Source organism: Neglectibacter sp. X4, from assembly GCF_009917365.1.
Classification (GTDB): domain Bacteria; phylum Bacillota; class Clostridia; order Oscillospirales; family Acutalibacteraceae; genus Acutalibacter.
In genome coordinates this window covers 1-50,669 of sequence record NZ_QWLE01000019.1, presented here as the reverse complement: position 1 = coordinate 50,669, position 50,669 = coordinate 1, and the positions used below count along the sequence as shown (strand labels likewise).

Sequence of the window (50,669 nt, the reverse complement as noted above, 5' to 3'; positions counted from 1 at the left end):
AACGTGCCGATCTGTGAACGGCACAAGCAACTTGAATTCCCCTGCCGCCCAATACCGCCGCGTCCAGATAAGGGAAGAAATTTCGTCAATCACCCCTTGAAGGATCATGTTTCGGTCATATATGTAAAGCTCCACGCCTCACACCCCCAAATATAGATCATCGTGGTATATGGACACTTCCAGATTTTCAAGGTTTCCTTCCGCGGAATATCTGAAAAGGTTGTCACCAACGGAAAGTTGTAAATAGGAGCTGTCCACGTCCAGATAGCGGAACGCGTCCGTTACAATGCCGCCGTGCTTCAAGGTTACTTCTTTTTCCCCGTAGCCCGTGGAAACGGTCAGCGTGTCGCCTGCTTCCATCGTGTAATTTAGCTTGATGAATTCTTGCGTGTCCACGTTCAAAAGGGCGGGGTTTGTCACCATGCCCAGGGCGCGGAACTCCACGCGTATTCCGGCCTGCACGTCCCCGTCGTTATACACGTTCACGATCAAGGAAGGTTGCCTATACCCAATTTCCCACCCCGGCACGATCTCAACGGGGAATTCCAGCCCGCCGATCCACGTTGCTATATCGTCCCGCGTCTTGCTCTCCTTCCTCCAAAACGGATTAAGGCAAAGAAGCTGTATTGTGAAGTCCTGAAAAATGGCCTTGCGCGTGAACACGGGCGCGTTGTCAACCTTGCAATCAATCACCCGCACAAAATCGCCGTACTGATATGTCAGCGTGGCGGCGTACTGCGGGTTTAGAACGCGGTTCAGCCTGCGGCGGTATTCCCGCATTTGATCCTTGTTCCGCTCCCTGATACTGCCCACAATCTCAATTTCGCGGCTTTCTATGCGGTTGCCTAAATAGGTGTCGCCGTCCTGCCCCATGCTGTTTATGCTGTAAATTGCGTTGCGAACGTCAGAAAGGCCGCTAACGCTGTTCGTGTGGTAAACGGAAGCGTGGGAAAAGGCCACACTTTCCCCACGCTCATTCGTATACGTCAGTATTTCGATCTTCCTTGCCATTACGCCATTACCTCCCGCGCGATCATGCGGAATTGCTTTGCGGCCTCCCGCTGTTGCTGTGCATAGCTTGTTTCATTGGCATAGATGTTTTGCACCACCTGAACGCCGCCGCCCCGCTCGTTGCGGTTCACTCTGCCGGAAGGCCGTTTCACTTCCGGCACGCTGGAAGCCGTGGCCGTGCGGATCGTCTTTTCCACGTCCCGCATTTCACGGGCGAAGCCCTGCCCTAAACCTTCGGCCATGTATGCGCCGATCCCCGCAAATACCTTTGACGGGGAATTGATCTGCATTTCCGCTTCCACGGCGGCGACAATGCGCCTCATCATAGAACGCACGTTGCTTTCCAACCAGCCGGACATATTTTGAAAGCCCTGCCAAATACCGCGCACCATGTTTTCCCCCGCCGCCGTAAACTGCGACGTGAAGCCGTTTAAGGTTGTGACAATGGATTGAACGATCTGCGACATTTTGCCCGTGATTTCCGGTATACCCTGCACCATGCCGGACGCTATGGCCTTGTCCATGTTCACGCCTTCGGTTGTCAGCTTGCTATGTTGTGCGGTGAAGGCGGTAATGATAGATTGAATGATCTGCGCGGCCTTGCCCGTGATCTGCGGAATGCCCTGCACCATGCCGGACGCTATGGCCTTGTCCATGTTCACGCCCTCGGTTGTCAGTTTGCCATGCTGTGCGGTGAAGGCGGTAATGATGGATTGAACGATCTGTGCGGCCTTGCCTGTGATCTGCGGAATGCCGTTCACCATGCCGGACGCTATGGCCTTGTCCATTTCTACGCCTTCCGTTGTCAGCCTTCCGTGCTGTGCGGTGAAGGCCGTAATAACGGATTGTATTACTTCGGCCATCTTGCCCGTTATACTGCCCAGCCCGTTTATTATGCCTTCGGAAATGCGGGCGGCCATATCTACGCCTATTTGCCCGAATTGTCCAGCCTGCGCCGTCATTCCGGCTACTACCTGTTGCACAATGGCCGTTACCGCGCCCTCCAGCGCGGCCACGTTGGATATAATGCCGTCGTTCACCGAACGCACCGCTTCGGCGGCGGTCATTTCCCCCGCGCCACCCATTGCGGCGGTCATTTCAGAAGAAACGCCGCCCATGCTGTCACCAAAGCCCACGCCTACGCCTTCGCCCATATACGAACCGATTTCCGCAAATACGGTGGAAGGGGAGTGAATGCCAAAAAACCCCTTTATGTTCGATACAAGGTTAGAAGCCCAGCCGGACACCTGTTGCCACAACCAGCCCGCCGCCCCGCTGATACCTTCCCACAACCCGCGAAGCAGATTGCCGCCCGCGTTGATAAGCTCCCCGCGTAGGTTAGAAAATGCCTGCACAATGCCCGTTACAATCTGCGGCACGGCCTTCACGATTTCAACAATGATTGTCGGAAGATTTTTTATCAGCGAAACGAACAGTTGCACGCCTGCTTGTACGATCTGCGGTATACTTCCAACCAAAGCCGTTACAAGCGAAGTGATTATTTGCGGTATAGCCGCGACAACGGTTGTAATGATTTCCGGCAATGCCTGAATCAGCGACACAAACAATTCAATGCCCGCTTGAATGATCTGCGGTATACTGTTTGTTAAGGCGGTCAGCAGTCCGGCCAAAATCTGCGGGATTGCCCCGACAATCGTTGCAATAATTTCCGGCAATGCCTGAATCAGCGACACAAATAATTCAATGCCTGCTTGAATAATCTGCGGTATACTGCCAGTTAAGGCAGTTATAAGCCCCTCTATAATCTGCGGGATCGCCGCAACGATTGTTTCAATAATCTGCGGCAAGGCTTGTACAAGAGAAGTGAAAAGGGAAATACCCGCTTGAATGATCTGCGGGATTGCCGAAAGAAGCCCGTCAATCAACACCGTTATCAGGGAAGGAAGCGCGGCCACCAAAACGGGAACCGCGTTTATAATCCCTTGCGCAAGCCCTGTTATAAGCTGTAATGCCGCGTCGATCAACATAGGGATATTTTCAACCAGCGTTTGCACCATTGCAACCACAACTTCAACGATCTTCGGTAACAACTGCGGCAACGCTTCCCCGATCCCGTTTGCCAGCGCAAGAACAATCTGCACCGCCCCTTCCAGAAGAAGGGGAAGAACGCTTATAAGCCCGTCGATCAAAGAAAGGATAATTTGCGTTGCGGCTTCTGCAATCGCGGGCAAGGCCCCAATCAGCCCTTGCACAATCGCGTTTATCATTTCTACCGCCGCTGTGCTGATTGTCGGAAGGCTTGTTACAAGCCCGTCAACCAGCCCTAACACAATTTCGGTTGCAAACTCTGTAATCTGTGGAAGGATCGTCGAAAAGTCTTCCACCAATCCGGCAATGGCTGTCCCGAATGTGTCAGCCATTTTAGAAATATCGCCGTTTGCGGAAGCCGCACCCGCCGAAAGCTCATTGACAAAATCCGAAAGGGCGGGTAACGCCTCTTGCCCTATGGGAAGAACAAAATTTGTTTTCAGGACGCGCCCCAAGCCGGACATTGCCGATCCAAAATCATCATATTTCACCGCGTTTATCGCGGAAAGCGCGTCCGTTGTGGTGCTAATTTCGCCGTTCAGGTTTGTTAAAGCCTTCATGCCCTCAACGCCTAAATCTTCCCACATTGTCCCGAACAAGGCAACGCCCGCCGTGTTCTGTGCTAAAGGATCGTCCATAGCAAAAAGGGCGGCTGTCACGTCTTCAAACGCTTTTGCCGCCTGATCCCCGCCAGCGGCAAAGGCCGCCGCGGTTTCTTCTGCATTTACTCCAATGTCTGCGAACGCCTGCATTGTGCCGTCCGAACCGTCTTTAACCCTGATCCCGAATTCCTTTACAGCGTCGCCCAGCTTGTCAACGGAAAACGTGCCAGCACTTGCGCCGTTTGCGAAGCTGTTAAACATATCTTCCGCGTCAAGCCCCAGCGATTTGAAATGTACGGAATATTCGTTGATACTGTCCAGCAAGTCCCCGTTTTTATCAAGGCCGTTTTGCGCGCCCTGCGCAATCAGGTTAAACGCGTCTTCACCAGACATTCCAAATTGATCCATAAGCATATTGACGGCGCGCATTTGCTCTTGTATGTCATATCCGAAGGTATCACGCAACATAAGGGCGTTTTGCGTCATTGCTTCAATGTTCGCCGGATCAAGGTCTTTTGCGGTCTGCGCCACCGTGGACATTGCGGCGGCTATGTCCTCCATGTTTTCCCCAAAGTTGTTGTTGTAGATGTTCAACATTGCTTCGTCAAAACCCTTTGCCGCCGCTTCCGCAATTCCTGTTGACGATTCAAAATCGTTCATTGCGCTTTTGACTTCATCAGCGAAGCCCACGGCATACCCGATCCCCGCAACCATAGCCGTTCCGATTGCGGCAACGCTTATGCCGATCGCTTTTAGCCCTGCTCCCATAGCGGAAAAAGCGCCGCTAAAATCCGCGCTGTTCTTTGTGCCTTCTTCAAGCTCCCGGTTCAGCGCGTCAAGCTGATTTTCGGTTTCGTACATACCCGTGCGGGCTTCGGTCAAAGCCCTTTGAAGCGTCTGCGCCTCTTCGGACATTGCCCCTTGCTGTTGAACCACTGTTTTATAGGCGGCTTCTGCCTGTTCAACCTTCTTCTTTTGCTCTGCAAGAGCTTTGTTCAAAATCTCTTGTTTCGCGGTGATCCCGTCAATTTTGTTTTCGCTGTTGGCGTATTGCGCCGTTACCATTTTTAGTTCGGCGGCCAAATTTCCTAAAGTACCGTCAATCTCTTTTGCGGCAATCTGGTATTGCGTAAAGGCTTTTCCCGCTTCACTTACTTGCGCGGTTTCTTTTGCAAGCTCTGAATTCAATTCGTTTATTTGCTTTTGTGTCGAGTTGAATTCCTGCCGCGCCCCTTCAAGCTGTTGTTTCAAAGAAACAGTTTCCTCGGAAAACTCCCCCGTTTCATGTGCGGCGCGGTTATACGCATTTGTTAGTTGCTCAATTTTCTTCCCCTGTTGCTCCTGAATTTGCGAAAGAATTTTACCGTTTTTTGTCAATGCCTCTGTTTTGTTAGAAGTAATCCCCATTTCAGAAGCCGCGGTTTTCAATTCCGCTCCAAGCACGGACAAATGACGGTCAATTTCGTTCACGGAATCAGAATAACTATTTCCTGTTTTTTTAGCCGCTTCAAGCTGTACCGATGTTTTACTTAACTCGTTTTGGGTTCTAACCATTTCGGCCTTTGCATTATTTAGGTTTGTTTGCATTTTTAAGAGCGCAGGATCATTTTTCTCCAATGCGCCCTGCATTTTCCCTAACGCGGCTTCTGCGGCGGCCACGGCCTTCTTTTGTTCTTCAAGCTGCTTATTCAAAACGCCTTGTTTCGCGGTCAAACCCTCAATACTTTTTTCGTTTCCCTCGAATTCAGCAGAAACGAGTTTCATTTCCGAACCAATTTCCCGAAGGGAAGCATTTATCCCTTTGCAGGCATCCCTATACTCCTTTTCGCCATCAACGACAATTTTTGTTCTAATTGCATCTTCCTTGCCTGCCATCGCCGCTCCCTCCTTCTTACAGTAAAATGGGCATAGAAAAACCCCCGCACAACTGTTTCCAGTTAATGCGGGGGCTTCTGCCCTTCGGTTGTTATTTAATTCGTGAACATTTTTTGCATTCTGTATAGCCTTGCATTAGGGCGTATTCCAAAGTTACATATTTAGGATTTTTCATGCCGGAACATTTTTCATCGCGGTGGTAACGCTTGCCGCCCTCTTCAATGTATACTTTATATGTTCCTGCAAAAGAAGTTTGTGCGGCTGTACTGTGCGGTAGACTGTGTGGAGTTTCGTGCTTTTCGGCTTGTGACGTAAAGTCTTTTTGGGGGCCAGAATATGAAATTCCGTTTTTTATCCCCGTCTTTTTTCTAAACCCGAAAACTCCCAGCACCACGGCAAGCGCAAGGCCGCAAACGCCGGAAGCAATGTCGCCTTCTGCGAAAAGGCTTATTGCCGCAATCAGGCAACACGCCGAACATACCAGCAACGTAATTTTGATTAGCTTTGATCTGTCCATAGTTTGAATAGCTCCTTTCGTGTTTTGTCTTTGGCAACAAGGCCGGAATGCGCCTGAATTCCAGCCTTTAACACAATTATAGCCGAAGCGCGTGTTAAAGTAAAGAACTATACTGATTTTTAACACAAAAGATTTTGCGCCTGCTATTCATAGCCCCATGAACACATCGTCAATATCTGCTTCTTTCTGTTCCTGCTTGAACCGATCCGGATTGAATTCCTTGTGAATGCGAAACAGCGTCAGGATTTTATACGGTGTCATTTTCCAAACGTCGGCTTCCGGCCAGCGTAGAAGCGTAACCCCGATATAAAGCAGGCGGGCAAGGTCAATTAAGCCTTGCCCGCCGCCGCGTTTTTTTCCTCTTCGCCGTCTTCGTCTTCTTCGTCTTCCACGGCGGGCGGCTCTGCCGTGCCGCTGTTGCCCATAGCGAAGGCGCGGAAAATCGCCGTGCGCACTTCGTCGAAGTTGCCCGTGTGGATCATGTGGCCTACCTGTTTTTCGGTCAACGGCTCTTCATCGTCCCCCGCGCCCTCATTCAGAAGCAGGGTAAGAAGCCACCGAAGATTTTTAATGCTTTCCTTGCCGGAAAGCACTTCGGCCAGCGTGTCAAAGCCGCCGAAGCGGTCTTGCATTTCGTCAAGGACATTCAGGGAAAAAAGCAAATGCCGTTCTTTGTCAAGGACGATCGGCAAACGCCCGTCTTTAATCGCGCTCATAACAAAATAGGGGAAGCCCCCACGAAGGGGCTTCCCCGTTCCTCCTTTTCAGATTTTAGGCCGCGTCTTCTTTCGGCTCCCGAACCGCGCTGAACCAGCTTGCCGCCGCCGCTTCCGTGGGAACGGCCACGTGTTCAGCCTTCCACCGCCCATCCGGGCGTTTGATAAACTGCCCCGTGATCTCCGGCGTGACAAATTCGATCCCGTCCGCTTTGGTCTGGTACTTCTCGGACGGAATAGCGAATTTCACCTTGTAAAGCCAAATGAACTTATACATTCCATTTGCCTTCTTCGCGCGGAAGCCGATAGCCATATACGGGGGATCGTCTTCCTCCCCGGCGTATACCACGCCGTCCGCGTCCTGCGTCTGCCCCAGCAGGGCGGCAAGATCGGCGGGCATAAGGTCGTTCACGTTCAACTTCAATTCGCCGGAAACAAACTCCTTTACCACTTCGTCCGCGCCATCGTCGGCGTAAAGGATCGCTTCGGCTACCTCTACGGACATTTCCGCGCTAATAGCCTTCGCCATGCGCACGGGCGTTCCGTATGTTTCCTTGCCGCTTTCGTCAACCGTGATCGGCGCACGGTAAAGATCGCGCAAACCAATAGTTGCCATAGTTTTTATACCTCCGTTTTTTCGTAGTATCTGCATTCAATGGGAACGTGGTAAAAACCTGTGTCCGTTTCGTAGGTTTCCGGATCAATCACGATCCCATAGAAGCCCGCGGCCTTCAATGCCCGCTTTGTCCGGCGCAACAAGGCTATATAATCCCGCTTTGAATAAAGGTCAACGCGGTAAATATATTCCGTCCCCTGCATTTCGTCTTCTGCCGCGTCCCTGTCCTGCGATAAAACAAGCTGATACGTGAAGAACGTGCCAGCCTTCCCGCGGTATAGCAGGCGCGCCACATTCGGGCAAAGGGCGGCAAGCGTGGATTTTACCAGCGCGTCCACGGTGTCAATCATTCGGCCCCGCCTCCTTGCTGTTTGTCCCATTCCTGCCGCATTGCCTCTTGTACCTCTCCCGCGGCCTTCTCATTCGCGCTTGTGAACCACGGACGCGCGGGCATATTGGATCGCCCGTATTGGTGGACAAATCCCACCGTGGCGTTACGCTCCCCGCGGCGGTTTGTCCCCTGCGGGTATACCTCCACGTATTGCGTGCTGTCCTTCTTCTTGACGGACGTTGCTTTGATAGAGCTTGCAAGATCGCCTGTTACTCTGCCGCTGTGAAAGGTGCTGCGGATTTCCGCTTGCTGTGCGTCTACCAGCACCGCCGCGCCAGCTTTCAGCATAGCGGGAACTGCCGCCGTTGCCGCGGCCTCCCGCTTCAAGATTTTATCCTCGAAGCCTTCAATGCCGTTTACTTCAAACCGCGCCACCGTCCCCGCCTCCTTCCTGTTCGCCGCCGTCCGGCTCTTCGCCCTGGTCTTCCTGCACTTCCGGAAGATCGGAAAGCGTCAATTCCGTTATGTCCGTGTTCTTCGGATCGCGGTATGTCCGCAATATCCGGTATCGCACGCCGTCCACTTCGGCCAGCTTTTGCCCGCCGTACTCTTCCGTGTATACGTCAACCTTCAATTCCGCGGCGTAACCCGCAACCGCGGCTTTGTAGAACTCCGAAAAGCCCACGGATTTCTTGTTGCCGAAAAGCACCGTGCGCGTTTCCTTCGGTTCATTCGGGAAGCCGTTTGCGTTCACCCGCTCTTCGGGGGCTTCCAGGTTGATCAAGGTAATTTCATCAATCCACCGCATGATAACCCCCCGCTAAACTCAAAGAACACTTCAAGTAATCATAGGCGGCGCGGTATTTCTCGCTATCGTCGCTATACCCGAAGTTTGCCTTTGCGTATAGGATAATCGCCCGCGTGATAAGAGGATCACCCGCCGAAGGCGGTTCACCTTCGGCGGGCGGCTGATCCTCTGGAACGTTCACACCGACAAGGCGCAAATCGGCCTTGCAAGCGTCAATCAGCCCTTGCACTTCATCGTCGAAGGCGGTTGTTTTCACACGCAAGGCGGCCTTCACCTTGTCCAGCATTGCCCGTTCACCCCTTCCGCGTCATTACTGCCCACCACCGCCGCCAGAAGCCGCGCCGGACGCAATGGTAACAAGGGAATTCTTGTCAACAACCTTGCCGTCAACAAGCATAATCGCCTTTGTTACCTGATCGTCGGTTTCGTTATCCTCATACTTCTTCACGGTCATAGTGTAGTTGGTGTTCAACACGTAGTCCTTGAAGTTGAAGAGGAACGCGAACACGGTTCCCGCGTCCATGCCGGAAGTGAAGGACGGCACATAATCGCAACACACCACGGGGCGGCCCAACAGCATTCTTTCCGGCCTGCCCGCGATCCCGTAGTTGGTCTTGCCGATCGGCTGTCCCACTTCGTCCACCATGCCCGCGTACTGCATGAAGGTTTTTTTGCTCATGCACCACACCGCGCCGTTTTCGTATGCCTGCGGCAACGCGCCTTCGGCGGCCACAAGGTCAGCATACGCGGGCGCGCTGGAAGTCAACGCCTGCCCTTCGGGGGCGGTTTCGGAAAGAATGCCCTTCGGCTTCCCGCTCCCATCGCCGGAAACAATGGCCTGTTCCGTGGCCTTCGTCATAGCCTCCACAACGTTATTGGTAAGCGTCGCTTCAAACGCGGACAAGGCCATAACGTCCACTTCCAGCGACACGGCCACGGCGCACCGCAACTTGTGGTAAGCAAAGGTAATGCTTCCCGTGGCCTTCTTCTGCTTGTCGCTCCCCGCGCCCTCTGCAACCCACGTCGCAACAGGCTTCGCGCTGGAAGTCGGGATAGAAACGCCGCCCTTGTAGGCCGTGCGCGTCACCAGCGGAAGGATCATGCCCACGGCTTCCATTTTCTCAATGATCTTGTTCAAGATCGTTGTGGGGATTACCGCGCCGTTGTCCGCGGTTGTAGAAACGGCGTTTGCGCGGAACTCTGCCGGAATGGGCGTGCCGCGCAAAGCGTAGTCCATGAACGCGCGGCGGTATTCCATACTGTCCAGCGGGTCAGCTTCCCCGCGCTGTTCACCGCCAGCAGGGGCGGCGGGGGAAGGGAAGGAACGAACCACCGCGCCGCCGCTTGTGCCTTCCGCAATGGAAGCCAGAAGGGAAGAACGCTGTTCGGCGGCGGCCAGCAGGCCCGCCCTCTCGGTTTTTAGATCGTCAACCTCCTTCGTGAACGCGGCCAACTGCTCCGCGGTCAGCTCCGCGCCCCTCTCTTCGATCTCCTTCTTGATCGCCGCAAGGCGGGCTTCGATTTCCTGCAATCTCATGTTGTCATACCTCCAATAAAATTTTTAGTTTCAATAGCTGTGCCTGCCGCGCTAACGCCTCCCGCCTCTCTGCTTCGATCACTCCGTCGAAGTAGGAACGCGCGGCAATATCGGTATCGACGTTTGCGGGATAAGATACCGCGGAAACGTCGTAAACCTTCTTGATCCGCAAGATTGTTCGCGTGTGCGTGTCTTTGTTGTATGCGTCTTCCGCAACCCTGAACGCCCACGACATTTTATAAATCAACCCCGCGTCGATCGTGCTGTAAAGTTTCCGGGCCTCTTCGGTAAGGCCCAAATTTGCGGCAATAAAAAGGCCGCTTTCCTGCGGTTCAACCAGCAGGGAAGGCGGCTTGCTTTTTGCCATCTTGTTTCGTGCGTACACCATGCCCGCGTGATCGTACTGCATAATCACGTCGGACAAATCCGCGCCCGCAAGGGCGTTCCGGTCTACCACTTCAAAATATTGCACCCCGTCGTATTCATACAGCAAATACGGCGTGTCAAAGGTTGTGGCAAAGCCTTCAACGTAAAAATCCGTGTCAAACCTCTTCGCCGTCCCCGTCGCCGCCGTCGCCAGCGGTAACGCCATCTGTCGGTATTCCCGATCCTTCACTATCGGCACTTGTGGCTCCCTCCTTTCCAAGCTGTGAAATTTCTGTGTACTCTTTGCGGATATAGTATTTTTCGCCGCCCTCTACGTGCGCCATGTTCCAAATGTCCATAACGCCGTTTCGGTTCAGCAACCCGCGGTCAAAAAGCTGTGTGGAAATATTCAGCTTCGTTTGATTGCTTGCGTATTGAAGCCTGTTCGCCGTGAACGTGATTGCGTTGCCATGGGCAATCTCCCGCGGCGTAAAGGTCATATTCGACATGACAAGGGAAAGTTGCAGGGCGAACGGCTCAATTTTGCCTTCATAGTACGCGTTCCATTGGTCTTCGGTATACCTGTTTTGCAGGATTTCAAGACAAGTCCCGAAGTAGTTAAACACGTTTTCGTTGATCTGTTGCATTTGAAGGGCGTTCACCGTGAAGGGCTTGCTATCAACCTGTTTCACGTCTGCAAATTTCTGATCGTAGATAATCATGCCGCTTTGATTGTCCGCGGAAAGGTTGTCTTCGGTGAAGCGTTTGCGCTCCTTCGCTATGTCTTCCGGCGCAAGCATATTCGCAATTTTCGCCAGAAAGCGAATAGAAGCCGAATTCTTCACGCCGTTTATGATCCCCTGATTTTGTGTGTGGATCAACTGCATTGTGGGGCGCAAGGCCGCGTTCGTTTCTCCAAAAAAATCATCGGAATATTGAAATTGCGTCAGCACGCCCACGCGGTCAAACTCGATCGCCGCCCGCTGTCCGTTTGAAAACGTATAGCGCAAGTACGGCACGCCGCCCACGTCTAACACTTCGCAATTCTGCGGCAATAGGGGATAATACCCCACAAGGCCGCCGAATTCGTCTTCTATTGGCACAATGAAGGCGGTGTTGTTCACCGCAAGGATCGTCGCCACGCGGTAAATAAACTTCGTTGTGTCCTGAAACGGGTTAGGCTTAAACTGCAACGTGCGTTCAAGGTGCTTCTTCGCGCTCCCCGATATTTCCGGCTTCAATTTACTGCAAAAGGACGCGAACGAATGAATAGCCGCCCGCGTGATCTCCATTTCGTAGACGCTTTCCGGCGCGTTCGTGAAAACGGGCGTGTACCCGTTCAGCATTTTGAAATAGCCTGTTGGCACAAGATCGCTTTTCGGCCTCCGGAAAATAGTTTCAAACACTCCCATTTGACAAATCACCCCGCATTTTTTAGCATTATGCCGATTTCGTTATAGTATTTCTGCCGGACGGTCATTGCGTCGATCACCGACACAAAGCCGTCAATGCGCGCCCGCTGTTCGATTTTAACCGGACGGAATTTCCGCGTTTCCATGTTGTGCTTTAAGGCCACATTCAGGAAATGCGCCTTTAGCAAGCTGTTATCCGCGATCTTGAAATTGCCATCAAGCAAAATCCCTTCAAATTCGCGGATCACGCCCGCAAGGTTTTCACCCTGAAAAACATCGTCCATGTGGAAGCCATAGGCGCGCATATCGTCAACAAGGTATTGCGCGCTGTATCGGTCATAGCCCACTTTAAGCACGTATATTTCGTATTTTTCTTTCAGCATGACGAACCAATTATACACGTCCTTATAGTCAACGTAATTTTCGCCGGAAAGCGTTATAATACCCTTCTGCACAAAAAGGGCATACGGCACGCCGTCGATTGCCGTTGCCCGCTCGACGCGGTTTGCGGGCATGAAGAACTGTGTAAACGCATACAGCTTCCCGCCCCGCTCCACGATCACCGTTGCCGCCGTCAAGTCCGTTGTTTGCGAAAGGTCAATGCCACCCACGGCATAGGTTTTCCGGAAGTCTGCAAGCGTGATTTCTGCCGCCGAACCTTCTACAACGTGCGCGTCAAGCCATGCAATAGAAGAATTCTGCTTGATGTTGCAATACTTCGTCAGGAATTCGGCCTTTTTGCTTGCGGACATTTCCGCAACCGCTATTTCCTCGCGGAAGAAGTCTTCCGACACGGAAACGCCCATATTCGGGTTTGCCTTTTTCAGCTCTTCAATATCGTTCCAGCGTTCCACATCGTCGATCATGTATAGGAACGGCAAAAGGCGGCGTTCCTTGCTGTTGCCCTTCAAGAAGGCCGTGGATCGCTTCATCAATTCATCAAAAATCCCGTCGTTTTCATATCCCGCCGTGCTGATTGACAGGATCAACGGTTGCCGCCGCGCGCCAAGCGCGGATTTCATAACTTCGTATTGCTTCAACCCGCCGTCGCCGCGCCAGCTTGCCACTTCGTCATTGACAACCAAATGCGGGTTAAAGCCGTCTGATTTCTTCGCGTTGAAGGCCAGCGGCTTTATAACCGTGTTTGCCTCTTCAATGTAAATATCGGAACGCCGCTTTTTGGATAGCTCCGAAAGCTCCGGTTCCTTTTTTATCATCTGAAAGAAGTTATCATAGACAATGTTTGCTTGTTCCAGCTTCGGCGCAAGGCAATATATTTTCGCTCCATATTCGCCGTCTAAATAGGCCATGTACGCGATCACCGCCGAAGCAAAAAGCGTCTTGCCGTTCTTCCGGCCTATGACAATGAAGACTTCGCGGAACACGCGCAAGCCGTCCGCGTCCACGATCCCGAAGATCACGGAAACACAAGCCTTTTGCCACACTTCCAGCTTCAAAAGATCGTCCCGGCCTTCGCAATGGTGACAAAAATTCTCTATGAAGCGAATTGCCTTGTTTGCCTTCTTCGCGTTGAAGAAATATTCCCCTCGTTCAAGCCCTGCAATGACAATTTCATAAATCAGCCGAACCCACTTGCCAACCGTATATTTTCCCGTCTGAATGCCCGAAAAATATTCGTAAATGTAGTTTGCAAACGGCATTTATTCGTCCCGTAACGCCTGCAAACGGCTTTCCTTTTTCTTTTCAGGCGGCACAAGATCGGTTAGCTGTTTTATGATCGAAGCATGATTTTTCGTCATTGCAATATGGGTTTTTACTGCGTCGCTCTGCTTCGTCCCCTTCTGATTTTCGCCGTTCTGGTATTCGACGGTGTAGCCTTCGGCGTTGATAATTTCTTGTAGCTCTTCCAGCGAAACGGCCATAAACGCGGCGTTTTTTATCAGGCTTTCCACGGTCTGCAACTTGTTTTTATCCAAGTCACGGAAAACCCTTTTAAGCCGCGCGATCTCCCGCTTGATCCGCTGATCCTTCGTCAAGTCCTTCTTTGCCGCCATAAAAAACGCCCCCTTTCTTCCGTCCTCCACTACACCCCCCACCGCGTACACCCGTTATGCGCGCGCCTGCGGAGTTTTTTTATTCTCCCGCCCTCGGTGTTCCACCCTCCCTAATTCTGCGGCGAATGGGGGGGATATACAAGATTGCCGTTCGCGTCGAAGGTGTACCGCTTCGGCCTGCCGCTTCTGTGGTGTTCCTTGTTGTGGCAATCTTGACAAAGGGCCTCCAAGTTATCCCACGAAAGCGCAACCCGCGGATCGTCGATATTCTGCCGCGTTAAATATTTCTTGTGGTGTGCGATCTTCGCCACGATCGGATTGTCGGGCGTTGAACATCGTTCGCAAAGATAGCCCTTTGATTGCAAGAACCCTTCGCGGCACGCGCGCCATGCGTCCGAATTGTAGAACCTTTCTGCCCACGGCTTCACGCCTGCCGCCTCCTTTCAGGCAAAAGAAAAAGCCCCCACGGGCGAACCCGTGAAGGCTTTTGAAGTGTGCTGTTTCATTCGCAATAAATCAGCGTAATAATTATAGCACATATAGACGGGCAATGCAAGGGCATGAAACGGGCGCGAAACGGGCATTTTTCGGCCCTGTTTTACTCCCTGCCGCTTGCCCGCTCCTTCCTGAACGTGCCAGCGGCCACCGCCGCGGGCTTGCCGAACATACACACGGCCATGTCGTTTACTATCTTGTTGCGCCAGCGGCGCGCGCTCTTCGCGTCCCGCACAAGGCCCATGCCCCCCAGCTCTTCCGCTATATCGTCCCACGTGTACGGCGGCGCGTCTGCGGGGCGCGGCTCCCCCTGTGCGTCCTCCCCGAAGTAGTACAGCCGGACAACGTGAAATTCCTTCCGATCTGCAAACAGCGATATAACGCGGTCTATCTCTTCAAGCCGCGCCCGCGTCCTGTGGTATGCCTTCACCTTGTCCCGCTCCAACTCTTCCAAAATATCATCTTCCGTCCGGTGTGTGTTGCCCCCGCTCGAAGGTGAAAAGCTCCCTATGCTTTTGCTTTTCCCCTGAAGCTCCACGCGCGTATAGCCTTCATAATCGGCAACCAGCGTTTGCAACTTCTTGTAGTTGAAAAGCAGACTTTCCATTGCGCGGAAGTAATTGACGTTGCCGCCCATGCCGTCAATATAGGCCATAGAAGCCGTTGCCCGCGCAACTTCGTTTATCAGCTCCCGCACTTCGTCCGTGATTATGCCCGCTTGTTTCCTTCCCATGTCCTGCACCCTCTTTCCGTTATTATTCCGTTTCGGCGGCCTCTTCGCCGCCTTCGTCCGAAAGCACGCGGACGATCGCCGCCACCTGTTCAAAGTCCAGATAAACGGGCTTGTTTTCTGTGATCCCGCTAATGTTGTAGCCCGTCACCTGATCCAGCCCGTTTCTTGTCAGCGTGAATTTATCGCACTTCGTCGTAAACTCAACGCCGCTTTTCAGGATCACCCGCATAGATATTTTTGCCATTGTCAAAACTCCTTCCCGCCGCTTTCGCCGTCTTCGTCTTCTGCCGCCGTCGCCCAATCTATGCCGCAAAATAATTCCTGTAGGGTCTTCACCATAGGGCGAACCGCGCGCAAGACAGATTTATAAATTCTCTGGAACACCGCAATTGCGCGCTTGCCTTCCAGATAATGGCGATAATGCGCAAAAACGGCTTCATACGAACCCAAGACGCAAACCAGCTTCGCCAACCGTTCCGCTTCATTTCGCTGTACCCCGTAAGACATAGCCAGCTTTACAAACCGCTTTCTTTTCAAGCCTGCTTCCCTCCCATGCTCAAATAGTCCGTGATAACCTTTGCGGCGGCCTCCCAGCCCTTGCACAAGGCCGTAAAATAGCCCTGCTTTTTCAGCTCCGACAGCCACCGCTTTTGATCGCCGCTTGTTTTACTGCCCTTCTGCCGCTTTAGTTCTATGTAAAGCCCATGAAAGCCGCCGCGGGCGACGGGTAAGCACAAATCCGGCACGCCCGCCTTCACCCCTTCGGCGCGGAAGCGTCCGGCCTCTGCCTTCTTCCGGCTCCCGCCGTTCGGCACGTGGTAAAGCAAGGCCAATTCCGGAAAACGCCCGCTTTGAAAGACGGCCCAGCGGAAAAGGCATTGCTGTTCCGCGCTCTCTGTTGGAACAGGAAGGGAAGGGGCGTTATTTGCGCGCATGGTCTTCACCGCCCTTCCATTTCACCCACGGTTCAACGCCGCCGCGCCCTTCGCGTATCGCCGCCCGCGCCGCCGCTTCCGTGGAAAAGAGGTCTTCCGGCTTCAAGCCGTCGTAATCCTCCGAATACTCTTCCGTGATATGCCAGCGGCACACGATCCCGCCGCCGTCCGGCTCCACGGCCACGATCTCCACGGGAACGGCGCATAGCGTTTCCCAAATGTCCGTTATAATCCAGCATTGCCCGCCGATCTGCGGATTTTCAATCATGCTTTTTCAACCTCCCCGAAGAACCGTTCAAATGCTTCAATGTTGTTCGTTGCCTCAAAAATCCGCTTTACGCTCTCTTCCGTTTCAAGGTGTCCGGCCTGTTCTCCATAGTCTTCTTTGCTAACAGAAAACCAATTCCCGCGTTCCGTTCTGTAAAGCGTCATATCCTTCCGGAAGTAAATCCCTTGAATAAGCGAAGACGGAAAGGAACGCCGAAAGCGTGCTACCTCTTCGGCCTTCTCCGTGTCGTAAACCTTCCCACCCATGAAAAAGCGTGCCATGCTAATTCCTCCGTTTCTTTTTTTGCTTTTTGTCCTTCTTTGGCGGCTCTGGACGGCGGCACATTCTCGCGTAGATGTAGGCCCCGGCCACGTATGCCGAATACTTCACTTCGCAATCGTTGAAAGCATAATCCGGAAACAGCTTCCCGAAGATCGCCGCGGGCGCGGCCTCAAAGTCTGCCGCCATCTGTTCAACCTTCCGTTTGCTGATCTTTGTATCGGCTTCCGTTATTTTCGGATCAACAAGGTTTTTGCTTGCCGCCCAGCGTTTGCCGCCGTTCGGCTCCTTCGTCATATAGCGGGCAAGGGCTTCAAGGCCGTAATCGTCCGGTTGCAGACGGCGGGTATTTGCCCAGCCCCGGCCCTGCCACAAGGCTTCGGCAACGTCCCGATCCATGCCGGACATTATGACGTGATGGTGAACCCGCTTGCGCCTGCCGTCCCCGCCGCCGTACTCGATCACATACACATACTTCAATTCCGGAAGGCCGTTCTTCCTGCGCCATTGCCGCACCCTCCGAAGATAGTTGCGAATATCGCGGCGCGCCTGTTCTTCGTCCGGCACGAACCCGGCCTTGTATGTAAGCGTTATGCAAAGGTCTTCGCCCGTGAAATTCGCATTGATTTTCCGGATCAACTTCTTTTTCGCGTTCCGGTCATTCAAATTTTGCTGTGCTTCCTTCGTGGCCGCCTTCTTCGCCTTCCGAACTTCGTTTTGCGTGTTCCAAATGGGGAAAATCTCAACTTCAAGAATGTCCCCGGCCTTGATCGTGCGGGCGCGGTATCGGAAAACATTGCTATGCTTCAACCGCTCAAATGCGCTTTCTGTGATTTCCTCCGAACGGTCAAAAAGGAATTCATATTTTGAACTGCTGTAAGGCATTCCCGTTCCCTCCCTGCTTGCCGTTAGGTCTTTTACCCCCTCCCGTCCCCCTAAAGGGGGAAGCAGGCTCTAAGGAATTAAAATGCGCCTGCGGGCGGGCTTCCTGATCTGCCAAACCAGCCCCGCGCATTGTTTGATTTTATCCCCCGCCGCCGATCCTGCTTTTATCACTCCGGCAACACGCCATCAAGGGCAAGCGGCTTCGCCGTGCTTCGCACCCTTGACAACGCGCCGCCTTCGTGATTATCCAAAAGCAGGCGACGGGGAATTAAAATCAAATCAAACGCTATCAGCTTGAACGCAAGCGCGTTCCCTCTGTTACCGTCCATTTCTTAATACCCATTACAAGCCCGTAAATACGCCGTGTTTCAGGCGCATAGTTGACATTTTGCCGCCGCGGTGGTATACTATCTTTAGTTTGAATAGCTCTTCTTCGCGGCGACGCGAAGGGGGAAAGGCGGCTTGCAGGCAACGCAAGCCGCCTTCTTCTTTTATCCGTTGTTATAGCCTGCGGCCTCTTCGTATTCTTTGCATGGTGCTTCTTCCCGCGGCTTGAACCGCATACCGTTCAAACAGCCAATGCAGGGAAAGGGGCGTATGCCGTCCGGCTTCGCGCCGTCCCTGCGCTGTTGGCAGTCTTCCAGCTTCGCGCACGCGTCGCACCAGCACGCGCGGCAATCCCGAATTTCCGTCTTCAACTCCGGTTCTTCGTCCTCTTCACTGTGTACCAGCTCCACGCCGCCTGCGGGGGCGGCCATGTCTGCGAAGCCGCCAGCCAGCCCGCGGGCGAACGCGTCACCCATAACGGCCAAAGCGCGCGCCAGATCGTACCCCAAAGCATAAGCGCACTGCGCAAGCAATTCTTCGTCGAAGGTGCTATTTCCGGTTTCGCCCATCTTTTCCACCGCCTTTCAATCCGTTACGAATGCCCACGGCCACGCCGTACACGATCACCACCGCCACCGAAAGGCACACAACCCCCACAAGGGAATAGAAGGCGGCAACCATAAAATCAAACGCTGTCATTTATGAACCCGTCCTTTCCTTTATATAATGTAGGGCGGGCGGCGGCGCGTGGCCGCCACCCTGTCCCATAGCCTTCTGTTACTTTCCCTTTCCGGAAACAAGCTCCAATGCCTGCGCCTCTGTGAAGCCTGCCCGTTTCAGGGCGGCGAAGCGGGCATAAAGCGCGCTTGCTTCACCTTCGCCGTCCGGCTGATCCGTGGCGGCCTGCGGCTCTTCTGCGGGGGCGGCCTCTTCCGGCTCTTCGCCGCCGATCTCGCCAGCGTCGGAAAACGCCTCTTGAACTCCCTGCGCGATTGCCTTTGCAATCATTTCCCCGAATGACGGCGTGCGCTCCTTCACTTCGTCTTCGTTGAAAGATACCAAAATATCAGATTTCAGGACGCAAAGCGGGCGCACGCCCCTGTTGCCGAAGTACGCGATGTTGCGGCCCAGCGCGCCCGAAGAATAGACATTGCGCACTAAATGTTCGTAACCATTGCGGGCGGTGGAAAACGGCGTTGCCGTCCAATGCCAATCCGACGCGGGGGGAATGATGTTGCGGAATTCGCGGTAAATCTGATCCGTATAAATTCCGATCGTTACCTTGTCAATGCCGTAGTCCTTCAATCCATCATCGGACGTAAGATCAAGGGCAAGCGGCAAGAAGGCTTCCTTGTCCGCGCCTGCGGCGGCCAGCTCTTCCAGAAAGTCCCCGTTCAGGAACGCCCGGACGGAAGACGCGGCAAAATCGTTCTTGTTCTCTTCGTCGAAGGGCATATACCGCGTTTCGCCGCTTTCCGTCTTCAATACGTCCGCGGCCAGCACAAGCACGGCCTTCTTCTGCGGGTTATGCGCCAGCACCACCCATTCCAAGCCGCCATAGGTGAAGCGGCTTTCCGCGGCCAGCTTGCCGATCTCTCCGGTTTTCAATGTTTTTTCCATGTCTGAATAGCTCCTTTCAGTTATTCCAATATGCAACGGCTTCTTCCACCGTTTCAAACTCCCTTGTGGTAAGCCCGCATTCGTGGCACAAAATCAGCGGGCGCGGCTCAAAGTAGGTAAACCGCTCTTTTACGATTTCAGCCCGCCCGCCGCAATAGCGGCAAGGCTTCAATTCCGGTATGTCCGGCTTGTCCCGCTCGTTCACTCTTCGCCCCCTTCCTGCAAGTGCGCATTTCCCGCCAGCGTTACCCGCTCCGGATCGGCAATCGTTACGCTGTGCAAGCACTTGTCTTCTAATTCCAGTTTTAGAACCGTCTTGCCTCCCTGCAACCGATAAATCAAGCCGGAAATATGAAGATACGTTATCCCGCCGTATATGATCGGCTCTTGTGCAAGGAAGGCGGCCTTTGCTTCACTCTTCGTCATTTGTGAACGCCTCCCCGAAAAGCTCTTGCGCGATCCGGTTGTATTCCTCAAAAATCCGATCAAAGGCGGCCCGCCATGCGTCGCCGTGCGTGTGGTCTTCCGGCGTGGCGACGTGGGCCAGCTCATGCGCCAGCACTTCCACCCCCGCCGCAATGGGGATTTCCCCCGATACCTCCACCACGGGCGGCGAACCGTCTTCCGGAAAGGTTGTCACCCCGCACGCGCTGTTCCCGTTTTCGTCTGTCACTTCCGGCATTATGTACGCGCTGTATTCCCGATCCGGAAACAGATTGCCGAAGGCTTGCGCAACCAGCGCGAAGGGATCATTGCCGAATGGGGATTGAAGCCGCCCCGCCGCTTCCGCGGTCAATTTGTCCTTCATACCCCGCCGCCTTTCAACCGCTTTTGCAGGCGTTCCAACTTTCCGTTTTCGGCTTCGACCGGATCACCGTACAGAATGCGCATTTGATCCAGCATTATTTGAACGTCCGCTATCTCTTCGCGCACCGCTTCAATGCGGTTCCGGTGTTCTTCGCTCCCGATCATGGACACGTGAAGGCGGCGCACCTTCAACAAGGCTTTTGTAAGCTCCGACATTTCTTCAATGCACATATCGGTTTGCGCCGCTTCGCCCCACTTCTGCAAAGCCGCTTCTAAAACGGCTTGCCGTTCCTGTTCGCTCATAACCCGCTTTCCTCCTTTCAAATCTTGCCTTCTTCATACGCCTGTTTCAGCTCCCCGGCATACCCACACATAAGGGAAGGGGAAGCAATACCCAAAACGGCGTTTATGAACGTCATGTATGCTATGAACGTTTTACCCCGCTTTCTGATCCAGAAGGCGGGGCTTCCGCTTTCCGGCCTGATCCGCTTTAGCATTCTGCGCGCCTCCTTCCTGTCCGGTCTTGTCGGTGCAATCGCACCTTTCGCCATAGTCAAGGTGACTTCCGCACCACGGGCAAACCTTGAATTTCATTTTTTCACCGCCTTTCGTATTACCAGCCGCCGCAACCCATCCGCGCAAAGCGTCAAGCCGTGTTCCCTCTGGTAAGCGCGGCGGCGGTCTGCAACGGGCTTGTTCCATCCGCATTCCGGGTATTCCGAAGGCTTGCACTTCTGCGAAGCGTCCGGATCAATCCCAAGCAGGCAGTTAAACGGCGGCTTTTTCTCTTCGCTCATTTCGCACCGCCTCCCCATTGTAAATTACCAGCATAGAAGGGAAGGGCGCGGGATCGGCGGCGTTGCCGTCTTCGTCGGTGAAGCGAAGCCGCCCGCGGATAAAGCGCACTTCCGCTTTGTGGTATATGAATTCGTGAAAATATGAGGTGTCCGTCCGCGCCGGAATAAGAAGTACGATCGGCGTTCCGGCCTGCGCCTCTTCGTATGCCTTCCGAACCCATTTGCCGATTTCCCGCCCATACGGGGGATTGCAAAATACTGTACCCCCCGCAACCTTCCAAGAGGATTTAAGCCCGTCCGTTTCCGGCGTGAAATATTGCGGGCATTTCGCCGTCTTGTCCGTGGCCGCCGCGTCCAGCGTGAAGGAAAATTCTTCGTTCAGCTTGTCGAAGAAGTCTTGCGGCGTACACCAACACATATTTTTTGAAGACAACAAAGCCTTGTTCATGCGCCCGCCCTCGCTTTCTTCAACTCTTTGTTCAGGCGATCCAACCGCCGCCGCAAGGCGCGGTTTTCCTCATTTACCTTCATCAACTCTGCCGCCAGCTTGTCCGCGGTGTCTGTCCGGCTGTAATCAAGCGGGCGCACAACCTCGCAAAGATAGGCACGCTTTCCACCTTCAAAATTGCTTCCGGTGTCCTGCGCCTGCAATATCACTTCCGAAGTGTCCCGTATGCCTTCCAGCGAAAGCAGGACGAACCGCGAAGCACTATGCGTTTTAACCATCTTCGCCCGCCTCGCTTTCTTCCAGCACTTCCCCTGTGGACGTGTCCACGTCGAAGGCGCATTGCGCCGGATCGCCTGCCGCTTCGCGGGCGGCGGCCCGTTCCTCTTCCTGCCGCCGAAGATCAAGTGCAAAAGCGCAATCACGTGCCAGCCGTTGCAGGCGTTCCACAAATCCCGCGTTGATAACGTCATAGGGCATAATCACCGCTTGAAGCAGGAAGCCCGCCTTTGCCACAATGTACGGTGTCCCGTTCGGCGTGAAGCGTTCGTATAGCTCCAACACGTCCAGCACGTCCGACACGGGCGACAAATAGCGGCTTTGAATGAATACCAGCCCCCGCCGCGTCTGCAACGGCTTCAATGTATGGCCGCTGAAAATGATTGAAAGGTTGTCCCGCTCAATCATCTTTTCGTTTGCGTCCGTGTCTTCAAAGTTGATCCCTTCCGGCGCGTCCATCACCCGCACAAACCAATCTTCGCGCTGTTTTTCCGGCACGTCAAAGATTGTCAAAATGCTTTCTTCGTCCAGCTCCGGAAGGCCGGAAACGGGATATGCGGTCATTCCGTCGCCTATGTACTGTTGCAACGTCCCGCCGCTTTCGTAACGGTTGTATAAAACAACCTGTTTCCCTTTCTTGCAGATCGCGGCAATGCTCTTGATCTTCATGCGTCGCCGCCTCCTTCCTGCGGCCCCCGCTCCATCTGCACCGCCGCCCGCGGCGCGCCGCAATGCGGGCAGTAATTGAACTGTTCATGCGGCGGGAAGCGGTAAGAACCCCCGGCGTTTGCAATGCGCGCGCCGTACTTGTCCACTTCACACTTTGCCGCGCCAAAATCAAATTTTCGGCAAAAATCACACATACGCGCACCCCCTAATACTTCCCGAAGACGCGCACGGCGTTTTCCTTCGGGAAAGCACGCACAACGGCGGTTGTGATCCACGATACCCGCAAGAAGTCCCGTGCGGCCTTCTTCGCCAGCCGCCAGATCATGCGCGCGTCTTCGCCGCCGAAGCTGTCAGCCGCCGAAAGCGGATATTCACATACCAGCATAAGCCGCCCGCCCTTCCGGTTCCGTCGTTCCTTCATGTACTCCCGGTTGCCTTCCTTGCACTTGATAATTTCCAGCGGGGCGGGGAAGGCCCAGCCGCCGCCCTGCTTGTCCTGTTTTTCCATAGTTTGAATAGCTCCTTTCTGTCAACTGCTATATGGGGTTTGCAACGTCCAGTCCCAAACCGTGCCGCCCATGAATTCCGTGCGGAAATAGTTTCGTTCCCCGTCGCCTGTGAAGAAGAAGTATTCCGCGGGAAGCACGCGGCCCACGTCGCCGCCCTCCCGCCGCTCCCGCTCCCATCGTGTCAGAACGTCCGCGGCAATGGCCTTCAACTCTTCCGTGGCCGGATAGTCCGGCGAATACCCCGCGAATTGTGAAGGCTCTGTTACCACCCCGGCCACCGTGTCCGGCCAGCGCGCCGCGTCAACGCGGTTCAGCACGCACCACACAACCGCCGCTTTTTCCATGTCCGAAGGCACGCCGCGGGCTTCGCCCCATAGAACCCGCGCCAGCATTTCAACTTCTGCTTCGTCCGGCACATAGGGCGCGGGCGTTTCAGCCGCCGAAGGCGTGTGCGTTATTAACGGCGCGGCGGTGGAAACGGTGAATTCCGGAAGCGGCGGGGCGGCGGCCTGCGGCCCTCTGGACGCGGCCACAACTCCGAAGATGGAAAGCACCACCCCCGCCGCCAGCAACGCAAGGGGAAGGGAAGGGCGGTTGCGGCGCGCCCGCCGCTTTACGGCCTGTTCCATATCTTTTCAACCTCCGCGTGGCACACGTCCGGCCCGTTCGTGCCGATCCAGTCTTGCAGGGCTTCCCGCCGATCCTTCCGCAAGCGGTTTTCTTCGGCCTCGAAGTCTTGTTGCAGGGTTTCCGGATCGTGAAGCTGGAAGGCGCGCCCGCAGCCGTTCAAAGATACTTCTATCAGAATGCACCCCGTCCCGCCGTTTGTGTCCGGCGCGATCCGCACGCGCATATTGCCAAACTGCATTATGTAGTAGTCCGGCAACGCGTCTTCTTCCCGTTGAAGGCCCTTCGCCGTGCCGAATTCCCGCAAGGCCAATTCCCGCGCCTTCTTCAAGGTCAGCTTCACGCCGCCGCGCAACGGGCTTTTGCGGTGTTCCCGCTTGAAAATCGCCGCTTGCACTTCGGCGGTTGTCTTCTGTTTCCTTGCCATAGTTTGAATAGCTCCTTTCTGCTGTTGCGGGTTTACGTGAATAGCGTTAGTTGCTTGTTTTCCTCTTCGCGGGCAATTTCAGCGGCAAAGCGCGTTTCAAGGTCAAGCACGCTTTTTCCCGGCCCCTTCATAGGGCGGTCTGTGTGACGCTGTATTTCCTTTAGCCGCTCCCAATATTCCGGAAGGTGAACGTAAATGTTGCGAAGCTCCTTCAAGTTTTTGTTTGCACAGCACCAGCACGAAACGCGATCCAGCAAATCATAAAGACGGAAGCCGCTTTCTTTCCACTCAAAGCCCCGATCATAGCAACCTTGCAGGCATTCCGCTTCGGCCACTCCCCAAATAGCAAGCGGGGCGATCTTCTGCGGCGGCAAACGTTCAATGCGCTTCGGTTCATCTGCGGCAATCCCCACATACTGAAATACGGTATACCCGCTATCGGCGTATTTCTTCGCGTTCGCGTCTAAAACCTGTTGTTTCCCTGCCGTTCCCCAGCGGGCGCAACCGCCACACCACGAATACCCCAAATGAAGGCCGTTTTTCCCGTTTACGGGTTTTTCTAACATATCGTATAGAAACGGCCTCTTTGTGTGAAATTCGGTGTATTTTATCCCACGTTCTGCAAGCATTGGCAAAACCTTGTTCCGTATGTCATAGATCGCTTGAAATTCCATTCCCGTATCATAGAACGCAACTTCATTCAGCGGCACGCCTTCTTCCATTAGCCGAAGAAGCATATAAAGGCTATCTTTGCCCCAGCTCACGGAAGCAATGTAATATTCCCGCATAGTCTGAAAAGCTCCCTTCGTTGTGCGCCTATGCCCGCCGCTTGTGCCGGAAGTCCCCGGCATTCGGGCAAGTCTTCCAATGCGGCACGAATGCAACGGGAAGATCGCGGCTTTCCTCTTCCGGGCGGGCAACGCGCCCGGTGATAACCTCCCCTTCGTCCGTTACAAAGCGGTCATTCCCGCCGCCTTCGATCACAAAGACGGGCGCGGGATCAACGGGCATATTCTTTCCGGCAACCGTCTTGATCCAGTCGATTTCACGCCCGCACCCCCGGCAAATGCTCATTCTGAACGCCCCCGTTCCTCTGTGGCCGCCTGCGCCAGCCACCACGCCGGATTATTCCGGCACGCCTCATTCGGGCAAGCGTCGCAATCTGTGGCGGCGCACCCCGCGCAATACTGCTTCTGGAAAGCCTGATCCCACGGGGCTTCTAATACGGGCAATTCCCGAAGGAAGGCCGCCAACGCCTGCGGGCTTTCTGTGATCCGTTCATACTCTGTCACGGTCTTAACCTCCCTTCCCAGCCGTGGCCGCCGTCCTGCCCCGCCGCTTGAAATGCTCCTGAACGGTTGCTTGCGCCCGCTCCGCTTTGTAGATTTCCCTTTGCCTGCTGTCCAGCTCCCCGACGTAGCCGCGCTTCAACTCGTTGTAGATCGTCGCCGTATGCACGCCCAGCCGCGCGGCAATTTCAAGCGGGCGATCCCCGCGGGCGTGCCACACTTCGATTTTCTGCCGATCTTCAAACGTCAGGTATTTGTACCTTCCCGCCATGCTTTTTCACCCCTCTTATTGACATTTTCCGCGCTTTATGGTAAAAAAAATAAATGCGGAAGAACTCTCCCGCCCCCGCTTTGGGGGCTTCGTGTTCTTTCGCATTTAATATTACAACCTACGGCCGCAAACACAGCGCAAAAAACCTCTTGCATTTTTCCCCTTTCCGTGGTATGATAATTGCTGTGCAAACGGGAAAGTAAGGAGGTGTGACTGATGCCAAATATTAAGTCGGCAAAGAAGCGTGTGAAAGTTATCAGCACAAAAACCATGCAGAACCGCGCTGTCAATTCCCAACTGAAGACTGAAATCAAGAAGGCCAACGCTGCCATTGAGGGCAATGCGGAGAACAAGGCCGATGCGGTGCGTGTTGCCGTGAAGAAGATCGACCAGGCTGTGGCCAAGGGGATCCTGCACAAAAACACGGCTGCCAGAAAGAAGTCAGCCCTCGACAAGAAGCTGCACGCCAGCGCCTAGGGCTTGTTTGAAAATAGAGGAAGTGCCGGAATTTTTGTTCCAAAGGGAGCGGTTTCAAGGCGGAAACCGCAAGAAATACTTTCGTATTTCGAGGGTTTCCAACACAGGGAAACGCCCGTTTGGGGCAAAAAGACGGTGTTTGCGATTTTTCGAACAAGCCCTAAAGGGCGGCTTTCCAAAACTATAAGGCTATAAGGCTTGGTACCTGTAACGGGTACAAGCCTTTTTGCTTTTTATGGGCCTTTTTCCCCTTCCCGCTTTTGGGGGAACACCTCCTGCCACCCTACAAACAGCAGCAGCACCCCAAAGCAGCGGCGCAGCAGGGTGGTGTCCAGCCTTGCTGCCAGCAGGGCCGCGCAGATGCAGGCGGGTATGCCGAAAAGGGCGCACCAAAGGGCCGCTTTCTTTTCCACCAGCCGGTTTTTCACGTGGCCCAGCAGGGCGGGCAGGGCGCAGCAGGGGAAATAGGCCAGGTTCACGCCTCCGGCCCGAAGCTGGCTGAAGCCCTCCGCCAGGGTCAGCCACAGCACCAGCAGCGTGCCGCCCCCTATGCCAAAGCCGGAGAGGAGGCCTGTAAGGGCGCCTGTCAACAGCGGGAAAAACCAGTTCACAGCGCCAGCACCGCCCTTACGCCCCCATAGAGGATAAGAACCCCAAAGGCCCTGCGCAGAAAGGCCAGGGGCACCCTCTGGAAAATTTTCCCGGACAGCAGGCCCCCTAAAAATCCCCCTGCAAGATAGGGCCAGCAGCCCGCCAAATCCAGCGCGCCTTTACAATAATACACCCCGGCGGAAACCAGGGACAGGGGCAGGATGACCGCCACAGAGGTGGCAAAGGCCCTGCGCCTTTCCAGGCCAGCCCATTTTGTGAGCAGGGGCACCAGGAACAGCCCGCCCCCGGACCCGAAAAAGCCGTTGGCAAGGCCCGCCAGCCCCCCGATGGTTCCATATTTCCAGTTTTCTTTCATGCGCGTCCACCCTTTCCGGCTTTTTGCCGCCTGTACCAGCATTCCCCAGGAAAAGCCTGTTTATCCTATGCCCTTCCAGGGCGGCTGGGATGCGGCTTCAGAAATGAACAAACTGTGAATCATGGTAATTTGGTGCAAAAAACCGCTGTTTTGTAACCTTTTTGTCATTTTCGCTGTGTCTCCTGTCTTTTGCCGGGGAAAATATTTTCCAGTTTTTAAGACTGTATCCCTCAAAAAGGGGCAGGCTATAGCCATAGCAAAAAACGGAAATTCCCGGCACAGGGAATGGGCAGGAGGGGACTATGGCAAAACGAAGGGCATACGTGGTTTTCCTGCTGCTGCTGGCACTGCTGGCGGCGGCAGGCTATTCTATCACACAGGTTTCCGGCGGGGCGGAGTATGTGGACGCCGCGGGCCGCCAGAGCGTTTACAAGCTGGAGGTGGCAAAGGCCCGGGGCGCTATATACGACTGCAACCTTGCGCCCCTTACCGGCTCTTTCCAGCGGCAGGTGGCGGCTGTGGCCCCGGGCATCGAGGCCATTGGCGCCCTGGAAAAGGCCACTGGCGGGCGGTACCGGGAGCGGCTGGCCCTGGCCCTGGAGGACGGCAAGCCCTTTTCCATGGTGCTGCCCTACACTGTACAGCACGAGTGCGTGGATTTGTTTTCCGTCCCGGTGCGCTATGGGAAAAACCAATTGGCCCCCCATGTGGTGGGATATTTGGACAGCATGGGCTTTGGGGCGGCCGGGGTGGAGCTGGCAATGGACGACGTGCTCTCCTCCTATGCGGGGGAAATCTCTGTCTATTACCATGTGGACGCTTTGGGCCGGGTGATAGCCGGGGCGGACAGGCTGGTGATAGACACCATGGAGGAGGCCCAGGGCGGCGTGGCCCTGACACTGGACAGCGCCCTCCAGGAGAGGGTGCAGGCGGCGGCCCAAGAGCTGGAGCAGGGGGCGGTGGTGGTAACCGAGGTGCCGGACTGTGAAATCCGGGCCTTGGCAAGCGTGCCTGACTATTCCCCTGAAAACATGGCCCAGGCCACAGAGGCGGAAGGCTCCCCCCTTCTCAACCGGGCTTTCTGCGCCTATGCCCCAGGCTCGGTGTTCAAGGTGGCGGCAGCGGCGGCCCTGCTGGAGGCGGGCGGCGCGCCCCAGGCCTTTACCTGTACCGGATCCATCAACGCCGGGGGGCTTTTGTTCCACTGCATTGACGGCACAGCCCATGGGCAGGTGGGCCTGCAGGGGGCCATTGAAAAATCCTGCAACTGCTATTTTATCAGCGCGGCCCGGGTGCTGGGAGGCCAGCAGGTGCTAAGCATGGCCTATAACCTGGGCTTTGGCTCGGAACAGGAATTTGGCCGGGGCCTGCACACCCAGCCAGGAAGCCTGCCAGAGGGCAAGGCCCTGGAAAACGTGCGGGCGCTGGGGAATTTTGCTTTTGGGCAAGGAGAACTGACCGCCACGCCCCTGCAGGTGTGCGCCATGATGAACTGCGTGGCAAGCGGCGGGGTTTACAGTACCCCCAAGCTGATAACCGGGCTGGTGGACGGGGAAAGAAACCTCACGCCCTTTTCCCCTGTGACAGACCGCCAGGTGGAGGTTATGCGGCCCTCCACAGCCCGCACCTTGCAGGCATACCTGAAAAGCGCCGCCCAAAACGGCACAGGGCGTCCCGGCGCGGCGGAGGGGCTGACAGTGGGCATTAAAACCGGCACGGCCCAGACAGGGGTGTACCGGGACGGCGAAGAGCTGCTCCACTTCTGGTACAGCGGCTTTATCTGCGACAGCACCGGGCCGCGCTACTGCGTCACTGTGTTCCGGGAATCCACCCCGGACGACGGAGGCGCTGCCGCCAGGGTGTTCAAGCAGGTGACAGAGGACATTGCGGCGCTGTATTGGGGGGAGAAGGAAGCCTCCCCTGAGGCGTGACCCAAACGGACAGCCATGGAAAGGAGCGCTCCCTGCTTTGGAAGCGCCCTTTTTATGCGCGAAAAAGCAGGCGGCCCAGGTTTTCCTGAACCGCCTGCTTTTGCCCTGCCGGCTGGATGCTCCTTCCCGGCTGCGGGCAGCTTTCAGAAGCTTTGGCGTTGGGCTTTTACTTCATGCCCTTCTCGTAGCTCTCGATCATCTTCTTCACCATCTGGCCGCCTACGGAACCAGCCTGGCGGGAAGTGAGATCGCCGTTGTAGCCCTGCTTCAGGTTCACGCCCACCTCAGAGGCAGACTCCATCTTAAAACGCTCCATGGCTTCCTTGGCTTCAGGCACCATAACAGAATTGCTTTTCATGATAACTCTCTCCTTCAAAAGTTTTTTTCGCGTTTGCATTAGGTATTTTTGACCCAGCGCCCCGCATTATGAATGTCAATTTTTGTATCTTGCAGGGATATCCGCTTCCCAGCAGGATGCCGCCGGAAAACTTTTAAAGGCGAAAGCTTGAAATGTTTTTCACTCCCCACAGTTTTCCGCAAAAAATGTTTCCAGCATCTCCGCCAGCATTTCCGGCGCGTCCATGTTGGCCTCATGCCCAGCGCCGGGGATAAACGCCAGCCGCGCCCTTGGGATTCCCTTTCCCATGGCGCGGGCGGCTTTTTTGTTTGCCCTGTCCTTCTCCCCGCAGAGCACCAGGGCAGGGCAGGCAACCTCCTGCAGGCGGCCCTGGTAATCCAGCCCCAGCATGGAGCGGGTGAGGCTGAGCGCATCTTTTTTTGCAAGGCCCATGCTTTGGAAGGCTTTAGAGGGCAACAGGCGGAATATGCCGTTTTGCACCCGCAGCAAGGCCCGGGGCATGGCACACTGCCCGCCAATTAGCACCAAGGCGCTTGCCTTTTCCGGCCTTTCCAGAGCAAAGGCCAAGGCCAGCACTGCCCCTAAGGACAGGCCGCAGAGGGCCAAAGGCCCTTCTGTCTTTTCGCAAAAGGCGCAGAAGCCCTGGTACAGCTTTTCATAGGTGACAGGCCCGCTGCCTGCCAAAGAGAAAAGATCCGGGCAGGACACAGGCCCCGGGGATTTCATATGGCCCAGCACCTTGTCCCAGCTTGCGGGAGACTGGCCCAGGCCGTGGAGAAGCAGCGCGGCAGTTTTCATAAAGGATCCTCCTTATGGCTTTTGCAAATAGTATACCTGATTTTCTAAGCTGGGGCAAGGGCTTGTTTGAAAATAGAGAAAGTGCCGGATTTTTGTCTAGGGCGAGGCGCTTTCAAGGCGGAAACCGCAAAACAGGCTGTCGCCTGTCGAGGATTTCCAACACAGAAAGCGCCCGGATTTAGGCAAAAAGACGGTGTTTGCGATTTTTCAAACAAGCCCAAGGCCGGGGCAGGTTCCCTGGACATTCCCCGGCGGCCTGCGCGTATTCCCCTGGTCTGTGAATTCTTGCGGAAACAAGCTTTTGCTTCCCCGCACACCTTGACAAAGCCTGCCCGGGCGGGTATAATCAGAAAATGTTAAAACTACACTGATTTAGTATACTTTCCCCGCCGGGGGCCTTGGGAGGATGGTCTGTTTGGACGGATATCTTTTGCAGCTTGCGGACATAGAAAAAAGCTTTGGGGACACAAGGGTTTTAAAGGGCATCAGCCTGTCAGTTTCTCAGGGGGAGTTTATCACGCTTTTAGGCTCTTCCGGCTGCGGCAAAACCACCACCCTGCGCATCATTGCCGGGCTGGAATCGCCGGACAAGGGGCGCGTGCTGCTTTCCGGACAGGATGTGACGGAGCTGGAGCCGAACCGCCGGGACGTGAACACAGTTTTTCAAAGCTATGCCCTGTTCCCCCACATGAACGTGGGGGCAAACGTGGGCTACAGCCTGAAAATCCGGAAAACCCCTAAAGAGGAAATCCGCCGCCGGGTGGGGGAAATGCTGGAACTGGTGCAGCTTTCCGGCTTTGAAAAGCGGATGCCCGGAGAGCTTTCCGGCGGGCAGAAGCAGCGGGTGGCCATTGCCCGGGCCTTGATAAATGAACCCAGGCTCCTGCTGCTGGACGAGCCTTTGGGGGCTTTGGATTTGCAGCTTCGCCGGCAGATGCAGCAGGAACTGAAGCGCCTGCAAAAAAAGCTGGGCATTACCTTTATCTATATCACCCACGACCAGGAGGAAGCCCTGAATATGTCTGACCGCATTGCGGTGATGAAGGACGGGCGCTTCCAGCAGATTGGCCCGCCCAACGAGGTGTATGACGCCCCCAAAACCTCTTATGTAGCCCGGTTTGTAGGGGCGGCGAACATCGTCCATGGTACAGTGGAAAAGGTGGAGGGGGATGTGGTTTCCTTTACAGGCACCCAGGGCGGCGGACGGTTTTTGTCAAGGGGCCATGGGTTTGCCCCCGGGCAGCCTGTCACCCTGGCCCTGCGGGGAGAGCAGGCCCAGGCTGTGAGGGAGTTTGACAGGCAGGACGAGGGGCTGCCCGGGGTTGTAAAGGAAAAAAGCTTTTCCGGGGGAATGCTGCGCATTGCGGTGGAGCTTTCCGGCGGGGAGGAATTTATCTGCATGCGCCAGGGCATAGACGCGGGCCTTGCCCCTGGGGATCCGGTGAAGATCCAGTGGGAGCCGGCTTCTGCCTGCCCGGTAGACTTGTAGAGTAAAAGGAGGGGGAGCCTATGAAAAAAAAGAGGAAAGCCCGCGGCGGCGCGTTAGCGGTTTTGCCGCTGTATATTTTCACCCTGGCCTTTGTGGCAGGCCCGCTGGTGTATATGCTGGCTTTGAGCTTTATGACCCGGGCGGAAACCTGGGGGGTGGTGCCGGCCTTTACCCTGCGGAACTATCAGGATATTTTCCAGCCTGTGTACCTTGCCACCTTCTGGGAATCCTTAAAGCTGGCGGCGGTAAGCACAGTGCTGGTGATTGCCATTGGCTATCCCTTCGGGTATTTCATGGCAAAGCTTACGGCAAAATGGAAAAAGCGCACCATGATGCTTTTGATGATCCCTTTCTGGACAAGCTCCCTTTTGCGGCTGTACGGATGGATTATCATTTTCCGGGCCGGGGGCGTGCTGGACAGCATCCTTTCCAGCCTGCACATTACAGAAGAGCCTTTAAAGCTTTTATACACCTATCCTGCTGTGGTGGTGGGCATGGTGTACGCATTGGTGCCCTTTATGATTTTCTCCGTCTATTCCAGCGCGGAAAAGCTGGATTTCAGCCTGGTGGAGGCGGCCAGGGACTTGGGGGCCACGCCCTTCCAGGCTTTCCGCACTGTCTCCCTGAAGCTGACCCTGCCGGGGCTTTTGTCCGGGGTTATCCTCACCTTTGTGCCCAGCATGGGGCTGTTCTTCATTGCGGACATCCTGGGCGGGAACAAGGTGGTGCTGGTGGGGAACCTGATACAGGAGCAGCTTATGAAGGCCCACAACTGGCCCTTTGCCGCCGCCCTGTCCGTGGCGCTGCTGCTTATCACCACCCTGCTGCTGTTCTTGTACCGGCGGCTTTCCGGCGTGAAGGAACTGGAAGGGCTGGTGTAAGCGGTATGCAGGAGTTTTCTAAAAAGGAAGTGGCTGCGATGGAAAATAAATATGACAATCCCGTGTTTTTTGAAAAGTATGGGAATATGCTGCGATCCAAAGAGGGCCTTGCAGGGGCCGGGGAGTGGGAAACCCTTAAGGCCATGCTGCCGGATTTTGCGGGGAAGCGGGTGCTGGACTTGGGCTGCGGCTATGGCTGGCACTGTGCCTGGGCCGCCGATCACGGGGCGGCCTCTGTGGTGGGGGCAGACTGCTCCCAAAGGATGCTGGAGGCGGCCCGGGAGAAAAATGCCCGGGAGGCTGTGGAATACCGCCTGCTGTCCATAGAAGAGGCGGCTTTCCCCCCGGAAAGCTTTGACGTGGTGATAAGCTCTTTGGCCCTCCACTATGTGGCAGACCTGCAGGCCGTATACCATAAGATATATGGCTGGCTGGCGCCGGGAGGGGTGTTTGTCTTTACAGCGGAGCACCCGGTGTTTACCGCCCAGGGGCCTCAGGACTGGGTGTATGATGGAGAGGGGCAGATCCGCCATTTCCCGGTGGACAGCTATTTTTACGAGGGGGAGCGGCAGTCTGTTTTTCTGGGCGAGCCTGTGAAGAAGCACCACCGCACCCTTACTTCCTATATAGACGGGCTTTTGGAAGAGGGCTTTTCCCTTTTGCATGTGCGGGAGCCCCAGCCCCCGGCAGGCATGATGGAGCTGCCCGGCATGGCAGACGAAATGCGCCGCCCCATGATGCTGGCGGTGTCGGCGCGGAAAGGGCGGGGGTGAAGGCATGAAGAACCGCACAAAGCTGCCCAATATTTACCTGGGGGTTATCCTGGCCCTTTTGTATGTGCCCATCCTGCTGGTGGTGTTCTATTCTTTCAACGAGAGCAAAATAAGCTCTGTATGGGGGGGCTTTTCCCTGAAATGGTATGAGGCCCTGTTCCGGGACAAGGCCCTGTTTAAAGCCCTGGGCAATTCCCTTATCCTGGGGTCCGCAAGCTGCCTTTGCGCCGCTGTTATCGGCACCTTGGGGGCTTACGGCATGACAAAGGCCCGGCTGCGCACCAAAGGCGCTGTGGAGTATATCTCCACCCTGCCTATTATGATACCGGAGATTATTCTGGGCATGGTGTTTATGGCTTTCTTCTCCCTCATCGGGATTCCCTTTGGCATGGGCACTCTGGTGCTGGCCCACACAGCCTTCTGCATCCCCTATATATTTATGCTGGTGAAGGCAAGGCTTGTGGGCATGGATCCCAGCCTTGCGGAGGCGGCCCTGGATCTGGGGGCTTCGCCCCAGCGGGTGTTTTTCGACATTACCCTGCCTTTGGTTGCCCCCGCTATCCTTTCCGGGATGCTGCTGGCCTTTGCCATGAGCATTGACGATGTGATTATCAGCGTGTTCGTAACCGGCGTGGACACCAACACCCTGCCGGTGAAAATCTATACCCAGTTAAAAACCGGGGTTACCCCGGAGATAAACGCACTGTGTACCCTGCTCTTTGGGGCGGTGCTGGTTTTATGCGGCCTGGCGGTATGGCTGGGCAGGACGCCGAAAAACAAACAGGCTGCCGGGGAAAACCCCCAGCCTGCAAAAAACAACAGGAGGTAAACGAAGCGTGGAAAAGAACATTACATTGGAACAGTTGGAACAGTACAGAAAGGCCTTTGCGGAGGATGCGGGGAAAAACGTGGCCCTGCGGGCCTGCACAGCAAACGGGGTGGTGAAGTCCGCCACAGATCCCGGGGCGGCCCGGAAGAACAGGCACCAGTATTCCATCCGCCTGGAGCAGGGGAAAATCACCAACCAGAAGCAGACCGGGCGGTGCTGGATGTTCGCGGCCCTGAACACCATGCGGTTTGACATTATCAAAAAGCTGAACCTGGACACCTTCGAGCTTTCCCAGAACTACACCCTGTTTTATGACAAGCTGGAAAAGTCCAACTATTTCCTGGAGAACATCCTGGCAACCCTGGAGGAGCCCACCGCCGGGCGGCTGGTTGCCCACCTGCTGCAGGATCCCCTGGGGGACGGGGGCCAGTGGGACATGCTGTGCAACCTGGTGAATAAATACGGCGTGGCGCCCAAGGACGCCATGCCGGAAACCGCTGTTTCCTCCTCCACCCGGGAGATGACCCGGTACATGACGAAAAAGCTGCGGGAATTCGCCTGCGTGCTGCGGGAGGGCCATGCCGCCGGGAAGTCCATAGAGGCGCTGCGGGAGGAAAAGGAGGGCATGATGCAGGATATCTACAACATCCTGTGCATCTGCCTGGGCACGCCGCCCCAGGCCTTTACCCTGGAGGTCCGCACAAAGGACAAGGAGTTTATCCGGGAGGAGAACCTTACCGGGCAGGCGTTCTTTAAAAAGTATGTGGGCTGGAACATGGACGATTATGTAAGCCTCATCAACGCCCCCACTGCCGACAAGCCCTATTACAGGACATATACCGTCAAGATGCTGGGCAACATAACAGAGGGCCGGCCTGTAAAATACCTGAACCTGCCCATTGAGGAGCTGAAGGCCGCGGCCATTGCCCAGATGCAGGACGGCAAGCCCGTGTGGTTCGGCTGCGACGTGGGCCAAAGCTCTATCCGGGACAGCGGCATTATGGACTTGGGGGCCATCCGGGCAGACGAGCTGTTTGGCACAAAGTTTGGCATGAACAAGGCCCAGCGGCTTGACTATGGCGACAGCCTGATGACCCACGCCATGGTGTTCCAGGGGGTGAACCTGGACGAAAAGGGCAGTCCTACCCGCTGGCGTGTGGAAAACAGTTGGGGCAAAGAGCCTGGGGACGAGGGCTATTATGTGATGAGCGACGAGTGGTTCTCGGAATACACCTACCAGGTGGTAGTCCATAAAAAGTATCTTTCAGAAGAGCGCCAAAGCCAGCTTGCCCAGCCCCCCATCCCCCTGGAGCCTTGGGATCCCATGGGTTCCCTGGCGCTGTAATGCGCCTGCCCGCAACCCCTTTTGAAAAAAGGGATTGACCCGAAAACCAATAGAACATATCCGTATCAGGAATATGTTTTAGGCTTATCTAAAAGGAGTTACGCTATGAAAAAAATGACTTGCTTGCTGTTGTCCCTTCTTTTGTGCCTGTCCCTGTTTGCCGGATGCTCCGGCAAGGCAGGGGACAAGGGGGAGCTGGTGCTCTACACCTGGGAAGGCATGTTCCCCCAGGAGGTGCTGGACGGCTTTGAAGAGGAGACAGGCATTTCCATCAATTACGCAAACTTCGACTATGACGAAACCATGCTGGCAAAGCTGGAGGCCGCCAGCGGCGGGGAATACGATCTGGTGCTGGCAGACGATTACATCATCGAAACGGTGATACAGGAGGGCCTGGCCCAGAAGCTGGACAAAGAAAAGCTTTCCAACTGGGGCAGCATCAACCCCCTGTACCAGGGGCAGTTCTTTGACCCCCAGGACGAGTATACTGTGCCTCATGGCGCGGGGGTGCAGACCATCGTATACGATCCCGAAATTGTGGGGGGAGAGATAAAGGGCTATGGGGATCTGTGGGACCCCGCCCTTGCCGGGAATGTGGGCCTGATTGCCAACTACCGGGTGATAAACGGCATGGCCTTAAAGGTGCTGGGGAAAAGCTATAATGTAGAGGACACCGGGGATATCCAGGCCGCGGGGCAGAAGCTTCTGGAGCTGGCCCCCAATGTCCGGCTGATTAAGGATGACAACCTCCAGGACGATCTGATTTCCGGGGAAGTGGGCGCGGCAGTGATGTATACCTCCCAGGCTACCCTGGCCCTGACCACCCGTTCCGATTTGAAGGTGGCGTTCCCGGAGGAGGGCATTGGCTTTGGCATTATGGCAAGCTTCATCCCTGCAAACGCGCCCCATCCGGAAGCGGCCTACCAGTTTATGGATTACATCCTGCAGCCGGATATTTCCGCCCAGTGCTTTGAGTTTTTGGGCTATTACTGCACGAACAAAGACGCGGAGGAAAAGCTCTCCGAGGAAACCCGGCCTTACCTTACCCTGCCTGACTCCTTCTCAAAGGACAACATGGAGATGATCGAGAACATTTCCGCCGAGGCCATGGAGGAGCACCAGAAGGTGTGGACGGAATTTAAAGCGGCCTGCGAGTAAATTGTCCTCTCAGGCTCTGGGCTGGTGAATCTGCCTGGCTCTTTTACAGGGTGCGGGATAGCTGTGTGACGGCTTTCCGCACCCTGTTTTTTCTTTTGGGGAAAACGGCGGCATATAGTAAACGCACTTCAAAACCGGTGCAGTCCAATTTTGAAGCACGCGGCCTTGCTACTGGTTCAAAAAAAGCTGTTGCCTCTTTCTAAACTGCTTTAACTATACAGCTAATCCCGCCGCCATGCACACAGAAGGAAGAAAAATCATATCCTGTTCTAAGCAGGAACAAGCCCTATATCCCGCCTGTAGGCGGCTGTCTTGAGACGCGTCCTCCTGCCCGTGGGCGGCATCCTTCCAAAGCCTGCAAAATTTGGAAAAAAGTATTGCGAACCGGGGCGGAGTAGTGTATAATGCAAAGAGCCAAAATGAAACGCCAAGCTTTATGGCCGGGACGTTTGAGGAAGCTTTCCGGTGGTGTTTCTCTTCTAACAGGGTGCCATGTACCCGGATGTTGGACGGGCTGGTTTCCGTATATGCCAGGACGGCTGTGCGCTTCTGGAAAAAGGCTTTATATATTGTATTTTTGAAACAGAGTAAATGAACATTTACTTCAATGGCGGATACACCTGGCTGAAAATCCTCTTCTAAATCAGCCTGGCATAAATGTTCGCGAGCATATCGAAGGAAGGAGAGCGCAAATGATGGAAAAGATACTGATCGTTGACGACAGCATTGTGCAGTCAGCCCGGTTGAAGTCTATTCTGGATGATGAGTATGATGTTACCATTGCACAGACAGCGGAAGATGGGCTAAGCTGTGTGCGCGACGGCAATTTTTCCTTGATTCTGCTGGACGTGGTACTGCCGGGCATGGACGGCTTTACCCTCCTGAAAAAGCTGCAGGAGGAAATTATCACCCAAAGCATACCCGTCATCCTGATTACCAGCCTTTCCGACGCCAAAAACGAGCAGTACGGGCTGGTGCTGGGGGCTGTGGATTACATCACAAAACCCTTTAATTCCCTGATTGTAAAGGCAAGGGTAAATACCCATATTAAATTGTACAATTACCGCAGGCAGGCTGAGCGGCAGTCCCTGACAGACCAGTTGACCGGGGTTGCCAACAGGCGCAGGTATGAGCGTACCAGCATCACCAAGTGGAGCGAGGCCTCCCGGCTGCGGGTTCCGTTTTCTATCTGCATGTTTGACATTGACCACTTCAAGGCTTATAACGATACCTTTGGCCATCCCGCGGGGGACAAGGTGATTGCCGCTGTGGCCAAAACCATCTCGTCCCACCTGCACCGCACCACAGATTTCCTGGCCCGGTATGGCGGGGAGGAGTTTGTGGCCCTTTCCATGGGGGACGTTTCGGAAAAAATATTCGGGCACGTAAAGAAAATCCGGAAAGCGGTGGAGGAGATGCACATCCCCCACGACCCGTCTGTTTCCGAGTGGGTTACGGTGAGCATAGGAGGGGTTACGGTTGTCCCTTCGCCGGAAAACACCTATCCTGTTTATCTGAAAATTGCAGACACCATGCTGTATGACGCCAAAAACCACGGGCGCAACCAGGTGGTTTGGGCGGACGAGCGGCTGAAGCAGATGTGGGAAAAGTGAGCGCAGGATAGAAGCTGGAGGAACATATGGGACTGTTCAATTTGTTCGGAAAGAAAACGCCTAAAAAGACGCCGCAGGAGGGCAAAAAACCACGGGGCGCGGAAGAGATGGTGGTTTATTCTGGTATGCGCGTGGAGGTAATGGACGCGAACGAGCGTATGCTTTTTGTGGCAAAGCTGCTGAACCTGCACGAAAGCAGCGCGGATCTGCACCAGTATTCTGAACTGGCTTTTGACCCCGGGGAAGGGCCGGTTCATGCCAAAATACGGGGGTACAGCGACTATCAGCGGAAAGCTGTCTACATGGAGGGGGATATAGCCCCTGCTGCCCATAAAATATGGGCAGTGGAGAAGCTGAAGATCTCCAGGGTGGCAAATGATCGCGCTTTCTTCCGCCTCCTCACAAACCTTGACGCAACCGCCACGGTTTTCAGCGGTTTGGGAATAGGGGAAAAGCCCTGCAAGCTGCTGAATATCAGCGTGGGGGGCGCAGCCATTAGTTCAGCCTATAAATACCATATGGGGGACAAATTCCTGCTGAAGGTAAAGCTGCTGGAGGACAGGCCCGTGTCGGCCATATTCAGCCAGGTGGTGCGTATTACGGAAAAAGAGGGCAGGAAGTTTGAATACGGCTGCCGCTTTTTAGGGCTGACCGAGGAGGATCAGGAAAAAATCACCCAGGATATTTTTGTATCCCAGCGAAAACAGAGGGGCCGCTTATAGCGGCCCCTCTTTCATATGCTGAACCTGCAACCGCCATCTGAGCGGCCTTACTGCCGCAGAGCGGCCCCAGGTTCGCCCCAGGCGTCCAGATCTTCCCCGGAAATGGAAGCGTACCGGGCCTCCCCGGCGGTAATGACAGGATCTGCCTTATGCAGGCGCTGGATAAAGGGCAGGGAGCTGTCCGCCAGCCCCTCCTCTACCATGACATTGCACACACGGCAGAGGAACAGGCCGCTGCCAGCGGCAAGGCGCCGTTCCTCCACCACCTTCAGTTCAAAGCTTACCGGGCTTTCCACAATGGTGGGCACATGGAGCATCTGGCCAGGCTCCACAGTGGGAAGGCGGCGCATTTTATCCGGAAACTCCCGGCCGGAAGTGGTGCCGTAATAATCGGCAAGGGGCAAAAGCGGGCGGGTGACCAGATTTGCGGAGAACATACCCTGTTCCCGGATAAGGTCTTTTGTCAGCTTTTCTTCCCCGATGCAGGCCATAACGCCCAACGCCTCTTCCTCCCCATCCTGTAGGGAACAGTAGCTGAACCAGCAGAACAGCCCAAAGTGGGGCGTGCCGTCCGCCTGGTAATTCCCGTACAGGAACAGGGGCTGGGGGCAGAAATCGTTGCCCAGCCTGCCTTTCATTTTTCCCATGGTGCATTACTCCTTCTTTTGTGGATTTTTCAGCCGCGCCTCACATGCTTCCAGGTTCAGCAGGATTTTGTCCAGCAGGCTGTCCAGCAGCGCGGCGTCCTCCTGGGTGAGGCCCTGGTAAAACAGCCTGTTCATTTCCTCAGACACCTGCTCGTATGGGGCCTGCAGGCCCCTGGCTTTCCCTGTCAGCGCCACCAGCACCTGCCGGCGATCCTGGGGGCTGGTTTCCCGGGTGACCAGCCCCTGTTCCTCCATGCGGGCCAGCATGGCTGTAAGGGTGTTTTTTGCAAGGCCTGTGCCACGCACCAGGGCGCTGATGGGCACATGCTCTTCCTGCCACAGCACGTAAAGGATGCGCCCCTGCGCCCCGTTGAACGCGTCCACGCCGCAGGCGTCCAGCAGGCGCTGGAACACCCGGCCCTGCACTTGCTTGATTTGCGTGATGAGAAAGCCCGTCCTGGTTTCCATATGCGCCCTCCTTGTAAATGGTACTATATAGAACTTGTTTTGTCAAGCATTTTTTCCCTGCTCTTATCCTATAGGATGATGCGGGCCTTGTAAAGCGGGAAATCGTGAACAAAACATGGACAAACTTTTAAATTATGTTGCAAGGATATGGATTTTCATGTAAAATAGAAACAGTACGCGTTTAAACGGCAAAGAACTATGAAAGAAAGGCTGGAAATAACTCATGGAACAGCAGTTTCCCAAGCACCCTTTCAGAACCCACGGCGGAGCGCCGGTGCCACACCACAAAAACACGTGGAACGCACCTACGGCTGTGCTGCCGCCTCCTGAACGGGTTATAATCCCTATGCAGCAGCACATTGGCGCGCCCTGCAAGCCTACAGTGAAAAAGGGCGACCACGTTTACCTGGGGCAAGTGATAGGCGACAGCGAAGCCTTTGTGTGCGCGCCTATCCACGCTTCTGTGTCCGGCACAGTGCAGCAGGTGACAAAGGTGCTGCTTACCGGCGGGCAGGCCACAGAAGCAGTGGTAATCGAATCTGACGGGCAGATGGAGGCGGATCCCGCTATTGCCCCGCCGGCTCCGGTTACCAATAAAAAAGAGCTGGCAGAAGCGGCCCGGAAGTCCGGGCTGGTGGGCCTGGGCGGCGCAGGCTTCCCGGCCCATGTAAAGCTGAACGTCCCGGACGGGAAGTCCATTGACACCCTGATTATCAACGTGGCGGAGTGCGAGCCTTATGTCACCTCCGACCACCGGGAGGCCCTGGAAAACGGTAAAAACGTGCTGGAGGGCGTCTATAAGGTCAAGGAAATCCTGGACGTACACCGGGTGATTATCGCGGTGGAGGACAACAAGCCCGACGTTATTGAAAGGCTGACGGAAATCGCCGACGACCCGGAGAAGGATCCGAAAGACGAGGTGCGGGTGCTGGCTTTAAAGAGCCGCTATCCCCAGGGTGCGGAAAAGGTGCTGGTGCAGGCCTGCACAGGGCGGAAGGTGCCTGCCGGGCAGCTTCCCGCTGACGTGGGGTGCCTGGTGATGAACATCGCCTCGGTGTCGTTCCTGGCAAGCTATATGCGCACCGGGATGCCCCTTACCTTAAAGCGGGTGACCATCGACGGCTCCGCCATAAAGGAGCCGAAAAACGTGATTGTGCCTGTGGGCACGCCTATTAAGGATGTAATCGAATTCTGCGGCGGCTATAAGGCCCCGCCCCGGAAAATGCTCATGGGTGGGCCTATGATGGGCATTGCCATCACCTCGGACGAGCTGCCCATTTTAAAGCAGAACAATGCCATCCTGGCCTTTGACCAGCAGGAGGCAAAGCTTTATGAGACAACCGCCTGCATCCGCTGCGGCAGGTGTGTGGCTGCCTGCCCCATGGAGCTGATGCCCACGAAGCTGGAGAAGGCTGCGGAGAAAAAAGACGCGGAGTCCCTTCTGGCCCTGGATGTAATGACCTGCATGGAGTGCGGCTGCTGCGCCTTCTCCTGCCCTGCCGGGCGCAGGCTGGTGCAGGCTATCCGGATGGGGAAATCCATTGTGAGAAAGGCAGGGAAGAAATAATGGACAAGCTTATCGTATCGTCTTCCCCCCATTTTAACGGGAAAAAGACAACCCAGAACATTATGCTGGACGTGATTATCGGCCTTGCCCCTGCCATGATAGCTTCCGTTATCATCTTTGGCATCCGGGCGGCTGTGGTGATTGTCACCTGCATTGCCGCCTGCGTGGCAAGCGAGTACATTTCCCGCCGGGTGATGAAGCGGCCCCAGACCGTGGGGGATCTGTCCTGCGTGGTGACAGGCATCCTGCTGGCTTTGAACCTGCCCGTCACCATCAACCCCCTGATGGCGGTGTTCGGCAGCGTGGCGGCTATTGTGGTGGTCAAGCAGATGTTCGGCGGCATTGGGCAGAACTTTGTAAACCCGGCCCTTACTGCCCGCATCATCCTCATGAACTCCTTCCCCGCCCCCATGACCCACTGGACAGAGGCTTTTGATTACGGCGCCGCCGCAGACGCGGTGACCACCGCCACGCCCCTTTCCGGCATGATGTATGTAAATTCCCCTAACAGCGCCCCAGACTACATGCAGCTTCTCTGGGGCACCCATGGGGGCTGCCTGGGCGAAACCTGCGCTCTGGCTATCATCCTGGGTGGGCTGTATTTGATTGCCAGGAAGGTGATAAGCCCGGTTATCCCGGTTACATACCTTGCCACTGTGGCGGTGTTCTCCGCCATTTTAGGCCGGGATCCCCTCTTTGACCTTTTGGCGGGGGGCCTGATGCTGGGGGCCTTCTTCATGGCGACGGACTACACCACCAGCCCCCTTTATTGGAAGGCGCGGATTGTGTTTGCCATTGGCTGCGGCGTGCTGACCATTTTAATCCGGGAGTTTGGCTCTTTGCCCGAGGGCGTTTCCTATTCCATCGTGCTGATGAATATTATCACGCCCCTTATTGAGCGGTATGTAAAACCCCGGGCCTTTGGAAAGCCTAAAGAGAAAAAAGGAAAGGGGGCGGCCTGAATGAAGTTGGACGCAAAAAGCGTGCTGGCCCCAGCCGCTATCCTGTTCGCCATCTGCATTGTGGTGGCGGCGGCCCTGGCAGGCACCAACGCCCTGACAGAGGATCGCATCGCCCAGGCGGCGGCCCAGAAAGCGGAGGAATCCCGGATGGTGGTGCTGCCCGGCGCGGAAAGCTTTGAAGAGCGGGACAGCCACTATGCAGGCTTGGACGGCGCGGGACAGACAGTTGGCTATGTGTTTGAAACAGAAAGCAAGGGCTATGGCGGCACGGTGAAAGTGATGACCGGCATCAGCACGGAAGGGGAGATTACCGGCGTGGTGGTGTTAAGCCACAGCGAGACTCCCGGCCTTGGGGCAAACGCGGAGAAGGAATCCTTCCGGGAGCAGTATAAGCAGCCAGTAGGGAACCTGGCAGGCGGCATTCAGGTTGTAAAATTCCAGGCGCCAAATGAAGGCGAAATACAGGCCATGACAGGCGCTACCATCACCAGCGCGGCTGTTACAAACGCTGTCAACAGCGCCATTGAAATGTATCAGGACGCTTACGCTTCGGAAGGGGGGAAATGACATGGAGGAAAAAAGAAGCCTGTGGAGTGAGTTTACAAAAGGCATTATCAAGGAAAACCCGGTGCTGCGGCTGATTTTAGGCTGCTGCGCCACCCTGGCGGTGACTACTGCCGCCTCTAACGCCATTGGCATGGGCGCTGCCACCACCTTTGTGCTGGTGTGCTCCAACGCCGCCATCTCCCTTTTGCGGCATGTCATCCCCAACAAGGTGCGCATCCCGGCTTTTATCACCATCATTGCCGGGTTCGTTACTGTGGTGCAGCTTTTTATCAAGGCTTTCTCCCCGGCCCTGGACACCGCCTTGGGCGTGTTCCTGCCGCTGATTGTGGTGAACTGCATTATTCTGGGCCGGGCGGAGATGTTTGCCAGCAAAAACAAGGTGCTGCCCTCCATTATTGACGGCCTGGGCATGGGCGTGGGCTTCACAGCCGCCATGCTGGCTATGGGCATTATCCGGGAGCTTTTGGGCGCGGGCACTGTGTTCGGCCTGCCTGTCCTCTCCGGCTTCATGGAGCCTGTCATCATTTTCCTGCTGCCTCCCGGCGGGTTCTTTGTGTTTGGAATGCTGATTGCCCTGGCAGGCAAGCTCTCCAAGGAGGGGAAGGCACCGGCCTCCACAGGCTGCGCCCACTGCCCCCTGGCGGCTTCCTGCTCTAAAATACAGGAAAAGGAGGCGGCTGAATAATGGACGGACAGACACTGAAAACTTTGGTTGCCATTTTCCTGGCGGCTATCCTGACAGAAAACTATGTGCTCAATAAATTCCTAGGCATTTGCCCCTTTTTAGGCGTGTCCAAGAAGCTGGACACAGCCTTTGGCATGAGCTGCGCGGTAACGGTGGTGATGGTGATTGCCACTGCCGTTACCTGGCCTCTTTACACGTATTTGCTGGTGCCCCAGGGCCTGGGGTATCTCCAGACCATTGTGTTCATCCTGGTTATCGCCGCGCTGGTGCAGCTTTTGGAAACCGTATTGCGCAAATACATGCCGCCGCTGTACAGCGCTTTAGGCATTTACCTGCCCCTTATCACCACCAACTGCGCCGTGCTGGGCGTGACAATGCTGGTGCTGGAAAAGGGCGCGGCAGATCCCAGCTTCGGGTATTTACAGTCTTTGGTCAATTCCTTTGGCTCCGGCATCGGCTTCCTGGTGGCTATGATCCTCTTTGCCGGGGTGCGGGAGCGCCTGGAGGACTGCGACATTCCCGAAACCTTCCAGGGCCTGCCTATCACCCTGGTGGCGGCTTCCCTGGTGGCTGTGTCCTTTCTGGGCTTTAACGGCCTTGTGGACCGCCTGATGTAAGGAGGAGGAAACTATGGAATTTATCACCCCTATACTCATTGTGGGTATCATCGGCCTGCTGGCGGGCATTATCCTGGCGGTGGCGTCCATCGTCATGGCGGTGCCCAAGGATGAGAAAGCAGAGGCTTTGGAAGAAATCCTCCCTGGCGCAAACTGCGGCGCCTGCGGCTATTCCGGGTGCTCCGGCTATGCCGCTGCCATGTCCCAGGGCGAGGCCCAGCCAGGGCTGTGCTCTCCCGGCGGGCCGGCTGTGGCTAAAAAGTGCGCGGAGGTTCTGGGCGCAGGCGATGTGGAAATGGAGACAAAAGCCGCCCTGGTGCGGTGCATGGGAAGCTATGATAACACAACGGACAAGCTGGTGTATGACGGCATAGAGGGCTGCAGCGCCGCCATCCTGCTGGCAGGCGGCTCCAGCAGCTGCCTTTTTGGATGCATGGGCTTAGGCGACTGCGTAAAAGCCTGCGACTATGGCGCGGTAGAGGTGTGCAACGGCGTGGCGAAAATTGACCCCGCCCTGTGCAAAGCCTGCGGCAAATGCGTGGCGGCCTGCCCCAAAGGGCTTATTTCCCTGGCGCCTGTCAAGAAGCAGGCTGTGGTGCGCTGCCACAACTGCGACAAGGGCAAGGCTGTGATGGACGTGTGCAAGGTGGGCTGCATTAGCTGTACCAAATGCGTGAAAACCTGCCCCCAAGGGGCCATCGCGATGGAAAACGGCTGTGCCGCTGTAGATCCGCAGAAATGCACTGGCTGCGGCCTGTGTGTGGAAAGCTGCCCCCGGCACGTAATCACAATGCTGGAGGCGTAATCCCTTCCCCATACAGAAAAACCCCCTGGAAGCTTTCCGGAAAGCTTCCAGGGGGTTTTTTAAGCTGCTGCGGTAAAAAAATTTACCAGCCCAGGGACTTTAAATATTCACGGCTCATGGTGATGGCTTCCATGGGGGTGCGGCCGTTGGACTGATCCTGCTCTACCACTACCCAGTTGGCACCGGCTTCCACGCTTGCCTCCAGGATGGGGGGGAAGTCCTGCATGCCGCTGCCCACAGGGCGGAACTCGAAGAAGCCATGGCTCTCCTGCTCCTCCACGTCGGTGCCGATAAGCTGGTACATATTGGCGGGCTTGCCCTCCTTGTAGAAGTCCTTCAGGTGGACAACAGGGGCGCGGTTTGCATACTTCTTGATGTACGCAGCGGGGTTTTCCCCAGCAACGTTTACCCAGCAGGTGTCGATCTCCGTTTGCAGGATGTCGGCGGGGATGGTGTCGTAGATATAATCCAAGGCATAGCGGCCGTCAGGCATTTTGATGAACTCAAAGTCGTGGTTGTGATACAGGGTCTGGATGCCATGGGCCTTGCAGGCCTTGCCGATTTCCTCAAAGAGCTTCACATTGCCCTCAAACTTGGGGGTGCCGGGGCGATCCTCCTCCATGAGATAAGGGATGGCAATATATTTCACGCCGATTTCCACATATTTCTGGATGGTGCCCTCCATGTCCGCCACCAACTCCTGAAAGGGGACGTGGGCGGAAACGGCCTCCAGGCCCGCAGCCTCAATAGCAGCCTTGATTTCAGCAGGCTCCTTGCCGTACAGCCCGGCAAGCTCCACGCCGTCATAGCCGATTTCCTTGATTTTTTTCATAGTGCCGGCAAAATCCTTCTCAGCGTCATCACGGACGGAGTAAACCTGCACGGCAACGGGTAAGGTTTTCATGGGAATACATCCTTTCTTTTGGGTCCGGGATTATCCCCGGCGCATTTTTGACTTTAGATAATTATACCAAGATTTCGGGGAAAAATCAATCCTTAGCTGGTTTGTGTCCCCTTCTTTTTCCATGCGCACAGCCGGATCCTGAAACTCCTTCAGGCGCTGGGCATAGGCCTGCTCCATAGCGTCTTTATAGGCCAAAGGCACGCCTTTCGCGCCCATAGCGTCCAGCAGCCAGCGGGTAAAGGGCGGGTTCATCACCAGCAGGGGGCCGATGAGGTTGGTGCCGATGAAGTTGTTCTGGCGGATGCCCTCCAGGGGCGTGTCCCGGTTCAGCCCTATGCCCCGCTCTGCTTTGGCGAAATAATTCTTGGAGTTGTCCCCATAGGCCATGGTGAACTGGGATTTGCAGCCCAGAATGGAAATGCCGTCCATGTCCCCCAAAAAGTTGGAGTTGTGGCGGTGGAGGTAAGAGCGCCTGGCAGTAAAGGGGAAAAGCCCCAGACCCGGGATTTTCCTGTTCCCGTCCTCGATCTCCTGGTAGAGCGTTTCCACCGCGTTCCCTGTAAAGAGGAAGCAGGTGCCGGCCTCTATCAGCTCCTGCATTTTTTCCTTGCAAGGCATAAGCCGGGCAATGATTTTCTCCTGGGCGGCTTCTGACATGGGACCCATATAGATGAGATCTACAGGCTCCGACAGGAAGCGGGGGGCGTCGTTCATGGCAGTTTCGATGAATTCCGCCTGGGGCAGGCAGGCCTTCAGGTACAGGATGTTGCCCATGTCGCCAAACAGGTTGGCATATTCCGGAAACAGGATTTCAATTTTCATCTTACCCCACCTCCTTTCCGTTTATCCGCCTGATAAGCTCCTCCCGGGCACGCCGGGCGTCTCCCACGGTGAACACCGCGTGGAGGATATACACCTTGTCCACCTTATCCAAATCTACTAGGGCGGCGGCTTCCTCCGGCTTGGGGGCAGCGCATACCCGCTCTGGCTCCATGCCCGCCAAAAGGGCGCGTACCTGGTAGTCATAGCAGCGGTTGCCTGTAGGGATAAGCTGCTTCACGCATCCATCCCGCAAAAATTCATAGTCCACCTCATAAATCCAGCCCATATTCTCCGAGGAATGGGCCTGATCGTGGCTGTCATAGTTTAAAAGGATGATGGCGGCAGAGCCTCCCCGCTGGGTGATGAAATCGAACACCCGGGAGCTGGCAATAGGGCTTTGGCCCTTTGCCAGGCAGAAGATGATTTCCTTCCCCCCCACTTCCTCCACATCATAGCGGGAGCGGGCCAGCTCCACCTGCTCCAATGCGGAGGACACCTGCTGGTAGCTGAGGCCCCAGTCCCGCAGGAAGGAGACGGCAGTGACAGTGTTGTAAAGGTCGGTGATGTTTTCCCCGGGCAGGCGGTATGACTCCTCCCCTTCCGGGGTTTGCAGGGTGAAGCGCATGGAATCCATATCCACCTGGGTGCAGTCATAGTCTATGGGGAAGGTGCCCCAGCCGCACTGGGGGCACTTGGCCCGGCCAATGTGGTTATACCGCAGGAAATCATACTGGAGGGGCGTGTCGCACTGGGGGCAGGCCACAATGTCCCGCACCAGGTTGGGCCGGGCTTCCCTGTCCCGAGGCAGCTCGCTTATGCCGAAGCACACCCGCTTGTTGCCCGGGGCCAGATGGCTGGCAATCAGGTCGTCCCCGTTTACCACCAGCTTGGCGCCGTCCCATAGGTTGTCGTTTAAAAGCTTCACAATAAAGTCCACGTTGGCGTTGCGATCCAGCGCGTCCCGGCAGAGGTTGGTACACAGGAAGGCCTGGGGCTTGATATAGGGCAGGATAAGGGGGGCGGAGCGCTCGTCAAACTCAAAGATGGCCAGCTTGTGCCGGGGCCGCCCGAAAAGGGTGCTGTCCGCGATAAGGGAGGAGGCGATGCCAGTGTTTACATTGGCCCCGTCCCGGTTGCAGAGATATTCCACCCCGTTTTTTGTCAGGATATCTTCCACCAGGTTTGAAACAGTGGTTTTGCCGTTGGTGCCGGCAACCAGCACCACCTGCTCCGGCAATGGCATGCGGCCTAAAAAGTCCGGGCACAGGATAATGGCCCAGGAGCCGGGCATGGAGGTGCCTTTGCGTCCGATAAGTTTTAGGACTAAAGCAGTGCATTTAGCAAAAAATAAGGCAAAATAAAAGCGGAAGGTGCGCTTCAAGGCAATGGCCCCCTTTAGATATTTGTGAAAACATTGTACACGATCCCGGGGGGATAGTCAAGCCGGAGGGGGGGTATAGTCACGCAGTTCAAAAAAGGCAGCAGTCTTTTTGAACCAGCGGCAAGGCCGCATGTTTGAAAATCAGGCTATACCGATTTTTAAGTGCATTTACTATAAAGTTCCCTGCCCCGCTTAGTTTCATTGCCAGAAAGCAGATGTATGATGGTGATAATTTTTCACGATTTATATAAATTTTTAAAAAATGCTGGCTTTTTTTCCGTAAACACGTTATAATATGTCGTACCGCAAAGAAAAAGCGGGTATGCTGTTTTGGTGTATGGGCAGGCAAAGGGTCTGGCATCATCTTTACGGAAAAGGGAGCGCGGCATGGAAAAGAAGGCAGGCAAAACCTACAAGCTCCGCCAAAGAGCCAATTTGGCCACCCTCCTCCGGGAGCTGCGCCAGCGGGCGGGCTTTTCACAGCGGGAAGTTGCCAGTATCTTAAATATGAACCGTTCTACTTATACGTATTATGAGACAGGCAAAACGCTGCCGGATCCGATGACGTTAAACCGGATTGCCAAGATTTTTGGCGTACCGCTGGACAGCTTCTTTCTGGAGGATGAGGCGCTTCTTACTTTGTCTGATTCTTCTGTCCCCGCCAACCGCGCCCGGAAAAAGCGGTTCAACCCCCAGCATGTGGGAGACTTAACCACAGAAGAGCGGGAAATTATCGCCTATCTGCGGGACAAGGAACTTTCTGCAGAGGCAGTGCTCCAGGCATTGCGCAACCGCTTCGACCATATGGAGGAAGAATAATCCCTGTCAAAATTGAGGTGGCCTCCAGCAGGTTTCGACAATTTTTGCGGCTTCCATAGGGTAAAATGTGAAAAGAAAACACAGACATACAACTTAAATATGATATATGCGCTTGTAGCTCAGTTGGATAGAGTATCAGACTCCGACTCTGAGGGCCGCTGGTTCGAATCCAGTCAAGCGCGCCAAAACGGCTTGAAACTGCGGTTTCTGGCCGTTTTTATTGTCTGTATCATGGGGTAAAAACCCTCGCCTTAAGGCGAAACCTTTAGGTCAACGGAAGAAGCCAAAGGTCTAGTAGAGGTAAAGAAGGAGATACTAAACTTGAGGGGAAAGGCTATGGAAAATTACCGAAAATCGTCACACTGCACATACGACATAAAATATCACATTGTACTATACAAAGTATAGGAAACCAGTAATAGTAGGGAAAATAGCTAAATAGAACGCGAGAACTGATACGGATGGTGTGTACAGCGGATGAGGTAGAAATAATAGCGGGCCGTGTAGGGAAGGATCATATACACCTTCTGGTATCCGTACCGCCGCATCTGTCAGCAAGCAAATTGGTACAATATATCAAAGGGAATACATCACGCAAGCTGCAGATGGAGTATAAGGAACTGAACAAGCAGTTTTGGGGACAGCATTTGTGGGTACGAGGATATTTTGTAGCAAGCAGTGGAAATGTGACAGATGAAGTAATAGCGCAGTATATCAAGGATCAGGATTTAGAAGAGAAAACTAGAACGGACAACTTTACCATTTCGCAGCTTTAGGTTGCTTTAGCAGCACTCTGAACCTACCGGCTTTTTGTGACTTTCTACCAAGATATAAAAATTCCATAATAGAGTTAAACTCTTTAATCTCAGGAGATGAATCCTCTACGATTCCTTCTTTCTGATAAAATATAATGGCACTTTCAAAATCATTATATAATTTTCCCCTTGTTTCAATTTCACCTGCGACTAATTCAACTCGCTCACTACACAAATTATACATATTCGGTGCGCTATTGTATAACATATCCACAATTTCTTTACCGAATTTTTCAATAGTAGCTTTATGTGCATCTGGTGAAACAGAATGTGTTTGTTCTAAAACATCTTTTCTTTCTTGCAACCAGTCCATAGCAGCATCTTTATTAAGTGCCTTGAGCAGAACCGATGATAATTTATCTATAATCATAAGATTGTCTGGGTATTTTTCATAAAGATAATTTAATGGTAGCTGCTCATTCGCTGGGGATTGGGAGCTGTTGGATACATAGAGCGAAAGAAGAATTTGAAAGCGATGAAGGAAAGGCAATCTTAAATAGCCTTGGTATTACGGGCGACTATGAAGGAATTGGCCATTGTGTTATCGGATATCCTGATGGCTCCATTCCTCAAGCGGCACCCAGAAAAGATACGCCGATTTTATCTTGACCGATATGTCTGCGGCATACATTTCGTTGAACACAGGTTATTGGGGAAAGGGAAAGCAAACAGGCAAAAAATCCAGTATTCATGCGGGTTTGCGGCGAGATGGCTCTCAAAAGCTAACCTCACAAAAGACAGATTATTGCACA

Annotated in this window: 72 protein-coding genes, 1 tRNA gene and 1 pseudogene; 20 read left to right on the top strand and 54 right to left on the bottom strand. The window is 54.9% G+C overall.

From position 1 onward, the window contains the following. From D1841_RS19800 to D1841_RS08895, 44 genes are all read right to left on the bottom strand, one after another. Positions 1-108 (bottom strand): hypothetical protein (locus D1841_RS19800; RefSeq protein WP_207709222.1); only part of this gene is annotated, 108 nt, incomplete at its 3' end. A gap of 30 nt (positions 109-138) precedes the next feature. Further along, the gene (locus D1841_RS09105) at positions 139-1,011 is read right to left on the bottom strand and encodes a phage tail family protein (RefSeq protein ID WP_160644121.1); all 873 of its coding nucleotides are present in this window, start codon (positions 1,009-1,011) and stop codon (positions 139-141) included. Beyond that, entirely contained in the window at positions 1,011-5,537 is a 4,527-nt protein-coding gene (locus D1841_RS09100; protein ID WP_160644119.1) for a phage tail tape measure protein, read from the bottom strand. Before D1841_RS09100 ends, D1841_RS09105 begins: the two co-directional genes overlap by 1 nt. A 91-nt stretch (positions 5,538-5,628) precedes the next feature. Next, a complete protein-coding gene (locus tag D1841_RS09095) occupies positions 5,629-6,054 on the bottom strand; it encodes a hypothetical protein (RefSeq protein ID WP_160579562.1) in 426 nt (141 codons plus the stop codon). A gap of 329 nt (positions 6,055-6,383) precedes the next feature. Continuing rightward, on the bottom strand, positions 6,384-6,770 hold the full coding sequence (locus D1841_RS09090; RefSeq protein ID WP_166554249.1) for a hypothetical protein: 387 nt from the start codon (positions 6,768-6,770) through the stop codon (positions 6,384-6,386). Positions 6,771-6,825: 55 nt separating this feature from the next. Further along, positions 6,826-7,386, bottom strand: a complete 561-nt coding sequence (locus tag D1841_RS09085) for a major tail protein (RefSeq protein ID WP_166554248.1) — start codon at positions 7,384-7,386, stop codon at positions 6,826-6,828. Between the two features lie 5 nt (positions 7,387-7,391). Beyond that, positions 7,392-7,736: a hypothetical protein gene (locus D1841_RS09080; protein WP_161879975.1), complete on the bottom strand. Its 345-nt coding sequence runs from the start codon at positions 7,734-7,736 to the stop codon at positions 7,392-7,394. Next, positions 7,733-8,152: an HK97-gp10 family putative phage morphogenesis protein gene (locus tag D1841_RS09075; protein WP_160644111.1), complete on the bottom strand. Its 420-nt coding sequence runs from the start codon at positions 8,150-8,152 to the stop codon at positions 7,733-7,735. Before D1841_RS09075 ends, D1841_RS09080 begins: the two co-directional genes overlap by 4 nt. After that, positions 8,139-8,525 carry a hypothetical protein gene (locus tag D1841_RS09070; RefSeq protein WP_201751329.1) on the bottom strand — a complete coding sequence of 129 codons (387 nt, stop codon included), beginning with the start codon at positions 8,523-8,525 and terminating at the stop codon, positions 8,139-8,141. The genes D1841_RS09075 and D1841_RS09070 overlap by 14 nt, the downstream gene beginning before the upstream one ends. After that, the gene (locus D1841_RS09065; RefSeq protein WP_160644109.1) at positions 8,512-8,811 is read right to left on the bottom strand and encodes a head-tail connector protein; all 300 of its coding nucleotides are present in this window, start codon (positions 8,809-8,811) and stop codon (positions 8,512-8,514) included. The genes D1841_RS09070 and D1841_RS09065 overlap by 14 nt, the downstream gene beginning before the upstream one ends. Positions 8,812-8,835: 24 nt before the next feature. After that, entirely contained in the window at positions 8,836-10,062 is a 1,227-nt protein-coding gene (locus D1841_RS09060; protein ID WP_160644107.1) for a phage major capsid protein, read from the bottom strand. Between the two features lie 4 nt (positions 10,063-10,066). After that, the gene (locus D1841_RS09055; protein ID WP_201751331.1) at positions 10,067-10,654 is read right to left on the bottom strand and encodes an HK97 family phage prohead protease; all 588 of its coding nucleotides are present in this window, start codon (positions 10,652-10,654) and stop codon (positions 10,067-10,069) included. Beyond that, the gene (locus D1841_RS09050) at positions 10,605-11,840 is read right to left on the bottom strand and encodes a phage portal protein (RefSeq protein ID WP_160644103.1); all 1,236 of its coding nucleotides are present in this window, start codon (positions 11,838-11,840) and stop codon (positions 10,605-10,607) included. The genes D1841_RS09055 and D1841_RS09050 overlap by 50 nt, the downstream gene beginning before the upstream one ends. A gap of 8 nt (positions 11,841-11,848) precedes the next feature. Beyond that, on the bottom strand, positions 11,849-13,297 hold the full coding sequence (locus D1841_RS09045) for a terminase large subunit domain-containing protein (protein WP_347563974.1): 1,449 nt from the start codon (positions 13,295-13,297) through the stop codon (positions 11,849-11,851). A gap of 204 nt (positions 13,298-13,501) precedes the next feature. Next, positions 13,502-13,855, bottom strand: coding sequence for a hypothetical protein (locus D1841_RS09040; protein ID WP_160644099.1), 354 nt, complete (start codon positions 13,853-13,855; stop codon positions 13,502-13,504). 110 nt (positions 13,856-13,965) lie between these two features. Continuing rightward, positions 13,966-14,283: an HNH endonuclease signature motif containing protein gene (locus D1841_RS09035; protein ID WP_160644097.1), complete on the bottom strand. Its 318-nt coding sequence runs from the start codon at positions 14,281-14,283 to the stop codon at positions 13,966-13,968. Positions 14,284-14,453: 170 nt separating this feature from the next. Next, positions 14,454-15,083 carry a hypothetical protein gene (locus tag D1841_RS09030; RefSeq protein ID WP_160644095.1) on the bottom strand — a complete coding sequence of 210 codons (630 nt, stop codon included), beginning with the start codon at positions 15,081-15,083 and terminating at the stop codon, positions 14,454-14,456. A 22-nt stretch (positions 15,084-15,105) separates the two neighbouring features. Beyond that, positions 15,106-15,327, bottom strand: coding sequence for a hypothetical protein (locus tag D1841_RS09025; protein WP_160644093.1), 222 nt, complete (start codon positions 15,325-15,327; stop codon positions 15,106-15,108). A 2-nt stretch (positions 15,328-15,329) separates the two neighbouring features. Next, entirely contained in the window at positions 15,330-15,620 is a 291-nt protein-coding gene (locus D1841_RS09020; RefSeq protein WP_161879974.1) for a hypothetical protein, read from the bottom strand. Next, positions 15,617-16,018, bottom strand: coding sequence for a VRR-NUC domain-containing protein (locus D1841_RS09015; protein WP_161879973.1), 402 nt, complete (start codon positions 16,016-16,018; stop codon positions 15,617-15,619). The genes D1841_RS09020 and D1841_RS09015 overlap by 4 nt, the downstream gene beginning before the upstream one ends. After that, entirely contained in the window at positions 16,005-16,286 is a 282-nt protein-coding gene (locus tag D1841_RS09010; RefSeq protein ID WP_161879972.1) for a hypothetical protein, read from the bottom strand. The genes D1841_RS09015 and D1841_RS09010 overlap by 14 nt, the downstream gene beginning before the upstream one ends. Next, on the bottom strand, positions 16,283-16,567 hold the full coding sequence (locus D1841_RS09005) for a hypothetical protein (protein WP_161879971.1): 285 nt from the start codon (positions 16,565-16,567) through the stop codon (positions 16,283-16,285). The genes D1841_RS09010 and D1841_RS09005 overlap by 4 nt, the downstream gene beginning before the upstream one ends. Before the next feature lies 1 nt (position 16,568). Further along, on the bottom strand, positions 16,569-17,450 hold the full coding sequence (locus D1841_RS09000) for a hypothetical protein (protein WP_161879970.1): 882 nt from the start codon (positions 17,448-17,450) through the stop codon (positions 16,569-16,571). A gap of 167 nt (positions 17,451-17,617) precedes the next feature. Next, positions 17,618-17,779 (bottom strand): hypothetical protein, encoded by a 162-nt coding sequence (locus tag D1841_RS08995; RefSeq protein WP_160644757.1) that lies wholly within the window; start codon positions 17,777-17,779, stop codon positions 17,618-17,620. Between the two features lie 162 nt (positions 17,780-17,941). Then, positions 17,942-18,346: a hypothetical protein gene (locus tag D1841_RS08990; protein WP_161879969.1), complete on the bottom strand. Its 405-nt coding sequence runs from the start codon at positions 18,344-18,346 to the stop codon at positions 17,942-17,944. Continuing rightward, on the bottom strand, positions 18,327-18,476 hold the full coding sequence (locus tag D1841_RS08985; protein ID WP_160644753.1) for a hypothetical protein: 150 nt from the start codon (positions 18,474-18,476) through the stop codon (positions 18,327-18,329). The genes D1841_RS08990 and D1841_RS08985 overlap by 20 nt, the downstream gene beginning before the upstream one ends. Positions 18,477-18,554: 78 nt before the next feature. Continuing rightward, positions 18,555-19,397 (bottom strand): mucin-5AC, encoded by an 843-nt coding sequence (locus D1841_RS08980; protein WP_161879968.1) that lies wholly within the window; start codon positions 19,395-19,397, stop codon positions 18,555-18,557. A 16-nt stretch (positions 19,398-19,413) separates the two neighbouring features. Then, positions 19,414-19,602 (bottom strand): Lar family restriction alleviation protein, encoded by a 189-nt coding sequence (locus D1841_RS08975; protein ID WP_160644751.1) that lies wholly within the window; start codon positions 19,600-19,602, stop codon positions 19,414-19,416. Then, positions 19,599-19,823 (bottom strand): hypothetical protein, encoded by a 225-nt coding sequence (locus tag D1841_RS08970; protein WP_160644749.1) that lies wholly within the window; start codon positions 19,821-19,823, stop codon positions 19,599-19,601. The genes D1841_RS08975 and D1841_RS08970 overlap by 4 nt, the downstream gene beginning before the upstream one ends. Further along, on the bottom strand, positions 19,810-20,205 hold the full coding sequence (locus D1841_RS08965; RefSeq protein ID WP_160644747.1) for a hypothetical protein: 396 nt from the start codon (positions 20,203-20,205) through the stop codon (positions 19,810-19,812). The genes D1841_RS08970 and D1841_RS08965 overlap by 14 nt, the downstream gene beginning before the upstream one ends. After that, a complete protein-coding gene (locus D1841_RS08960; protein ID WP_161879967.1) occupies positions 20,202-20,507 on the bottom strand; it encodes a hypothetical protein in 306 nt (101 codons plus the stop codon). The genes D1841_RS08965 and D1841_RS08960 overlap by 4 nt, the downstream gene beginning before the upstream one ends. Before the next feature lie 17 nt (positions 20,508-20,524). Next, a complete protein-coding gene (locus tag D1841_RS08955; RefSeq protein WP_160644983.1) occupies positions 20,525-20,701 on the bottom strand; it encodes a hypothetical protein in 177 nt (58 codons plus the stop codon). Positions 20,702-20,794: 93 nt separating this feature from the next. After that, a complete protein-coding gene (locus tag D1841_RS08950) occupies positions 20,795-21,001 on the bottom strand; it encodes a hypothetical protein (protein ID WP_160644981.1) in 207 nt (68 codons plus the stop codon). Then, on the bottom strand, positions 20,973-21,449 hold the full coding sequence (locus tag D1841_RS08945; protein WP_161879965.1) for a DNA N-6-adenine-methyltransferase: 477 nt from the start codon (positions 21,447-21,449) through the stop codon (positions 20,973-20,975). Before D1841_RS08945 ends, D1841_RS08950 begins: the two co-directional genes overlap by 29 nt. Continuing rightward, positions 21,446-21,727: a hypothetical protein gene (locus tag D1841_RS08940; protein WP_160643310.1), complete on the bottom strand. Its 282-nt coding sequence runs from the start codon at positions 21,725-21,727 to the stop codon at positions 21,446-21,448. The genes D1841_RS08945 and D1841_RS08940 overlap by 4 nt, the downstream gene beginning before the upstream one ends. Then, complete coding sequence (locus D1841_RS08935; protein WP_161879964.1) at positions 21,720-22,394, bottom strand: hypothetical protein; 675 nt, start codon at positions 22,392-22,394, stop codon at positions 21,720-21,722. Before D1841_RS08935 ends, D1841_RS08940 begins: the two co-directional genes overlap by 8 nt. Beyond that, positions 22,391-22,588, bottom strand: coding sequence for a hypothetical protein (locus D1841_RS08930; RefSeq protein WP_160643303.1), 198 nt, complete (start codon positions 22,586-22,588; stop codon positions 22,391-22,393). Before D1841_RS08930 ends, D1841_RS08935 begins: the two co-directional genes overlap by 4 nt. A gap of 11 nt (positions 22,589-22,599) precedes the next feature. Next, entirely contained in the window at positions 22,600-22,902 is a 303-nt protein-coding gene (locus tag D1841_RS08925; protein ID WP_160643301.1) for a hypothetical protein, read from the bottom strand. 21 nt (positions 22,903-22,923) lie between these two features. Continuing rightward, the gene (locus D1841_RS08920) at positions 22,924-23,532 is read right to left on the bottom strand and encodes a cell wall hydrolase (RefSeq protein WP_160643300.1); all 609 of its coding nucleotides are present in this window, start codon (positions 23,530-23,532) and stop codon (positions 22,924-22,926) included. Then, the gene (locus D1841_RS08915; RefSeq protein WP_160643298.1) at positions 23,517-23,957 is read right to left on the bottom strand and encodes a hypothetical protein; all 441 of its coding nucleotides are present in this window, start codon (positions 23,955-23,957) and stop codon (positions 23,517-23,519) included. Before D1841_RS08915 ends, D1841_RS08920 begins: the two co-directional genes overlap by 16 nt. Before the next feature lie 32 nt (positions 23,958-23,989). Then, positions 23,990-24,745: a phosphoadenosine phosphosulfate reductase gene (locus tag D1841_RS08910; RefSeq protein ID WP_237076320.1), complete on the bottom strand. Its 756-nt coding sequence runs from the start codon at positions 24,743-24,745 to the stop codon at positions 23,990-23,992. 28 nt (positions 24,746-24,773) lie between these two features. Further along, positions 24,774-25,031, bottom strand: coding sequence for a hypothetical protein (locus D1841_RS08905; RefSeq protein ID WP_160643296.1), 258 nt, complete (start codon positions 25,029-25,031; stop codon positions 24,774-24,776). Then, positions 25,028-25,249 carry a hypothetical protein gene (locus D1841_RS08900; protein WP_161879963.1) on the bottom strand — a complete coding sequence of 74 codons (222 nt, stop codon included), beginning with the start codon at positions 25,247-25,249 and terminating at the stop codon, positions 25,028-25,030. Before D1841_RS08900 ends, D1841_RS08905 begins: the two co-directional genes overlap by 4 nt. Positions 25,250-25,253: 4 nt before the next feature. Next, positions 25,254-25,517: a helix-turn-helix domain-containing protein gene (locus tag D1841_RS08895; RefSeq protein WP_161879962.1), complete on the bottom strand. Its 264-nt coding sequence runs from the start codon at positions 25,515-25,517 to the stop codon at positions 25,254-25,256. Between the two features lie 216 nt (positions 25,518-25,733). On the opposite strand from D1841_RS08895, the gene rpsT reads away from it, so the two are divergent. Beyond that, on the top strand, positions 25,734-25,994 hold the full coding sequence (rpsT, locus tag D1841_RS08890; protein ID WP_160643292.1) for a 30S ribosomal protein S20: 261 nt from the start codon (positions 25,734-25,736) through the stop codon (positions 25,992-25,994). 233 nt (positions 25,995-26,227) lie between these two features. Here the strand turns inward: rpsT and D1841_RS08885 are convergent, their stop codons facing one another. Further along, positions 26,228-26,605: a sulfite exporter TauE/SafE family protein gene (locus D1841_RS08885; RefSeq protein WP_160643290.1), complete on the bottom strand. Its 378-nt coding sequence runs from the start codon at positions 26,603-26,605 to the stop codon at positions 26,228-26,230. Further along, positions 26,602-27,003, bottom strand: coding sequence for a TSUP family transporter (locus D1841_RS08880; RefSeq protein ID WP_160643288.1), 402 nt, complete (start codon positions 27,001-27,003; stop codon positions 26,602-26,604). The genes D1841_RS08885 and D1841_RS08880 overlap by 4 nt, the downstream gene beginning before the upstream one ends. Positions 27,004-27,263: 260 nt before the next feature. Here D1841_RS08880 and D1841_RS08875 point away from each other — a divergent pair, with 260 nt between their 5' ends. Then, positions 27,264-28,892 carry a penicillin-binding transpeptidase domain-containing protein gene (locus D1841_RS08875; RefSeq protein ID WP_160643286.1) on the top strand — a complete coding sequence of 543 codons (1,629 nt, stop codon included), beginning with the start codon at positions 27,264-27,266 and terminating at the stop codon, positions 28,890-28,892. 166 nt (positions 28,893-29,058) lie between these two features. Here D1841_RS08875 and D1841_RS08870 read toward each other — a convergent pair whose 3' ends face one another. Continuing rightward, positions 29,059-29,250, bottom strand: coding sequence for an alpha/beta-type small acid-soluble spore protein (locus D1841_RS08870; protein WP_160643284.1), 192 nt, complete (start codon positions 29,248-29,250; stop codon positions 29,059-29,061). 159 nt (positions 29,251-29,409) lie between these two features. Then, the gene (locus D1841_RS08865) at positions 29,410-30,048 is read right to left on the bottom strand and encodes an alpha/beta fold hydrolase (RefSeq protein WP_160643282.1); all 639 of its coding nucleotides are present in this window, start codon (positions 30,046-30,048) and stop codon (positions 29,410-29,412) included. 415 nt (positions 30,049-30,463) lie between these two features. On the opposite strand from D1841_RS08865, the gene D1841_RS08860 reads away from it, so the two are divergent. From D1841_RS08860 to D1841_RS08825, 8 genes are all read left to right on the top strand, one after another. After that, a complete protein-coding gene (locus D1841_RS08860; RefSeq protein ID WP_160643280.1) occupies positions 30,464-31,537 on the top strand; it encodes an ABC transporter ATP-binding protein in 1,074 nt (357 codons plus the stop codon). A gap of 20 nt (positions 31,538-31,557) precedes the next feature. Next, positions 31,558-32,418, top strand: a complete 861-nt coding sequence (locus D1841_RS08855) for an ABC transporter permease (RefSeq protein ID WP_160643278.1) — start codon at positions 31,558-31,560, stop codon at positions 32,416-32,418. Between the two features lie 38 nt (positions 32,419-32,456). Further along, entirely contained in the window at positions 32,457-33,191 is a 735-nt protein-coding gene (locus D1841_RS08850; protein WP_160643276.1) for a bifunctional 2-polyprenyl-6-hydroxyphenol methylase/3-demethylubiquinol 3-O-methyltransferase UbiG, read from the top strand. 4 nt (positions 33,192-33,195) lie between these two features. After that, positions 33,196-34,020: an ABC transporter permease gene (locus D1841_RS08845; protein WP_160643274.1), complete on the top strand. Its 825-nt coding sequence runs from the start codon at positions 33,196-33,198 to the stop codon at positions 34,018-34,020. 7 nt (positions 34,021-34,027) lie between these two features. Continuing rightward, a complete protein-coding gene (locus tag D1841_RS08840; protein ID WP_160643272.1) occupies positions 34,028-35,365 on the top strand; it encodes a C1 family peptidase in 1,338 nt (445 codons plus the stop codon). 105 nt (positions 35,366-35,470) lie between these two features. Beyond that, positions 35,471-36,523 carry a spermidine/putrescine ABC transporter substrate-binding protein gene (locus D1841_RS08835; RefSeq protein WP_160643270.1) on the top strand — a complete coding sequence of 351 codons (1,053 nt, stop codon included), beginning with the start codon at positions 35,471-35,473 and terminating at the stop codon, positions 36,521-36,523. 692 nt (positions 36,524-37,215) lie between these two features. Beyond that, positions 37,216-38,136: a diguanylate cyclase gene (locus D1841_RS08830; protein WP_347563972.1), complete on the top strand. Its 921-nt coding sequence runs from the start codon at positions 37,216-37,218 to the stop codon at positions 38,134-38,136. Between the two features lie 26 nt (positions 38,137-38,162). Further along, complete coding sequence (locus D1841_RS08825; protein WP_160643268.1) at positions 38,163-38,858, top strand: PilZ domain-containing protein; 696 nt, start codon at positions 38,163-38,165, stop codon at positions 38,856-38,858. 47 nt (positions 38,859-38,905) lie between these two features. Here the strand turns inward: D1841_RS08825 and D1841_RS08820 are convergent, their stop codons facing one another. Then, positions 38,906-39,505 carry a flavin reductase family protein gene (locus D1841_RS08820; RefSeq protein WP_160643266.1) on the bottom strand — a complete coding sequence of 200 codons (600 nt, stop codon included), beginning with the start codon at positions 39,503-39,505 and terminating at the stop codon, positions 38,906-38,908. Between the two features lie 6 nt (positions 39,506-39,511). Next, positions 39,512-39,973, bottom strand: a complete 462-nt coding sequence (locus D1841_RS08815; RefSeq protein ID WP_160643264.1) for a MarR family transcriptional regulator — start codon at positions 39,971-39,973, stop codon at positions 39,512-39,514. 223 nt (positions 39,974-40,196) lie between these two features. Between D1841_RS08815 and rsxC the strand changes: the two genes are divergently transcribed. The 6 genes from rsxC to D1841_RS08785 are packed head-to-tail and all read left to right on the top strand — an operon-like array spanning position 40,197 to position 45,176. After that, on the top strand, positions 40,197-41,540 hold the full coding sequence (gene rsxC, locus D1841_RS08810) for an electron transport complex subunit RsxC (protein WP_160643262.1): 1,344 nt from the start codon (positions 40,197-40,199) through the stop codon (positions 41,538-41,540). Beyond that, positions 41,540-42,502: an RnfABCDGE type electron transport complex subunit D gene (locus D1841_RS08805; protein WP_160643260.1), complete on the top strand. Its 963-nt coding sequence runs from the start codon at positions 41,540-41,542 to the stop codon at positions 42,500-42,502. Before rsxC ends, D1841_RS08805 begins: the two co-directional genes overlap by 1 nt. Further along, positions 42,503-43,069, top strand: a complete 567-nt coding sequence (locus tag D1841_RS08800; protein WP_160643258.1) for an RnfABCDGE type electron transport complex subunit G — start codon at positions 42,503-42,505, stop codon at positions 43,067-43,069. A 1-nt stretch (position 43,070) separates the two neighbouring features. Next, the gene (gene rsxE / locus D1841_RS08795; RefSeq protein ID WP_160643256.1) at positions 43,071-43,754 is read left to right on the top strand and encodes an electron transport complex subunit RsxE; all 684 of its coding nucleotides are present in this window, start codon (positions 43,071-43,073) and stop codon (positions 43,752-43,754) included. Then, positions 43,754-44,371, top strand: a complete 618-nt coding sequence (locus D1841_RS08790; protein ID WP_160643254.1) for an electron transport complex protein RnfA — start codon at positions 43,754-43,756, stop codon at positions 44,369-44,371. Before rsxE ends, D1841_RS08790 begins: the two co-directional genes overlap by 1 nt. A gap of 13 nt (positions 44,372-44,384) precedes the next feature. Further along, positions 44,385-45,176, top strand: coding sequence for an RnfABCDGE type electron transport complex subunit B (locus tag D1841_RS08785; protein ID WP_160643252.1), 792 nt, complete (start codon positions 44,385-44,387; stop codon positions 45,174-45,176). 82 nt (positions 45,177-45,258) lie between these two features. Here the strand turns inward: D1841_RS08785 and D1841_RS08780 are convergent, their stop codons facing one another. Genes D1841_RS08780 through D1841_RS08770 form a run of 3 tightly spaced genes read right to left on the bottom strand, consistent with a single transcriptional unit; the run spans position 45,259 to position 48,193 of the window. After that, complete coding sequence (locus D1841_RS08780; protein WP_160643250.1) at positions 45,259-46,080, bottom strand: sugar phosphate isomerase/epimerase; 822 nt, start codon at positions 46,078-46,080, stop codon at positions 45,259-45,261. 30 nt (positions 46,081-46,110) lie between these two features. Continuing rightward, a complete protein-coding gene (locus D1841_RS08775; RefSeq protein ID WP_201751300.1) occupies positions 46,111-46,902 on the bottom strand; it encodes a hypothetical protein in 792 nt (263 codons plus the stop codon). A gap of 1 nt (position 46,903) precedes the next feature. Then, positions 46,904-48,193 carry a MurT ligase domain-containing protein gene (locus D1841_RS08770; RefSeq protein ID WP_160643248.1) on the bottom strand — a complete coding sequence of 430 codons (1,290 nt, stop codon included), beginning with the start codon at positions 48,191-48,193 and terminating at the stop codon, positions 46,904-46,906. 477 nt (positions 48,194-48,670) lie between these two features. Between D1841_RS08770 and D1841_RS08765 the strand changes: the two genes are divergently transcribed. The 3 genes and pseudogenes from D1841_RS08765 to tnpA all read left to right on the top strand — a co-directional run bounded on the left by D1841_RS08765 (position 48,671) and on the right by tnpA (position 49,878). Beyond that, positions 48,671-49,102 carry a helix-turn-helix domain-containing protein gene (locus D1841_RS08765; protein ID WP_160643246.1) on the top strand — a complete coding sequence of 144 codons (432 nt, stop codon included), beginning with the start codon at positions 48,671-48,673 and terminating at the stop codon, positions 49,100-49,102. A gap of 108 nt (positions 49,103-49,210) precedes the next feature. After that, positions 49,211-49,287 (top strand) — tRNA-Arg (locus D1841_RS08760). Between the two features lie 151 nt (positions 49,288-49,438). Next, positions 49,439-49,878, top strand: a pseudogene (tnpA, locus tag D1841_RS08755) (IS200/IS605 family transposase). On the opposite strand, the gene D1841_RS08750 reads toward tnpA, so the two are convergent. Next, positions 49,859-50,407 carry a hypothetical protein gene (locus D1841_RS08750; RefSeq protein WP_160643244.1) on the bottom strand — a complete coding sequence of 183 codons (549 nt, stop codon included), beginning with the start codon at positions 50,405-50,407 and terminating at the stop codon, positions 49,859-49,861. The pseudogene tnpA and the gene D1841_RS08750 overlap by 20 nt on opposite strands. A 48-nt stretch (positions 50,408-50,455) precedes the next feature. Between D1841_RS08750 and D1841_RS18705 the strand changes: the two genes are divergently transcribed. Then, positions 50,456-50,669: hypothetical protein (locus D1841_RS18705; RefSeq protein ID WP_207710188.1), on the top strand; the 214-nt coding region annotated here is incomplete at its 3' end.

Bases quoted from the DNA above. Each gene is read 5' to 3' on its own strand.
- D1841_RS09105 (WP_160644121.1), bottom strand. From the start codon at position 1,011: ATGGCAAGGAAGATCGAAATACTGACGTATACGAATGAGCGTGGGGAA.
- D1841_RS09100 (WP_160644119.1), bottom strand. From the start codon at position 5,537: ATGGCAGGCAAGGAAGATGCAATTAGAACAAAAATTGTCGTTGATGGC.
- D1841_RS09095 (WP_160579562.1), bottom strand. From the start codon at position 6,054: ATGGACAGATCAAAGCTAATCAAAATTACGTTGCTGGTATGTTCGGCG.
- D1841_RS09090 (WP_166554249.1), bottom strand. From the start codon at position 6,770: ATGAGCGCGATTAAAGACGGGCGTTTGCCGATCGTCCTTGACAAAGAA.
- D1841_RS09085 (WP_166554248.1), bottom strand. From the start codon at position 7,386: ATGGCAACTATTGGTTTGCGCGATCTTTACCGTGCGCCGATCACGGTT.
- D1841_RS09080 (WP_161879975.1), bottom strand. From the start codon at position 7,736: ATGATTGACACCGTGGACGCGCTGGTAAAATCCACGCTTGCCGCCCTT.
- D1841_RS09070 (WP_201751329.1), bottom strand. From the start codon at position 8,525: ATGCGGTGGATTGATGAAATTACCTTGATCAACCTGGAAGCCCCCGAA.
- D1841_RS09065 (WP_160644109.1), bottom strand. From the start codon at position 8,811: ATGCTGGACAAGGTGAAGGCCGCCTTGCGTGTGAAAACAACCGCCTTC.
- D1841_RS09060 (WP_160644107.1), bottom strand. From the start codon at position 10,062: ATGAGATTGCAGGAAATCGAAGCCCGCCTTGCGGCGATCAAGAAGGAG.
- D1841_RS09055 (WP_201751331.1), bottom strand. From the start codon at position 10,654: ATGGCGTTACCGCTGGCGACGGCGGCGACGGGGACGGCGAAGAGGTTT.
- D1841_RS09050 (WP_160644103.1), bottom strand. From the start codon at position 11,840: ATGGGAGTGTTTGAAACTATTTTCCGGAGGCCGAAAAGCGATCTTGTG.
- D1841_RS09040 (WP_160644099.1), bottom strand. From the start codon at position 13,855: ATGGCGGCAAAGAAGGACTTGACGAAGGATCAGCGGATCAAGCGGGAG.
- D1841_RS09030 (WP_160644095.1), bottom strand. From the start codon at position 15,083: ATGGGAAGGAAACAAGCGGGCATAATCACGGACGAAGTGCGGGAGCTG.
- D1841_RS09025 (WP_160644093.1), bottom strand. From the start codon at position 15,327: ATGGCAAAAATATCTATGCGGGTGATCCTGAAAAGCGGCGTTGAGTTT.
- D1841_RS09015 (WP_161879973.1), bottom strand. From the start codon at position 16,018: ATGCGCGCAAATAACGCCCCTTCCCTTCCTGTTCCAACAGAGAGCGCG.
- D1841_RS09010 (WP_161879972.1), bottom strand. From the start codon at position 16,286: ATGATTGAAAATCCGCAGATCGGCGGGCAATGCTGGATTATAACGGAC.
- D1841_RS09005 (WP_161879971.1), bottom strand. From the start codon at position 16,567: ATGGCACGCTTTTTCATGGGTGGGAAGGTTTACGACACGGAGAAGGCC.
- D1841_RS09000 (WP_161879970.1), bottom strand. From the start codon at position 17,450: ATGCCTTACAGCAGTTCAAAATATGAATTCCTTTTTGACCGTTCGGAG.
- D1841_RS08995 (WP_160644757.1), bottom strand. From the start codon at position 17,779: ATGGACGGTAACAGAGGGAACGCGCTTGCGTTCAAGCTGATAGCGTTT.
- D1841_RS08990 (WP_161879969.1), bottom strand. From the start codon at position 18,346: ATGGGCGAAACCGGAAATAGCACCTTCGACGAAGAATTGCTTGCGCAG.
- D1841_RS08985 (WP_160644753.1), bottom strand. From the start codon at position 18,476: ATGACAGCGTTTGATTTTATGGTTGCCGCCTTCTATTCCCTTGTGGGG.
- D1841_RS08980 (WP_161879968.1), bottom strand. From the start codon at position 19,397: ATGGAAAAAACATTGAAAACCGGAGAGATCGGCAAGCTGGCCGCGGAA.
- D1841_RS08970 (WP_160644749.1), bottom strand. From the start codon at position 19,823: ATGACGAAGAGTGAAGCAAAGGCCGCCTTCCTTGCACAAGAGCCGATC.
- D1841_RS08965 (WP_160644747.1), bottom strand. From the start codon at position 20,205: ATGAAGGACAAATTGACCGCGGAAGCGGCGGGGCGGCTTCAATCCCCA.
- D1841_RS08960 (WP_161879967.1), bottom strand. From the start codon at position 20,507: ATGAGCGAACAGGAACGGCAAGCCGTTTTAGAAGCGGCTTTGCAGAAG.
- D1841_RS08955 (WP_160644983.1), bottom strand. From the start codon at position 20,701: ATGCTAAAGCGGATCAGGCCGGAAAGCGGAAGCCCCGCCTTCTGGATC.
- D1841_RS08950 (WP_160644981.1), bottom strand. From the start codon at position 21,001: ATGAGCGAAGAGAAAAAGCCGCCGTTTAACTGCCTGCTTGGGATTGAT.
- D1841_RS08945 (WP_161879965.1), bottom strand. From the start codon at position 21,449: ATGAACAAGGCTTTGTTGTCTTCAAAAAATATGTGTTGGTGTACGCCG.
- D1841_RS08940 (WP_160643310.1), bottom strand. From the start codon at position 21,727: ATGGTTAAAACGCATAGTGCTTCGCGGTTCGTCCTGCTTTCGCTGGAA.
- D1841_RS08935 (WP_161879964.1), bottom strand. From the start codon at position 22,394: ATGAAGATCAAGAGCATTGCCGCGATCTGCAAGAAAGGGAAACAGGTT.
- D1841_RS08930 (WP_160643303.1), bottom strand. From the start codon at position 22,588: ATGTGTGATTTTTGCCGAAAATTTGATTTTGGCGCGGCAAAGTGTGAA.
- D1841_RS08925 (WP_160643301.1), bottom strand. From the start codon at position 22,902: ATGGAAAAACAGGACAAGCAGGGCGGCGGCTGGGCCTTCCCCGCCCCG.
- D1841_RS08920 (WP_160643300.1), bottom strand. From the start codon at position 23,532: ATGGAACAGGCCGTAAAGCGGCGGGCGCGCCGCAACCGCCCTTCCCTT.
- D1841_RS08915 (WP_160643298.1), bottom strand. From the start codon at position 23,957: ATGGCAAGGAAACAGAAGACAACCGCCGAAGTGCAAGCGGCGATTTTC.
- D1841_RS08910 (WP_237076320.1), bottom strand. From the start codon at position 24,745: ATGCGGGAATATTACATTGCTTCCGTGAGCTGGGGCAAAGATAGCCTT.
- D1841_RS08905 (WP_160643296.1), bottom strand. From the start codon at position 25,031: ATGAGCATTTGCCGGGGGTGCGGGCGTGAAATCGACTGGATCAAGACG.
- D1841_RS08895 (WP_161879962.1), bottom strand. From the start codon at position 25,517: ATGGCGGGAAGGTACAAATACCTGACGTTTGAAGATCGGCAGAAAATC.
- rpsT (WP_160643292.1), top strand. From the start codon at position 25,734: ATGCCAAATATTAAGTCGGCAAAGAAGCGTGTGAAAGTTATCAGCACA.
- D1841_RS08880 (WP_160643288.1), bottom strand. From the start codon at position 27,003: ATGCTGGTACAGGCGGCAAAAAGCCGGAAAGGGTGGACGCGCATGAAA.
- D1841_RS08875 (WP_160643286.1), top strand. From the start codon at position 27,264: ATGGCAAAACGAAGGGCATACGTGGTTTTCCTGCTGCTGCTGGCACTG.
- D1841_RS08870 (WP_160643284.1), bottom strand. From the start codon at position 29,250: ATGAAAAGCAATTCTGTTATGGTGCCTGAAGCCAAGGAAGCCATGGAG.
- D1841_RS08865 (WP_160643282.1), bottom strand. From the start codon at position 30,048: ATGAAAACTGCCGCGCTGCTTCTCCACGGCCTGGGCCAGTCTCCCGCA.
- D1841_RS08855 (WP_160643278.1), top strand. From the start codon at position 31,558: ATGAAAAAAAAGAGGAAAGCCCGCGGCGGCGCGTTAGCGGTTTTGCCG.
- D1841_RS08850 (WP_160643276.1), top strand. From the start codon at position 32,457: ATGGAAAATAAATATGACAATCCCGTGTTTTTTGAAAAGTATGGGAAT.
- D1841_RS08845 (WP_160643274.1), top strand. From the start codon at position 33,196: ATGAAGAACCGCACAAAGCTGCCCAATATTTACCTGGGGGTTATCCTG.
- D1841_RS08835 (WP_160643270.1), top strand. From the start codon at position 35,471: ATGAAAAAAATGACTTGCTTGCTGTTGTCCCTTCTTTTGTGCCTGTCC.
- D1841_RS08830 (WP_347563972.1), top strand. From the start codon at position 37,216: ATGATGGAAAAGATACTGATCGTTGACGACAGCATTGTGCAGTCAGCC.
- D1841_RS08825 (WP_160643268.1), top strand. From the start codon at position 38,163: ATGGGACTGTTCAATTTGTTCGGAAAGAAAACGCCTAAAAAGACGCCG.
- D1841_RS08820 (WP_160643266.1), bottom strand. From the start codon at position 39,505: ATGGGAAAAATGAAAGGCAGGCTGGGCAACGATTTCTGCCCCCAGCCC.
- D1841_RS08815 (WP_160643264.1), bottom strand. From the start codon at position 39,973: ATGGAAACCAGGACGGGCTTTCTCATCACGCAAATCAAGCAAGTGCAG.
- rsxC (WP_160643262.1), top strand. From the start codon at position 40,197: ATGGAACAGCAGTTTCCCAAGCACCCTTTCAGAACCCACGGCGGAGCG.
- D1841_RS08805 (WP_160643260.1), top strand. From the start codon at position 41,540: ATGGACAAGCTTATCGTATCGTCTTCCCCCCATTTTAACGGGAAAAAG.
- D1841_RS08800 (WP_160643258.1), top strand. From the start codon at position 42,503: ATGAAGTTGGACGCAAAAAGCGTGCTGGCCCCAGCCGCTATCCTGTTC.
- rsxE (WP_160643256.1), top strand. From the start codon at position 43,071: ATGGAGGAAAAAAGAAGCCTGTGGAGTGAGTTTACAAAAGGCATTATC.
- D1841_RS08790 (WP_160643254.1), top strand. From the start codon at position 43,754: ATGGACGGACAGACACTGAAAACTTTGGTTGCCATTTTCCTGGCGGCT.
- D1841_RS08785 (WP_160643252.1), top strand. From the start codon at position 44,385: ATGGAATTTATCACCCCTATACTCATTGTGGGTATCATCGGCCTGCTG.
- D1841_RS08780 (WP_160643250.1), bottom strand. From the start codon at position 46,080: ATGAAAACCTTACCCGTTGCCGTGCAGGTTTACTCCGTCCGTGATGAC.
- D1841_RS08775 (WP_201751300.1), bottom strand. From the start codon at position 46,902: ATGAAAATTGAAATCCTGTTTCCGGAATATGCCAACCTGTTTGGCGAC.
- D1841_RS08770 (WP_160643248.1), bottom strand. From the start codon at position 48,193: ATGCCCGGCTCCTGGGCCATTATCCTGTGCCCGGACTTTTTAGGCCGC.
- D1841_RS08765 (WP_160643246.1), top strand. From the start codon at position 48,671: ATGGAAAAGAAGGCAGGCAAAACCTACAAGCTCCGCCAAAGAGCCAAT.